The 51,901-nt window shown below is 60.9% G+C and carries 45 protein-coding genes (1 of these 45 only partly in view); 16 read left to right on the forward strand and 29 right to left on the reverse strand.

The window, feature by feature from the left end:
• On the forward strand, window positions 1-984 hold the 3' portion of the coding sequence (locus GGD57_RS24940; protein WP_184472891.1) for an FAD-dependent oxidoreductase. It extends 363 nt beyond the left edge of the window; only the last 984 of its 1,347 coding nucleotides appear in the window; its start codon lies off the left edge, out of view; the stop codon is at window positions 982-984.
• A 148-nt stretch (window positions 985-1,132) separates the two neighbouring features.
• Here GGD57_RS24940 and GGD57_RS24945 read toward each other — a convergent pair whose 3' ends face one another.
• The 4 genes from GGD57_RS24945 to GGD57_RS24960 form a co-directional block, all read right to left on the reverse strand.
• Window positions 1,133-1,534: a hypothetical protein gene (locus GGD57_RS24945; RefSeq protein WP_184472938.1), complete on the reverse strand. Its 402-nt coding sequence runs from the start codon at window positions 1,532-1,534 to the stop codon at window positions 1,133-1,135.
• A 70-nt stretch (window positions 1,535-1,604) separates the two neighbouring features.
• A complete protein-coding gene (locus GGD57_RS24950; RefSeq protein WP_246713732.1) occupies window positions 1,605-2,432 on the reverse strand; it encodes a hypothetical protein in 828 nt (275 codons plus the stop codon).
• Between the two features lie 12 nt (window positions 2,433-2,444).
• Window positions 2,445-3,116, reverse strand: coding sequence for a hypothetical protein (locus tag GGD57_RS24955; RefSeq protein WP_184472892.1), 672 nt, complete (start codon window positions 3,114-3,116; stop codon window positions 2,445-2,447).
• A gap of 179 nt (window positions 3,117-3,295) precedes the next feature.
• Window positions 3,296-3,640 (reverse strand): helix-turn-helix domain-containing protein, encoded by a 345-nt coding sequence (locus tag GGD57_RS24960; RefSeq protein WP_184472893.1) that lies wholly within the window; start codon window positions 3,638-3,640, stop codon window positions 3,296-3,298.
• A 178-nt stretch (window positions 3,641-3,818) separates the two neighbouring features.
• On the opposite strand from GGD57_RS24960, the gene GGD57_RS24965 reads away from it, so the two are divergent.
• Together GGD57_RS24965 and GGD57_RS24970 are read left to right on the forward strand one after the other, a co-directional pair.
• The gene (locus GGD57_RS24965; RefSeq protein WP_184472894.1) at window positions 3,819-4,472 is read left to right on the forward strand and encodes an acyl-homoserine-lactone synthase; all 654 of its coding nucleotides are present in this window, start codon (window positions 3,819-3,821) and stop codon (window positions 4,470-4,472) included.
• Between the two features lie 203 nt (window positions 4,473-4,675).
• The gene (locus tag GGD57_RS24970) at window positions 4,676-5,401 is read left to right on the forward strand and encodes a helix-turn-helix transcriptional regulator (protein ID WP_184472895.1); all 726 of its coding nucleotides are present in this window, start codon (window positions 4,676-4,678) and stop codon (window positions 5,399-5,401) included.
• 6 nt (window positions 5,402-5,407) lie between these two features.
• Here GGD57_RS24970 and GGD57_RS24975 read toward each other — a convergent pair whose 3' ends face one another.
• On the reverse strand, window positions 5,408-5,872 hold the full coding sequence (locus GGD57_RS24975; protein WP_184472896.1) for an Lrp/AsnC family transcriptional regulator: 465 nt from the start codon (window positions 5,870-5,872) through the stop codon (window positions 5,408-5,410).
• A gap of 127 nt (window positions 5,873-5,999) precedes the next feature.
• Between GGD57_RS24975 and alr the strand changes: the two genes are divergently transcribed.
• The 3 genes from alr to GGD57_RS24990 all read left to right on the forward strand — a co-directional run bounded on the left by alr (window position 6,000) and on the right by GGD57_RS24990 (window position 9,533).
• Entirely contained in the window at window positions 6,000-7,133 is a 1,134-nt protein-coding gene (gene alr / locus GGD57_RS24980) for an alanine racemase (protein WP_184472897.1), read from the forward strand.
• A 27-nt stretch (window positions 7,134-7,160) separates the two neighbouring features.
• Complete coding sequence (locus GGD57_RS24985; RefSeq protein ID WP_184472898.1) at window positions 7,161-8,435, forward strand: D-amino acid dehydrogenase; 1,275 nt, start codon at window positions 7,161-7,163, stop codon at window positions 8,433-8,435.
• A 78-nt stretch (window positions 8,436-8,513) separates the two neighbouring features.
• Entirely contained in the window at window positions 8,514-9,533 is a 1,020-nt protein-coding gene (locus tag GGD57_RS24990) for a helix-turn-helix transcriptional regulator (RefSeq protein WP_184472935.1), read from the forward strand.
• Between the two features lie 134 nt (window positions 9,534-9,667).
• Here GGD57_RS24990 and GGD57_RS24995 read toward each other — a convergent pair whose 3' ends face one another.
• The 3 genes from GGD57_RS24995 to GGD57_RS25005 all read right to left on the reverse strand — a co-directional run bounded on the left by GGD57_RS24995 (window position 9,668) and on the right by GGD57_RS25005 (window position 13,880).
• Window positions 9,668-11,350 carry a globin-coupled sensor protein gene (locus tag GGD57_RS24995; RefSeq protein ID WP_184472899.1) on the reverse strand — a complete coding sequence of 561 codons (1,683 nt, stop codon included), beginning with the start codon at window positions 11,348-11,350 and terminating at the stop codon, window positions 9,668-9,670.
• 315 nt (window positions 11,351-11,665) lie between these two features.
• Complete coding sequence (locus GGD57_RS25000) at window positions 11,666-12,316, reverse strand: helix-turn-helix transcriptional regulator (protein ID WP_246713733.1); 651 nt, start codon at window positions 12,314-12,316, stop codon at window positions 11,666-11,668.
• A gap of 229 nt (window positions 12,317-12,545) precedes the next feature.
• A complete protein-coding gene (locus GGD57_RS25005) occupies window positions 12,546-13,880 on the reverse strand; it encodes an aspartate aminotransferase family protein (protein ID WP_184472901.1) in 1,335 nt (444 codons plus the stop codon).
• Between the two features lie 141 nt (window positions 13,881-14,021).
• Between GGD57_RS25005 and GGD57_RS25010 the strand changes: the two genes are divergently transcribed.
• Complete coding sequence (locus tag GGD57_RS25010; protein WP_184472902.1) at window positions 14,022-14,570, forward strand: cupin domain-containing protein; 549 nt, start codon at window positions 14,022-14,024, stop codon at window positions 14,568-14,570.
• On the opposite strand, the gene GGD57_RS25015 is transcribed toward GGD57_RS25010, so the two are convergent.
• Window positions 14,567-15,352, reverse strand: a complete 786-nt coding sequence (locus GGD57_RS25015) for a pyrroline-5-carboxylate reductase (RefSeq protein WP_184472903.1) — start codon at window positions 15,350-15,352, stop codon at window positions 14,567-14,569. The genes GGD57_RS25010 and GGD57_RS25015 overlap by 4 nt on opposite strands.
• Window positions 15,353-15,574: 222 nt before the next feature.
• Between GGD57_RS25015 and GGD57_RS25020 the strand changes: the two genes are divergently transcribed.
• On the forward strand, window positions 15,575-16,252 hold the full coding sequence (locus tag GGD57_RS25020) for a GntR family transcriptional regulator (RefSeq protein WP_184472904.1): 678 nt from the start codon (window positions 15,575-15,577) through the stop codon (window positions 16,250-16,252).
• A gap of 27 nt (window positions 16,253-16,279) precedes the next feature.
• Here the strand turns inward: GGD57_RS25020 and GGD57_RS25025 are convergent, their stop codons facing one another.
• Window positions 16,280-17,287 (reverse strand): Ldh family oxidoreductase, encoded by a 1,008-nt coding sequence (locus GGD57_RS25025; protein ID WP_184472905.1) that lies wholly within the window; start codon window positions 17,285-17,287, stop codon window positions 16,280-16,282.
• Between the two features lie 264 nt (window positions 17,288-17,551).
• Here GGD57_RS25025 and GGD57_RS25030 point away from each other — a divergent pair, with 264 nt between their 5' ends.
• Window positions 17,552-18,604 (forward strand): proline racemase family protein, encoded by a 1,053-nt coding sequence (locus GGD57_RS25030; protein WP_184472906.1) that lies wholly within the window; start codon window positions 17,552-17,554, stop codon window positions 18,602-18,604.
• A 275-nt stretch (window positions 18,605-18,879) separates the two neighbouring features.
• Here GGD57_RS25030 and GGD57_RS25035 read toward each other — a convergent pair whose 3' ends face one another.
• From GGD57_RS25035 to GGD57_RS25065, 7 genes are all read right to left on the reverse strand, one after another.
• Window positions 18,880-19,401 carry a hypothetical protein gene (locus tag GGD57_RS25035; RefSeq protein ID WP_184472907.1) on the reverse strand — a complete coding sequence of 174 codons (522 nt, stop codon included), beginning with the start codon at window positions 19,399-19,401 and terminating at the stop codon, window positions 18,880-18,882.
• 131 nt (window positions 19,402-19,532) lie between these two features.
• Window positions 19,533-20,117, reverse strand: coding sequence for a TadE/TadG family type IV pilus assembly protein (locus GGD57_RS25040; protein WP_184472908.1), 585 nt, complete (start codon window positions 20,115-20,117; stop codon window positions 19,533-19,535).
• 1 nt (window position 20,118) lies between these two features.
• A complete protein-coding gene (locus GGD57_RS25045) occupies window positions 20,119-20,649 on the reverse strand; it encodes a TadE/TadG family type IV pilus assembly protein (RefSeq protein ID WP_184472909.1) in 531 nt (176 codons plus the stop codon).
• Window positions 20,646-22,010, reverse strand: a complete 1,365-nt coding sequence (locus GGD57_RS25050; RefSeq protein ID WP_184472910.1) for a TadE/TadG family type IV pilus assembly protein — start codon at window positions 22,008-22,010, stop codon at window positions 20,646-20,648. Before GGD57_RS25050 ends, GGD57_RS25045 begins: the two co-directional genes overlap by 4 nt.
• 308 nt (window positions 22,011-22,318) lie before the next feature.
• Window positions 22,319-22,699: a carboxymuconolactone decarboxylase family protein gene (locus tag GGD57_RS25055; protein ID WP_184472911.1), complete on the reverse strand. Its 381-nt coding sequence runs from the start codon at window positions 22,697-22,699 to the stop codon at window positions 22,319-22,321.
• A gap of 179 nt (window positions 22,700-22,878) precedes the next feature.
• Window positions 22,879-24,129 (reverse strand): ABC transporter substrate-binding protein, encoded by a 1,251-nt coding sequence (locus tag GGD57_RS25060; protein WP_184472912.1) that lies wholly within the window; start codon window positions 24,127-24,129, stop codon window positions 22,879-22,881.
• 55 nt (window positions 24,130-24,184) lie between these two features.
• A complete protein-coding gene (locus tag GGD57_RS25065) occupies window positions 24,185-26,296 on the reverse strand; it encodes a putative bifunctional diguanylate cyclase/phosphodiesterase (RefSeq protein ID WP_184472913.1) in 2,112 nt (703 codons plus the stop codon).
• A 910-nt stretch (window positions 26,297-27,206) separates the two neighbouring features.
• Here GGD57_RS25065 and GGD57_RS25070 point away from each other — a divergent pair.
• Both GGD57_RS25070 and GGD57_RS25075 read left to right on the forward strand, forming a co-directional pair.
• Complete coding sequence (locus GGD57_RS25070; RefSeq protein ID WP_432443401.1) at window positions 27,207-29,762, forward strand: sensor domain-containing protein; 2,556 nt, start codon at window positions 27,207-27,209, stop codon at window positions 29,760-29,762.
• 315 nt (window positions 29,763-30,077) lie between these two features.
• The gene (locus GGD57_RS25075; RefSeq protein ID WP_246713734.1) at window positions 30,078-30,278 is read left to right on the forward strand and encodes a hypothetical protein; all 201 of its coding nucleotides are present in this window, start codon (window positions 30,078-30,080) and stop codon (window positions 30,276-30,278) included.
• A 54-nt stretch (window positions 30,279-30,332) separates the two neighbouring features.
• On the opposite strand, the gene GGD57_RS25080 is transcribed toward GGD57_RS25075, so the two are convergent.
• The 3 genes from GGD57_RS25080 to GGD57_RS25090 are packed head-to-tail and all read right to left on the reverse strand — an operon-like array spanning window position 30,333 to window position 31,933.
• Complete coding sequence (locus GGD57_RS25080; protein WP_184472916.1) at window positions 30,333-31,043, reverse strand: RNA polymerase sigma factor; 711 nt, start codon at window positions 31,041-31,043, stop codon at window positions 30,333-30,335.
• A gap of 34 nt (window positions 31,044-31,077) precedes the next feature.
• Complete coding sequence (locus tag GGD57_RS25085; RefSeq protein WP_184472917.1) at window positions 31,078-31,404, reverse strand: cupredoxin domain-containing protein; 327 nt, start codon at window positions 31,402-31,404, stop codon at window positions 31,078-31,080.
• A gap of 7 nt (window positions 31,405-31,411) precedes the next feature.
• Entirely contained in the window at window positions 31,412-31,933 is a 522-nt protein-coding gene (locus tag GGD57_RS25090) for a DUF4142 domain-containing protein (RefSeq protein WP_184472918.1), read from the reverse strand.
• 376 nt (window positions 31,934-32,309) lie between these two features.
• On the opposite strand from GGD57_RS25090, the gene GGD57_RS25095 reads away from it, so the two are divergent.
• A complete protein-coding gene (locus GGD57_RS25095; protein WP_184472936.1) occupies window positions 32,310-32,885 on the forward strand; it encodes a methyl-accepting chemotaxis protein in 576 nt (191 codons plus the stop codon).
• 125 nt (window positions 32,886-33,010) lie between these two features.
• On the opposite strand, the gene GGD57_RS25100 is transcribed toward GGD57_RS25095, so the two are convergent.
• The 9 genes from GGD57_RS25100 to GGD57_RS25140 form a co-directional block, all read right to left on the reverse strand.
• On the reverse strand, window positions 33,011-35,269 hold the full coding sequence (locus GGD57_RS25100) for a bifunctional diguanylate cyclase/phosphodiesterase (protein WP_184472919.1): 2,259 nt from the start codon (window positions 35,267-35,269) through the stop codon (window positions 33,011-33,013).
• 233 nt (window positions 35,270-35,502) lie between these two features.
• Entirely contained in the window at window positions 35,503-36,948 is a 1,446-nt protein-coding gene (locus GGD57_RS25105) for an aldehyde dehydrogenase (protein ID WP_184472937.1), read from the reverse strand.
• A gap of 20 nt (window positions 36,949-36,968) precedes the next feature.
• Window positions 36,969-37,754 (reverse strand): coniferyl-alcohol dehydrogenase, encoded by a 786-nt coding sequence (locus GGD57_RS25110; RefSeq protein WP_184472920.1) that lies wholly within the window; start codon window positions 37,752-37,754, stop codon window positions 36,969-36,971.
• Window positions 37,755-37,794: 40 nt separating this feature from the next.
• Window positions 37,795-38,832, reverse strand: coding sequence for a branched-chain amino acid ABC transporter permease (locus GGD57_RS25115; protein ID WP_184472921.1), 1,038 nt, complete (start codon window positions 38,830-38,832; stop codon window positions 37,795-37,797).
• Entirely contained in the window at window positions 38,829-39,761 is a 933-nt protein-coding gene (locus tag GGD57_RS25120; protein ID WP_184472922.1) for a branched-chain amino acid ABC transporter permease, read from the reverse strand. The genes GGD57_RS25115 and GGD57_RS25120 overlap by 4 nt, the downstream gene beginning before the upstream one ends.
• A complete protein-coding gene (locus GGD57_RS25125; RefSeq protein WP_184472923.1) occupies window positions 39,758-40,486 on the reverse strand; it encodes an ABC transporter ATP-binding protein in 729 nt (242 codons plus the stop codon). The genes GGD57_RS25120 and GGD57_RS25125 overlap by 4 nt, the downstream gene beginning before the upstream one ends.
• A complete protein-coding gene (locus tag GGD57_RS25130) occupies window positions 40,483-41,238 on the reverse strand; it encodes an ATP-binding cassette domain-containing protein (protein WP_184472924.1) in 756 nt (251 codons plus the stop codon). The genes GGD57_RS25125 and GGD57_RS25130 overlap by 4 nt, the downstream gene beginning before the upstream one ends.
• 5 nt (window positions 41,239-41,243) lie before the next feature.
• Entirely contained in the window at window positions 41,244-42,563 is a 1,320-nt protein-coding gene (locus GGD57_RS25135) for an ABC transporter substrate-binding protein (RefSeq protein WP_184472925.1), read from the reverse strand.
• A gap of 62 nt (window positions 42,564-42,625) precedes the next feature.
• Window positions 42,626-44,089 (reverse strand): aldehyde dehydrogenase, encoded by a 1,464-nt coding sequence (locus GGD57_RS25140; protein WP_184472926.1) that lies wholly within the window; start codon window positions 44,087-44,089, stop codon window positions 42,626-42,628.
• A 235-nt stretch (window positions 44,090-44,324) separates the two neighbouring features.
• Here GGD57_RS25140 and GGD57_RS25145 point away from each other — a divergent pair, with 235 nt between their 5' ends.
• The 4 genes from GGD57_RS25145 (at window position 44,325) to GGD57_RS25160 (ending at window position 51,654) form a co-directional block, all read left to right on the forward strand.
• Window positions 44,325-45,224 carry a helix-turn-helix transcriptional regulator gene (locus GGD57_RS25145; protein ID WP_184472927.1) on the forward strand — a complete coding sequence of 300 codons (900 nt, stop codon included), beginning with the start codon at window positions 44,325-44,327 and terminating at the stop codon, window positions 45,222-45,224.
• Between the two features lie 166 nt (window positions 45,225-45,390).
• Window positions 45,391-47,274, forward strand: a complete 1,884-nt coding sequence (locus GGD57_RS25150) for an ATP-dependent nuclease (protein WP_184472928.1) — start codon at window positions 45,391-45,393, stop codon at window positions 47,272-47,274.
• Complete coding sequence (locus GGD57_RS25155; RefSeq protein ID WP_184472929.1) at window positions 47,271-49,250, forward strand: UvrD-helicase domain-containing protein; 1,980 nt, start codon at window positions 47,271-47,273, stop codon at window positions 49,248-49,250. The genes GGD57_RS25150 and GGD57_RS25155 overlap by 4 nt, the downstream gene beginning before the upstream one ends.
• Window positions 49,251-49,557: 307 nt before the next feature.
• Window positions 49,558-51,654 (forward strand): carboxy terminal-processing peptidase, encoded by a 2,097-nt coding sequence (locus GGD57_RS25160; RefSeq protein WP_184472930.1) that lies wholly within the window; start codon window positions 49,558-49,560, stop codon window positions 51,652-51,654.
• Window positions 51,655-51,901: the final 247 nt, after the last annotated feature.

Raw genomic sequence — 51,901 nt, forward strand, 5'->3', positions numbered from 1 at the left:
CTGGCGAGGGAGATGGCGGCGGAAAACGGCTGGGGCAAGGAGGTGTTCGATCCCTGCGGCCGATACAGCGTCGCCATCAGCTCGGAAGGTGACAAGCACCTCGAGGATTATGCGGCACAGCTGACGAAAATGGGCGAAGACCATCGGCTCCTTGACGTCAGGGAGATCCAGGCGGTGACCGGATCGCCGGCCTATACCTCCGGTCTGTTCATGCCCGGCACGGTCATCGTGCAGCCCGCAGCCTATATACGCGGGGTTGCCGACTGCCTGAAGGAGCCGGTCGCCCTTTACGAGCGGACGCCAGCGCTCTCGTTCGAGCGCCTCGGTACGGGCTGGCTTGTCAAGACGCCGCAAGGCTCCGTGCAGGCGGCAAAGATCATCATGGCGAATAACGGACATGCGGAGAGCTTCGGCTTCTTCCGTGGACGGCTGCTCCATGTCTTTACCTACGCTTCCCTCACCGAGGCGTTCGACCCTTCGCGCCTCGGCGGAGAGCGAAAATGGGCCGCCACCCCAGCCTTGCCGATGGGAACAACCGTCCGCCGCATCACCACGGGTGGCGGCGACCGAATCCTGGTGCGCTCTCGCTACAGCTACAATCCGAGCATTGCTGTCGGCGATGGCGCGGTCCGGCGGGCCGGTCATCTGCACGACGGCAAGTTCTCCAAACGTTTTCCCAGACTTGGCGGTGTCGCGATGCAGTATCGCTGGGCCGGCGCGATGGCGCTCACACGCAATCATGTCCCGGCATTCGGCGAGATCGAGCACAGCGTCTTTTCGGCATGCGGCTGCAACGGCCTTGGCGCGTCGAATTCGACGGCGGCGGGGATCGCAGCGGCGGAACTGGCGCTCGGACACGATTCCGAACTCGGCCGCATCTACGCCCGTCTGGCTGCCCCGACGGTTTTGCCGCCGCAGCCCTTCACGACGATCGGAGCCAAAACCCATCTCGCCTATCGCGAGTGGCGCGCAGGATCCGAGTGACGCGGAGCATTCTCCGATCTGCGCGTCGTCGGCGTCGTCGAGGCGCCGCACACGATCCGAGGCAGCCCGGACGCCACCATTTCCCCTCCCGCCTTAAACCTTCGGCACGAGGGAGAGCGGACATGTTTTGCGGGAGGAGTTTCGCCTCTTACTGGCAGGGAGTCAGGCCGCCCGGATTGCGAATGGCGGCAAAACCGACGCCGTCGATCGTGTTGTCGTTGCGGGCAATGAAGCAATAATCGTCACTGGCATGAGGGGCTGCGACGACGCAGGAGTTGGATCCGGCAGGAATGACATAGGTGTCCAGATTGTTGATCGCAAATATGGAAGCGGTTCCGTTCGGATGAGGCGCCGGCTGTTTGGTGAACAGGATCGCATCCTGTGGCGGCGCGACGGCGATCGGTTGATGGTTCCGGCAATCGGGCGAAAAGGCGAGCTGCGCGGCGGCGGGCAACGCGGTTGCCATGAGAGAGAGGGTGGCAATGGCGAGCGCGGCGAACTTACCGCGGCAGACTGTTTGGCCGGCGAATTTCGAGATATTCCGTAGCATGGCTGTTCTCCTTTTGGTTCAAGCGTTTGATGGTCTGCTCGATCGTCGGTGATGAATGGAATTTCTGGATCTATGGTCCTCCCGTCGCCGAAAACGTTCCGTCGGCGTTGTAAGTCACGGTGTAGGTCCCGTAGCCGGTGGAGAAATCGCAGCGGGCGGCGTTGGTCTCGTCATAGGGCACGACCGTTCCTGCGGGCTGGTAACTCGTCTTCACGAAAAAGATTTGCTGCGGGATGCAGTTCATGACGGCATTGGGGACAGGGGCGACGAAGCTCGACAGGATGATTGCCTGGTCGTTGTTCAAGGCGGCGACGCCGCAATAAAGCTCCGGAGCCGGTAAGGGCGTATAGGTGGGCACGTTCATGGCAAAGGCGCCGACCGGAACCCCGGATTGGTAAGCGGGCGCGGAAAGCCCCAGCGGATCGAGCGTCAAGCTCGTGCAATTGTTCGGCTCGCCGCTGGCTGTAGTGAGTGTAATCGCGCGAGCCGCCGTGGTGCTGGTGACGATCGATCGCGTGGTGGCATCGAGCGCGATGAGCGCAATAAGCTGCGAGGAAGGCGCCGATTGCATCGTGCTGAGGGCGCCTGCGTAGATCTGTCTGTCCAGACCGAAATTGATCTGGGCTCCCGAATTTCCGTAATTGCCGACGCTTTGGGAGCCAAGGCTGCTGCTGAAAACCGAGGGGCTGACCAAAGAAGGGAAAGCGGCCTGCTTCTGGAAGAGATAAAAATATTGCGTTGTCTGCGACAGGTTCCGAACGATAATCTGGTAGGACGAACTGGTCATGGCGTACGACACTCCCGTCTGAGATCCGGCATATCGGTTGCCTGGGCGGGCGGCGGTGATCGCGTGGATGGCGGCGCATGCGGGCGAAGAGTGACGTTTCTCCACCCGCATGCCAGATGAGGCTTACTGGAGCTGCGTGCTCCAGGTGCCGTTCGCATTCAAGGTGATGTTGCAGACCGTGTAGCCGCCGGTGAAATCGGCGAGCGCCGCGTTCACGCTCGATTGCGTGAAATTCATGACGGTGCCCGGCGTATAGGCTCCGGTCTGGACATAATATTTCAGGATCGGCTGGCAATCGGTGTTGCTGGCCGGGTTTGCCTGCACGAAGTTGGAGAGCACGATGCCGCCATTGACGGCGACCGCCGAGCCGACATTGAAATAGGGGGGCGAGTTGAAGACCGGCGTGGTGATGCGGAAGGCGCCGGGCTGCACGCCTTCGCCGTAAGTCGGGGCCGAAAGACCGAGCGGATTGATGGTCGCCGTCGTCCAGTCGTTCGGGTTGCCGCTGCCGCCTGAACTCGGAGCGAGATCGATGGCGCGGCTGGCTGACGCGTAGCCGGAAGAAGCACCGATCTGTGGCGGCGTGTTCGCTTGCTGGATACCGGCATAATATTGCAGGTTAACCTGGAAGGTCAGGATCGAGCCTGTGCCGTCGTAATTGCCGAGCGACTGCGAGAAAAGGCTGTTCGAATAGACTTGCCCGCCACCGGTATAAACGGCGGGCTGCTGAAAGAAATAGAAGCCTTGTGTCTGAGCTTCGAAATTTTTCACATTGATGGTCAGCAAAGTAGACATGGTTACGACCCTTCTCGGTTGAGAGTGAAACAAGGGTTTCGGCGGCGGCGAGGGCAGGCGGATAAGCCACTCGGCCGATTGATGAAACCCTGACTAGAAAGATCGCCTATTCGCTATCATGTAGCAACTTAAACGTGTTGAGCGCAGATTGAAAAATCTGCGCAAATTTGCGCTTGGCGTTACAGACGCTCCGGCGGGATGGATTCGACCAGCCCGATGAGGTTGGACCGGGCTGCCGCAGGCCGGTCGCGCAGTGCCTGAACCAATTGCAATTCCGTAGGGGAGACCGTGTCGCTCCGATGCCAGTCCATGGTCCCTCGTCCGAGCAGCAGCCAGTCGAGGGAGACATCCAGGAGGTGCGCCAGCGCGCAAGCGCTTTCGAGCGAGGTATGGCCGCCATTCTGCCAGCGGGAGACGGCGGCGACCGATACATTCAGTTCGGCCGCGAGCGCGTGAACTTTTCGAAACTTGCCGCGGGATATCGCCTCGCGAATGCGTTTGCCGCGTGCCAGGTCGTGCGTCATTGGAATCCTCCCCATGTTCTCTTGAATTTGGCGACCACGGAGAGCGTTCGGCCGATCAATATCAGAAGTCGCTTATGAAAATGAAGGGCAAAGCGAAGCGCCGGTCAATCTGGTGAAATATCCATATTGTCGCGGGTCGGCCTCCCGTTGTGAAACTTCGACGATGAGGAGGACGGAGATGTTGCGGATACTCACCAAAGATATGTTCGAGACCGATCGGCGTGCTTTCGACGAAATGTTTCGGGCTCGCGCCGCCGTTTTTCACGATCGGCTGGGATGGCAGGTCGATGTCAGGGATGAGTGGGAAAGGGATCGATATGACGAAACGGAAGATCCCGTCTATCTGGTGACGCAATGGCCTTCCGGCGCGCTGACGGGTTCGCTGCGCCTGCTGCCGACCACCGGGGCGACGATGCTCAAGAGCGAGTTCTGCCAGTTCTTCGACGAGCCTATCGATATCGACAGCCCGACGACTTGGGAATGCACCCGCTTCTGCGTTCATCCGCTGGCCGGACAGGCGGACTACAATTCGTCGCGCGCGGTCGCGACCGAACTGCTCTCTGGGCTTTGCGAACTTGCACTCGATACCGGTATCGAGAGTATCGTCGGCGTTTACGATGCGGCGATGACCGGCGTCTATCGCAGGATCGGCTGGAGACCGACCCCGCTTGCCAGATCCCGCCCTGAAATCGGCAATCTCTATGTCGGCCTGTGGGACGTGACGACGGACAATTGCCACACGCTTCGCGCCAATCTCTCCCGGCTTACCGAGCAGGCCTCCTGCACTCCTTCCGGAGCCGCTGTCGATGAGAGACATGGCGGAATCGGATGAACGGACGGCGCCATACGCGGTCGTTGTCGCGGCAGCGATCCGCCGTTCCAGGGAGACGGAGAGAACCGTCGCCCAGAGTGGGATATGCGGCACCGGGCCTTAACGCATTTTTCACGTCATGCGGGGGTATGGACTATTATCAGCAATCGCTAAATGATACCGATGCGAGCAGCAAAAGAAAAACGCAACCTCGAGTTCATCTCATGCTGAGCAGTTCTCGTTTTTTCTATAGTCTGGACCGGATTTCCGCATCGCCGACATTGCAGGATCTGGAAGCAACACTCGATGAAGTCCGCCACATCTATGCGATCTCGCATATGGTTCTCCATGTGACCCGTTCTTCCGGGGCCTCCGCCGACAATCCATTGCTGATGCTGACCTATCCGCCCGAGTGGGTGAAGCAATATCGCGAGCGGGATTATTTCAGCATCGATCCCATCGTGCGCCTCGGCCGGCGCGGTTTCCTGCCGGTAGAATGGTTCGCGTCGAAATGGGATTCAGGCAAGGCGCAGATCTTCTTCAAGGAGGCGATGGCCTTCGGCGTCGGCCGGCAAGGCATCACCCTGCCGGTGCGGGGACCGCAAGGCGAGCGATCGCTGTTTACCGTCACATCAAACCATCCCGATGCCTATTGGCGGCAGTTCCGGATGGACAGCATCCGCGATCTCCAGTTTCTCGCCCACCATCTCCATGACAGGGCAATGGTGCTTTCGGGCATGAGAAAGAGTGCGGATTTCCCGCAATTGTCGCGCCGCGAACTGCAATGCCTCGGTATGACGGCGAACGGCCTTCTGGCAAAACAGATCGGCGCCCGCCTGTCCATTTCGGTCAGCGCCGTGCAGCTCTACCTCGCTTCGGCGCGCCGGAAGCTGACCGTCGCCACGACGAGCGAAGCGGTCGCCAGGGCCACCGCTCTTGAGTTGATATAAGCTTGTTCACCGCCTGCCTTTCGTCCGTGTCGCGAGAACGTTGCGGATCGAGAAGCTGGAGTGAATCCTCAGCACGCCCGGCAGGGCCGACAAGATCTCCTTGTGGATCCGCTCGAATTCGCCGGCATTGGCGACCTCCACGCGCAGCAGGTAATCGGAGCCGCCCGTCATCAGAAAACATTCGCGGATCTCGGGATGCCGGCGGACCGCCGCTTCGAAGCGGTCGAGATAATCCTCCGTCTGCCGTTCCAGGGTGATGTTGATGATCACGGCGATCATCGCATCCGCATTGCTCGTATCGAGAAGGGCCGTATAGCCGCGGATCACCCCCGTCTTTTCCATGATCTTGATGCGCCTGAGGCAGGCCGAGGGTGAGAGCCCGACCTCGGCCGCCAGCTTGGCATTGCTCATGCGGGCGTCGAGGCGCAGGAGCCTCAGGATATTGCGGTCTGTCGCGTCGAGAGCGGTCATGATCGATTATTCCAGATTTTCACCGATCATGCGCATAATATGCAAATTCTGCAATAATCAACGACAAAATTGCAGGCAATTTCGCCCATTATTTCATAGACTCCCATAACAATAAGAGGGGGTGGATATGGACGGTGATCTTCTGGTTTCCCACGCACACACTGCCACGATCATGCAGGGAGCCACGGGCTACCTCAAGATCGACCTTGCCGCTCTCGGCCGCAATTATCGCAAGCTCCTGTCGATGCTGGCGCCGGTGCGCGCGGGCGCCGTCGTCAAGGCCGATGCCTATGGCCTCGGCGCCGAGCGGGTCGCCAAAACCCTATATGGTCAAGGCTGCAGGCATTTCTTCGTCGCCCAGTTCGTCGAGGCCGTCCGGCTCCGGCCGGCGCTTGCGCAGGACGCCCAGATTTTCGTGCTGAACGGCTTGCAGCCGGGCAACGAAATCGCCTGCGCCGAGATGGGCGTCGTCCCGGTCCTGAATTCGCTGCCCCAGTGGCGGCAATGGTCGGCGGCGGCGCGCGCGCTGAAGCGCTGCCTGCCGGCCGTCCTGCAATTCGATACGGGCATGTCGCGGCTCGGCTTTTCCCCGGAGGAAAGGGCCGAACTCGCGGCCGCGCTTCGCGACGGCGGCAATGTCGAGATCCTGTTCATCATGAGCCATCTGGCCTCGGCCGATGAGGTCGGTGGCGAGCAGAACGGCGAGCAACTGGCGGAGATGGCCGGCATCGCCGAGGAGTTTCCGGGCTTCGATATTTCCTTTGCCAATTCCGGCGGCGTTTTTCTCGGTGGGGCCTATCACGGTGTCCTCGCCCGGCCCGGCATCGCGCTTTACGGCGGCGCGCCCAATGCCGGCGAGAAGAACCCGATGGAGCCGATCGTCAGCCTCGACGTCGCCGTCGTGCAGACGCGCGCCGTGCCCTCGGGCACGAAGGTCGGTTACGGCGGCGTGCATGTCACACAAGGGGAAATGCGTCTCGCCACCATCGCCGCCGGCTATGCCGACGGCCTGCCGCGAAGCCTCGGCGACCGCGGCGCCGTCTTTTACCAGGGCATCCGCCTGCCGATCGTCGGGCGCGTGTCGATGGACAGCGTCACCATCGACATATCGGCCCTGCCGGAAGGCACGCTGACGCTCGGCAGCCTTGTCGAAGTGCTCGGTCCACATCAGACGCTCGAGGACATCGCCCACGATGCCGACACCATATCTTACGAAATCCTAACCGGTCTCGGCGATCGTTATCACAGACAATATCGCTGAGTCCGCGGCTCCATCATTGGGAAGATCATGAAAGTCATCGTTCTGGGCGCCGGCATCCTCGGCGTCACCTCCGCTTATCAACTCGCTAAAGCAGGCCATGAGGTGACGGTCGTGGACCGTCAGCCCGGCCCGGCGCTGGAAACGAGCTTTGCCAATGCCGGCGAAGTCTCCTTCGGCTATTGCTCGCCCTGGGCGGCCCCCGGCATTCCGGCGAAGGCCATGAAGTGGCTGTTCATGAAGCATGCGCCGCTCATCCTGCGCCCGAAATTCGATGTGGCCATGCTCTCCTGGATGGTGAGGATGCTGTCGAACTGCACCTCCGAGCGCTACGCGATCAACAAGAGCCGCATGCTGCGCCTTGCCGATTACAGCCGCATCGCGCTCGCCGAGCTTCGCGCCGAAACCGGCATCGCCTATGACGAGCGCATGCAGGGAACCCTGCAACTGTTCCGCACGCAGCAGCAGCTCGATGCCTCGGCCAAGGACGTCAAGGCGCTCGCCGCCGACGGCATTCCTTATGAAGTGCTGGATCGGGACGGCTGCATTCGCGTCGAACCGGCGCTGAAGCACGTGCGCGAGAAAATCGTCGGTGGTCTGCTGACACCGAAGGACGAAACAGGCGACTGTTTCAAGTTCACCAATGCGCTGGCCGCCAAGGCCGAAGCGCTCGGTGTCCGCTTCGCCTACGGCACGACGATCGAGGCGCTCGACGTCGAGGCCGGCCGCGTGTGCGGGGTCGTCACCGCTCGCGCTGGCAATCATGATCGTGGGCGCGAGCGCATGAGCGCGGATGCGGTGGTGGTCGCGCTCGGCAGCTATTCGCCACTGCTGCTGAAGCCCCTCGGCATCCGTCTGCCGGTCTATCCGGTCAAGGGCTACTCGCTCACCATCCCGATCACCGACGCCTCGCGCGCGCCGGAATCGACCGTCATGGACGAGACCTTCAAGATTGCGATCACCCGGCTCGGCGATCGAATCCGTGTCGGCGGCATGGCTGAAATCTCAGGCTATACCAACGATCTCGGCCTGGCGCGGCGCAGCACGCTGGAGCATTCCGTCACCGATCTCTTCCCCGGTGGCGATGTTTCCAAGGCCTCCTTCTGGTCGGGCCTGCGCCCGATGACGCCGGACGGTACGCCGGTCATCGGCCCGACGAAGATCAAGGGCCTCTTCCTCAACACCGGTCACGGCACGCTCGGCTGGACCATGAGCACCGGTTCGGCACGGCTGATCGGCGATCTCGTCAGCGGCCGCTCGCCTGAAATCGACGCCAAGGACCTTGCCGTAAGCCGCTACGGCTGAGTGCGCCCAGAGCAAAAAGGAATTGTATTACTATTTAAATCGGCTATCCCTAGCGTAGATCGTCTTGCGAGGGCATGCATGTCCGTTCATTCCGATAGGCATATCGTAGGCAGTTCCATCCGGCAGCCGGCTCTGCAGAGCATGGCGTTTCGGGAAACCGCGTGGAGCGGCACGGACCTGGACGAGCTCTCGGAGGCATTGTCGACGCCGAAAGCCGCGATCAAGATGACGGCGGAACGCAATACATCAATTGCATATCACTGCAATTTCATCTCGGTGGGAGATGTCAGCGTTGGCGATTGCTCCTATGAAGGCACGATCGTCGGCAAGCGGGACGGGGTCATCGACAGGATGACCATATTCCTGCCGACGCAGGGCAATATGTCGTTCGGCGGAAAACGGGAGCCAATCTATTCGGTGCCCGGTCGGGGTGTGATCCTGGAGCCGGGCAATGCCAGGGACACCAGCATCTTCGGCCCCCGCCGTCACCTCTGCATGTTCATCGATCAAGCGATGATAGCCAGGCGCCTCACCCATATGTTCGAGCGGACGATCAGCGGTGGCATCGATATCCATCCCGATATCGATCTTACATCAGGTCCGGGGCTTGTCTTGCAGCAACTCGTCTCGAACCTCCACAGCGGCCTTAGCGGCGACGGCCTGCTGCAGCGCTCACCGCTCGCCGTCAGCTCGTTCTGCGAGGCGGTCGTCTACCTGCTTCTGGAGACGTGTTCCCATCGCTATTCGGAGGAGTTGGCGCGCCCTGCTCCGGCTCCGGCTCCGCGCCATGTGAAACGGGCGATCGACTACATGCGGGAACATATTGCCGAGCCGCTTTCTCTTGACGACATCGCCGTCGTAGCGGAGGTCAGCGTTCGCACGCTGCAGCAGGGCTTCCGGCAGTTCAGGAATACCACCCCGATGTCATACCTGCATGAACTCCGAATGCAGGCTTTGCGTCAGGATCTGCTGGAATGCGACGGGAAGCAAAGCATTGCCGAGATTGCGCTCAGATGGGGATTCGTCCACCTCGGGCGGCTTGCGGCCGAATACAGGAAACGTTTCGGTGAGCTGCCTTCACAGACGTTGAAGCGCTGAACTCCCAGGGCATTCGGCTGCTCTCCGACATCCGAGATTGAGCAGCGGCCTCGGTTGCATAACCAGCCGCTTCTCTCGCGGCTGGCCGTGGTCACAAAGCGGAATTCCCGGGAGCCGCTAGGCGCGGCGGCTCGTCAGAATTCCTCCCACTCGCTTGCTGCGATAGCGGCATTGCCCTGGCTTGGGTAGGCAGCGCCCAGCTTTGCCCGCAATTCGCGCGCCGGAGACGGAACTGCCGCGTTTCCGCCTGTCCGCCCGGCGACATGTGGCCGGGATGCACGGGCTTTGCCGATGTTGAACGCGCTCAGCATCTGAGCGATGCGGCCGACTTCCTGAACCAGGGAATGGCTGGCGGCGGTGGATTCTTCGACCATGGCGGCATTTTGCTGGGTAGCCTGGTCCATGGCATTGACGGCCGTGTTGACCTCCTGAAGCGCCGTCGCCTGCTCGCTCGATGCCCTGACGATGGCGCCGATGTGACGGTCGATTTCCTGGACCTCGTCGACGATCACCGTCAGTGTTTCGCCGGTCTGCCCAACCAGGGACACGCCTGCCTTCACCTGTTCGCCGGAATTGTTGATCAGCCCCTTGATCTCTTTTGCTGCCTTCGCGGACCGTTGCGCCAGTTCGCGAACCTCCTGGGCGACGACGGCAAAGCCCTTGCCGGCCTCTCCCGCCCGAGCCGCTTCGACGCCGGCATTCAGTGCGAGAAGGTTGGTCTGGAAGGCGATTTCATCGATGACGCCGATGATGTTGGAGATTTCACGTGACGAGCTGTCGATCGCTCCCATTGCGGCGACGGCCTGCTGGACGATCTGGCCCGATTTCTCGGCGCCGATGCGGGCCTTTGCCACCAGTTGGCCCGCCTCTTCCGCGCGCCGGCTGGAGTCTTTGACGGTGGTCGTGATCTCCTCGAGCGCGGCGGCCGTTTCCTCGATGGAGGCGGCCTGCTGCTCGGTTCGCTTGGAAAGATCGTCTGCGGCAGAGCGGATCTCTTGCGACCCGGCATTGATCTGCGAAGCAGCCCCGTTGATCTGTTCTATGGTCGTCGCCAGCTGTTCCAGTGCATTGTTGAAGTCGTCGCGCAAGGCGTGGTAGGCGGCAGGCAGGTCGTCGTCGATCCGGTAGCTGATATCCTTGGCGGCAATCGCTGCCATGGCCTTGCCGAACGTGCCGCAGACGAGCTGCCGTTCCGCCTCGATCGCATCGGCCTGGGCCTTCTGCTTGGCGATCTCGGCCTCGTCGATATAGACCGAGATGGCGAGATCCATATCCAGCATCACGGCCTTGACGAGGCTTGCCAGCGCGTTGCCGAACTCGGCCGGCTTCATCGTTTTTTTCGAAAATACCCCACCCTTCGGGGCCATTTCCTCGACGGCGCTGTTGATCAGGTGGTCGACAATGATCGCGTAGCCGCCGATATACCATTGTGGCTCCAGGCCGATGCGAGCGTGGACGGTTCCGATCGTCCTGACTTTGCCGACATATTCCTCATTGAAGTTGCCGTCGGCGATATTGGCCCAATGGCCCATCTGGGCACCTTTGGCGCGGGCGATATTCTCGTCCGTGGAAAAGAAGCGGCTGACTTCCGGGCTCTTGCGAAGCTGCGCATAGAACTTGTCGAGGCCATGCGGCAGTTCGCGTTCGATCAGCGTCTTTAAGGATCGGATGCCGGCACGGCCACGATGGTCGAGCTGCATGAAGTCGAGGCGGCGTTCGACATTCTGGCTTTTGCTCTTGGCGTGGTGCGGTCCGGCGCCGCTGTTGTGACCATGGGCCGAATTGCTGCTGGCATGCATATGAAATTGACTCGACATTCCCGACCTCGAAGACTGGACTGAAACCGTAATTGGGCACACGTGCCTCAATCACATCGAAACCCGCCGTCATGTCGGAGCATGGCGTCCACCCGCCTGATCGATGACCCCAAAATTGGGGTATTTGGTTTATTTCCAGTTAACCAAACCCGACGCGAAAATTGGATTTCGTCAATTTTTTCGGTATCCGGATACGTTATTCGATTTCTGGATGAAAGAATTTGAGTAGAGCCCGTTCTCATATGCCTCTGAACGGCGACAGCTCCCGGGTAGGGAGCTGCGCTTGGAGGATATTCGGTTCGGGAGTTTCGATGTTCAGCTGATGAGCTGCCGACGGATTGCTTCGGCAATCGCATGGGCGCGATTGGCTGCCCCGAGCTTCTTCGTCGCGCTCTTGAGATAGCTGTTGATGGTTTCCGTTTGATAGTCCGACGCATCGGAAATTTCTTCGCTCGTCAGTCCTTTGCCTGCCAGCTCGAGGCAGCGAAGTTCGCCGCTGGTCAAGCGAAGGACGCCGGCCGCAAAACGATCCATCAGTGGTTTGGTGATCGCCCGATGCAGCGGCTCGGAAAAGAAGACAAGCAACTCCTGTTCGCTTGCGGTGAACGGCCTTTCCCGCGTGAAGCAGACCCCGCCGTAGACGACACCGTTCCTTGAAAGCGGAATCTGTATCCGCCGCCCGATCTCATAGGATCTCAGCAAATATTGGAGGCGTTGGGACGGGGGCAGAATGTCGAAGGCTTCTTCCTCCGTCAGTGGCGTCGTTCGGTTGAGCGACTGAACGACGAGCGGATCGGACAGGCCGAGTTTTTCTCCAAAGTAGGTATCGATGTAGGCGGGAGGCATATCGGTATCGATGGAGCGGCCCCTCCCGATCTGATATCCTTCCAGATCCAGCCCGCCGACGGCGATGTAGCGGAAATCGACGGCCTTCCTCAATTGTTCCAGCAGGTCGCTGTTGCGCAAGTGTCGATGGGCGGGAACTTCGCGAAGATCGCTGAAATGGCAAAGGCTTTCAATTGAGGCGCACCCCATCCTGTCCCCCGATTCGCTGGTTAACGATTAACCCGACTTTGGAGCTCGAGAGTTAATAATATGTTTACTTGTCGTCTTGGCACTTGCAGGGGCGCTATTCTCCTTCCCCGGGCGGGATTCAGCCGCCCGAGGACGTCGTGTCGATAATTCCGTCGACGGCTTACGCTGCACGCTTCAGCGCATCGCCGAGTGTCGAGACGAGCGTGTCGATCTCGCCTTTTTCGATGATGAGCGGCGGAGACAGCGCGATGATATCGCCGGTCACGCGGATCAGCAGGCCCTTGTTGAAGCAATCGACGAAGACGTCGTAGGCCCGTGTTCCCGGTGCACCGGCGCGGGGCGACAGTTCGACTGCACCGACCAGGCCGAGATTGCGGATGTCGACGATATTCGGCAGGCCTTTCAGCGAATGAAGGCCTTCCTGCCAGTGGTCGGCCAGATCGGCTGCGCGGGTCAGCAGGCCTTCTTCCTCATAGATTTCGAGAGTGGCAAGGCCGGCGGCGCAGGCGACAGGATGGCCGGAATAGGTATAGCCGTGGAAGAGCTCGATGGCGTTGTCAGGCCCGACCATCAGGCCGTCGTAGACCTTGCGGCTGGCAAAGACCGCGCCCATGGGGATCGCACCGTTGGTGAGCCCCTTCGCCGTGGTGACGAGATCGGGCACGACACCGAAATAGTCCACTGCGAAAGGCGTGCCGAGACGGCCGAAGCCGGTGATGACCTCGTCGAATATCAGCAGGATCCCGTATTTGTCTGCGGTGGCGCGCAGCTTCTCCAGATAGCCCTTCGGCGGCAGGACCACGCCGGCCGATCCCGACATCGGCTCGACGATGACGGCTGCGATGGTTTCGGCGCCGTGCAACTGCACCAGACGCTCGAGATCATCGGCCAGTTCCAGGCCGTGGGCGGGAAGCCCCTTGGAAAACGCATTGCGCTCGACGTCGAGCGTATGGCGCATGTGGTCAGCCGGAATCTGCGGGAAGACGCGGCGGTTGTTGACGAGGCCGCCGACGGAAATACCGCCGAAGCCGACGCCATGATATCCCTTTTCGCGCCCGATAATCCGGGTGCGCGTGCCCTGGCCGATCGCGCGCTGGTAAGCGATGGCAATCTTCAGCGCCGTATCGACCGATTCCGAACCCGATCCGGTGAAGAAGACCCTGTCGAGCTTGGCGTCAGTGCCGCCCGGCGCGTTCGCCGCCAGTTTCGCAGCAAAGTCGAAGGCGATCGGATGGCCCATCTGGAAGGTGGGGGCATAATCGAGCGTCGCAAGCTGCCGCTCGACGGCCTGGGAAATCTTCTTGCGGCCGTGGCCGGCATTGCAGCACCAGAGCCCGGCCGTGCCGTCAAGAACCTGATTTCCATCGACGTCGGTATAATACATGCCGTCCGCCGCTGCCAGAAGCCGTGGCGTCGCCTTGAACTGCCGGTTCGCAGTGAACGGCATCCAGAAATTATCGAGTACGGGCGCGTTCGTCTTGCCGATCTGGTTCATGCTGGCCTCCTGTGGTTGGCGCGAGAATGACAATTTCCCTTCGTCAAACAAGTCCTTTTCTTTGCTGGTGCAAGTAATTGAAATTAAATAAATGGGAAGATAGTCTTTTCGATATTCTGAACAACACAAACGGACCGCATCATGTCAGTCGATATCGGTAGCCGCCTTCGCCATCTCCGGATCGCCCATAAGCTTTCCCAGCGAGAACTCGCCAAGCGTACGGGCGTACCCAATTCAACGATTTCGCTGATCGAATCGAACGCCTCCAACCCCTCGGTCGGGGCCTTGAAGCGAATTCTGGACGGGATCCCCATCGGGCTGGCGGAATTCTTCGCCTTTGAGCCCGAGCGTCCAAGGAAGGCTTTTTATGCGGCCGAAGAACTGGTGGAGATCGGCAAGGGCGCCATCTCCTACAAGCAGGTTGGGGAGAATTTGTTCGGGCGCAGCCTGCAGATACTCAAGGAATGTTACCAGCCCGGTGCCGACACCGGAAAGATTCCGCTTGTTCACGAAGGTGAGGAGGGCGGGATCGTCCTCTCGGGAAGGCTCGAGGTGACCGTTGATGACGAGCGGCGCATCCTTGGGCCGGGTGATGCTTACTATTTCGAAAGCCGGCGCCCGCACCGCTTCCGCTGCGTCGGGCCGGTGCCCTGCGAAGTCATCAGCGCCTGCACGCCGCCGACTTTTTAGTCCTTGCCCTCGATGCGGGCGAGGACGCCGTCGAGGGCAGCGGTCAGCGCGGTGATGCCGCCGTTCTTGTCGAAGTCCGAAAGAACCTGCTCGTTCAGTCCGCCCTTGGTCGCGAATTCTCGACTCAATGCGCTGAACGGCTCGGCGGCGCCGGCGCTGTTCGCCTTCTGCCCAAGGCTTGCGAAAAGCGGGGCGATATAGGCCTGTCCCTTCGCCCTTTCGAGCCCGCTTTTTTCCAGCCAGCCGACAACCGATTCCATGATGCCGAAATAGGTGGACATGACGGCACTTGCGGCTGCGAGAAGATCATATTCCTTCCTGGACTGGCATTGCACGGCCGTTCCGAGTGTGTCGAACAGCGCCGCGACAGCCGTATCCGGCGGATAGACCGCAGTCACGCCCTGCCGGTCTGCGACGAAGGGCAGCGGGATGGCCTGAACGAGATTGACATCGGCACCGATCCACTCCAGCAGAGCCTGTCGCTCGGTCGCTGCAACGAGGCTGACGACCATCTGGCCGTTCCGGAAAGAAAGCTGTCGCACCACCTCCTCTGCGATCTGTGGCCGTATCGCCAGAAACACCATGTCGCTGCGTTCGACGACATCCTGGTTGTCGCGGGCAATCCTCACGGAGCCGAACTCGGTTGCCAATGTCTCGGCGATGTGGGCGCTTCGCGGGGAAAGGTGAATCTCGCTGATATAGGCCGGTTCTGCCAGAAGCCCGCGAACCATCGCTTCTGTGATGGCGCCGGTGCCGACGAATCCGATGCTGTTGGTGCTCATGTGATTACTCCGCAGCCCGCAGCGGCCCCAGCGCGCAGACGGGACCCATTGGGCCAGAAAAGCAGCCTGTCGGCAATGTAATTTCCTTGTCGACACGCTGTTGACAGTTCCTGTTGTTCCACTCGAGGCCGGCAGTGAAACAAGAGCCGATCGATCTTGAGGAATGAGATCGTCTACGATATCCCAAGGATCTTCGTCCCGTGGACATAAGGAGCTTGGGAAATGCCATTCAACACCGCACAGGTGACCGATCTCGGGAAGGCGCCCACGGCCTCTGATGTGATCCTGAAATACATCCGCGATTCGATCGCGGATGGTTCGCTTGATGAAGGCGAGCCGATCCGCCAGGACGATGTCGCCCGGCTGTTCAACGTCAGCAAGATTCCGGTGCGGGAGGCGCTCAAACGGCTTGAGGCCGAAGGTCTGGTGGAATTCCACCGCAACAAGGGCGCAATCGTCACGAGCGTCTCGGAGCCCGAGATCGCGCAGATCTTCGAGGTGCGCGCGATCCTGGAAACGAACGCCATCAAGCTCTCGATCCCTCACATGACGGAAGAGACCTTTGAAAAGGCGCTTGCCTATTGCGACGCCTTTGCACGGGAAACGGATGTCGCCCGGTGGTCGGAATTGAATTGGCAATTCCATAGCTGCCTTTACGAGGATGCGCAGCGGCCATTTCTTGTCAGTACCATCCGTTCGGTGAACGACCGGCTGGAGCGATATCTCCGGGTGCAGTTGACCCTATCGCATGGCCAGCAGACCGCCGATCGCGAACATCGGCAGCTTGTCGAAGCGTGCCGCGAGCGGGATGAGGAAAAGGCGGCAGCTCTGCTCTATGCGCACATCATGAGCGCCTGCCAATCACTTCTCCAACATCTTCCGGCAAAAAAGTCTCGCTGAGCGTCATTGCGCCGATGGCGGCAACCGTCAGGCGCCCGCGATCTTGACGACAGCTTCGAATACGGCGCGCGGCACTTTCAGCCCTTCCGTCGCCGGCCTTGGATAGTCGATGCCGCTGACGCTGACGCCGGGCACGAAGACACCGAGGCTCTGAAGGCGGTCGGCCTGGCGGCGGGCGCGTTCGACAAGACCATCGCCGGTGCGCCCCGGCATCATCGCGATGATGGTCAACCCCACGGCGGGGCTGGCGCTTCCCTCTCGGAAAGACGGCGTGTCCAACGACCAGGGTCCTCCGGACAGGCCGGCCGACAGCATTTCCACCATAAGCGCCACATTGGCGCCCTTGCGCCCGCCGAAGGGGAGCAGCGCGCCGCCGAGTGCTCTTGCCGCATCCTGGGTATCCTTGCCGGTTTCGTCGACGGCCCATCCCTGCAGGATGGCGCGCCCCTCGGCCGCGGCAGCGACGATATTGACATAGGCTGTCGCGCTGGAGGCCTGGTCGATGATGAGAGGCAGCGCCCCTTCACCAAGCGGAAAGCCGAAGGCCATCGGGTTCGTGCTGTAGACGGCCGGACCGCCCGCTTTCGCGACCACCATGGCATTGGCGTTGGTAGCTGCGATGCCGACGATCCCTTCGCCGGCAAGCCTGCGAACATAATAGCCCAGTTCTCCCGTGGTATAGCTGTTCGTCTGCGTGAAGACCGCGAGCCCGAAATTGCGCGCCGCCGCCACGAGATCGTCGAACGCCAGATCGAAGCCAAGCTGCGCGATGCCCCGATCGGCATCGGCGGCGAAGAAAGCGGGATAGGGACGCGCGCGTGTCGGCGTCGGATCGCCGTTGATACGGCCCTCGCGGAAGCTGTCGAGATAATCCACCATATGCGGAAATCCGAGCACGGCGGGTCCATAGATCGCGGCGGACAAGGTGGCGTCCACCAGGGAGCGGGCAGTGGCTTCCCCGGCGCCTGCCGCAAGGCAGGCTCGCATTGCTAGCGCTTCGGCTTCCGCCAGATCGAGCACGACCTCATCTGACATCTTGATCTCCTCCGTTTCTTCCTGGCCGACCGACCGGTCCGGGCCGTTCTGTGGCTTCTTTAGCAAAACTGGGGACACGCCAACAGGAAAATGTACATATATGTCCATTTTCCCGCGGACCCCGATTGACGAGTCTTAATTTTCAGATATCGTATACGATATTACAAAGCAACCTGCTTGAAGCGTTTCGTGACAAAAAAACCGAAGGCGGTCGGGCATTGCTCCCATCAGAACGAGCTCACAACCGAATAGAGGAGAATGGACATGGGATTCAAAAGGACGATACACGCGGTCGATACACATGCCGGCACACCGATGCGCGTGATCACGGGCGGCGTGCCGCATATTCCCGGCAATTCCGTCTACGAAAAGATGAAATGGCTGGAGAGCAATGACGATCAACTGCGCAAGCTGATGCTGCGTGAGCCGCGGGGCTATCCAGCCCATTGCTGCAACATCATCGTGCCGCCCTGTCATCCGGAGGCCGATGCCGGTTATGTTATCATGGAGCAGGTCGAATATCCGATGATGTCCGGCGGCAATACCATCTCGGTGGTCACGGTCCTGCTTGAAATGGGCATGCTCCCGATGAAGGAGCCTGTTACCGAGCTGGTGCTCGAGGCGCCGGCCGGGCTCATTCGCATCAAGGCCGAATGCTTGAATGGCAAGGTCAAGAGCGTGACCTTCAAGAACGTGCCGGCATTTGCCGCCCATCTCGATGCCGTCATCGACGTGCCGCATCTTGGCAAGGTCACGGTCGATGTCGGCTGGGGCGGCATGTTCTATGTCATCGCCGACGTCAGACAGTTCAAGGGCCTTGAATTGATCCCGGCGCATGGGCGGGAGATCGCGCGTGTTTCCGCGATGATCAGGCAGGCGGCCATCGAACAGTTGCAGGTTACCCATCCGCATTATCCCGGCGTTGGCATTACGATCTCACAGCTGTCGGGACCGACGGACGATCCGAACGCCGACTGGAAAAATACGGTGACGATGGCCACCGGTGACCTTTCCTGGGATGATCCCGCGACCTGGACGGGAGCACTCGATCGCTGCCCCTGCGGCACCGGCACCTGCGCGAAGATGGCCGTTCTGCATGCGAAGGGCGAATTGCCGCTCAATCAGGATTTCCGGCATCAGGGGATACTGGGCAATATCTATACCGGCAGGCTGGTCGAAGAAGCCAGGATCGGCGACAAATCCGCCGTCGTTCCGACGCTGACTGGCACCAGCTGGATCTCCGGCCTGAATACCCTCGTTCTCGACAATGACGATCCCTTCACCGAAGGGTTCACTCCTGGGGATATCTGGGCCTGAGGAACGGCGCGGGGCGGCATCGGCTTTAGCGACGATCCTGCTTTCGTTTCGGATTCGACACAGCCGGAAGTGAACGGAAGATCGTCGCCATTGGATGCCGTCGCCGACGAAATCGCCGAGCGGGGGCTTGAGCCGGCGCTGAAAAAGCGCCGGGCAAGCCTCTCGTTCATTCCACTGACGAAGTGAATGGGTTCAAGTTCAATCTATACGGCATCGTCAGGCTCCCGGAGTGAGCCTGACGGCTCAGGAGAGGCTGTGGTGATATCGAAACCGCCTCAATCGGTCTGCTGTTCCAGTGTCTTGGCAAACTCTTCATAGTGGCGGGCAGATCCCGCATTCTTTTCGGCGGCATATCGGGCGCTGACCAGTCGCGCTGCTTCGGCCGCGATACGGAAGGCATTGATCCTATCCTGCGGCTCAGTCTCGGCTTGCGCGCCAATGTCGCCGTCGCTGAAACTGCCAGCCCGAAATCCCTCCGTCAGATCGACGACGCCAATCTCGGGAACGCCGTCCTTCATCCTGCCGAAGAAGGCTGCTCCAGCCTTGTCACCGTCCCGGCGGCGCAACATTCCTTCCCCTGACGCTTTTCCCCCGATACAGGCGCCGATCCAGAAGGTGGGGCCGCTGGTCAGGGAGGCCGGTGCTACAAATTTGCAGTGGCTGCCCGGATCCTGCGACCATTGAAGCGCGGCCGGCGCCGCACCGGCAGGGGCTGGCGAATATAGTACGGCCGCCACAGCGGTCGCCGCAACGACCGGCAAACGTCCCATGCCGCCGCAAACTTTTCCTACTGTCATTTCCATACCTCTCGTCACCGAAGTGCGTCCTTGGCACGGTCTATCGGAATCGCGATCCTTGGATCGGCTGAAGCAATGCACCATTGTCGGCCCGGCGACAATTGCCACGGGAACGCGACAGAGCCTACGGCTCAATTGTATTTGATCGTGTCGCTGACTCTCGGGCGATTGAAGAAATAGCGATCGAAGCTATAGCCGTTCTGTCCGGTAAAGTTTGAGAAAAACGCCGAGACCGGTGTCGTCAACGTGTATTGAACACGGGTCAGAACGACCTGCACGCCTTTCTCCTGGATTGTCGAGGGGATAGCGGTCGCGCTCGGCGTGCCGGAATTCAGCGCCGAGGTGTTGAGGGCGGCAGACCAGTTGACGGTCGCACTGCCGCTGGCGTTGACATCGTTGACCGCCACCGTGAGCGTCAGCTTGCTGGTGTCATAAGGCTGCAGGATGAAGCTGGCGCCGGAAAGAAGCTTGGCGACGTCGGTTTTCGTCCAGGAACTTTGCTGGGCTATCATGTCGCCTGTTGACGAGGCGATCTCGTCGATCTTTCGGCTGACCGTCAGCGCATGGCCGAGATCGACGGTGCCGAACAGCAGCATCAGCAGGATCGGCAGGACGAGCGCAAATTCGACACCCGAAGCAGCCGACCGGTCGCGCGCGATATGTCGGATGCGGGACCGCGCAAAGCGGAAAAGGGACCTGCTCGATTTCTTGATCATGTCAGAAGGGCTCGTTACGGAACAATGCTGCAGATCCAAGCAGGTAGCGGCCGTCGGAAAGCTTGGCGTTCGACAGGCTGAGGAAATTGGCGACGGCCGTCCACGGCAGGAACGCTTGAACCAGGATGTAGTCGCTGCCCTTGCCGATATCATAAGTCTCGGTGACGGCGAGTTTGCCACTGCTGTCGATGGGATTGGTGCGGGCCGCGGAGGACATGTCGGAAAGCACGTTCACCTTGACGACGAGACCGCTGGAGCAGTCGAAGGTCAGAAGCATGTCGTCGCATATCTTGGCCTTGAAACCGGCCAGCGTGATTTTGGAGGACGCCGCCTCGCCGGTGCGGATCATCCGGGAAATCTTGTGAACCGAAGCGTCCAGTGCGGAGTTGACGAAAAACATCAGCGACACTTCGATAATGCCGAAAAGAATGATGAAGAGAGGCAGGGCCAGGATCGCAAATTCGATCGCTGCAGCACCCTTGTGGTCGCCGACCAGGCGGCGCATCGGTGCGAAGATTTTTTTTCGCGTCATTGGGTCAACCGAACGGCAGAGAGATATTGGGTGAAAAGCGTCGACAGCCCCGCCGTGATCTCGGTCGACGAGGATGCCGACAGGAACAGGCTCTTGGACGATGCGCAGGCGGCAAGCGCATAGGGGATGTAATCCCGGCGCGTGATGCTGGTCGACACGCTGCTATCCATCGTTCCGCCCCAGGTGTTCTTCCAGTTGGCGCTCGCCATGGTCGAGCCGACGGTTGCGTTGTAGCCCCAGTCCGAGGTGATCGGCAGATATTCGGTATAAAGCACGGCCATCGTATTGGATTGATTTTTCAGATAGCCGCACCAATCGGGATTGAGCGGCGCGACTTTGTTCCAGTATGCCCCGGATACAGCCTTCCCACTCTTCCATACGACACTGTCGGTTACCCATTCGCGCTTTGACTGGACGCCATCTGTCAGCAGGAGAACCAGTTTGAGCGGCGAGCCCGAGGAAGTTCCATCCCCTCCGGCGCCGACTTTCTGCTTGAGCGTGGCGAGCGAGACGTCGAAATAGGTGGCGGCCGTCGAGGTCGCGCTGGTGAGGCCATAGCTTGCAGTGGCAAGGCGGGTGCGCGCCGTGTCCGTGCTCAGCGTCGGGGCGAGAACCTCCGTCAGCGTATCACCCAGGCTATATAATCCGACCTTGATCCGTTCGTGATTCTTGTCGGATGTGTCGATCAGGCTGAGCACGTCCTTGACGGCGTCGCCGGCGACATCGGCGCGCAGCTTAATCTTCTTCTCCGCGCTGTATTCGTAGTTGTTGGCGTATGTCTTATTGCCGATGGTGTGGGCATCGCCGGTGTGGCAGGCAAACTGACAACCGATGCCGGAATACATTGTCGACTGGCCAGCCGTCGTTGCCGCCAGGAGCATCGACGGCGATGTGTCGATGACGATATAGACATTGAGATAGGAGGTCGCCGGCCCCTTGACGGCACTTGCCACGCTGACCGGAACGGTGTCGATGTTGGCGATCTTCATGAAGGTCGTCGGAACGGTGCCGCTCGCCGTCGCCGTGATATTGTGGTTGGCAGTATCGATGTTGATTTCGCCAAGCGTGTAGCTGTTTTCCACCTGTGCGTGGAACCAGTCGGTGACCTTGAGCTTGAGAGCGTCGGTGTCTCCGGTATTGTTGATCTGCTTGACTGCGGCAATCAGCGCCGCATCGAGGTCGCTCTGCATCCTCTGGCGGACATTGTAGCTGCGAATATAGTCGAAGCTTGCGCCGACTGCAACGAGCATCGGCACCAGGCTGAGAGCGACGATGATCCCGACGTTGCCGGTTCTGTCCCTTCTAAGACCGCGAAGGGCTTCGAAGGCCCGGCCGAATGAATATGAAAAAACCGACTTCAATAAAACACCGCCGTACAGAACATAAAAGAGTAAGGGAAAGATGTGTTAAGGACGCTTAAGTCTTTGTTAATTCTTGCTAGTTCCGGCCAAAACGGGACGCGGTTACGCCGTTTGGTGCGCGTATTGGATATGTTTGCGAATTATGGATATTCGTAAGGCCGCGTCGCCGGCATGGCGCGCGTGCAGCAGCGATCTGCCGTTCTCTTTCGGAGCAGGAGCAAGCTTTCCAGAGGATAAACCCGCGGTTGAGCCGCGGATTATCATGCTGATGGAATAACGCAACCGATCTGCCGACGAAAGGATGGATATCAGGCCTTGTCCACTTCGGCAAAGACTTCGCGCGCCAGCCGGAAGGCTTCCACGCCGGCCGGGATGCCGGCATAGATGGCGAGCTGCATCAGCGTATCCTTGATTTCTTCGCGGCTGCAACCGTTCGTCAGAGCGCCCTTCATGTGCAGTTTGAACTCGTGGCTCCGGTTCAGGGCGCCGAGCATGACGAGGTTCAGAAGACTTTTGTCGCGGCGGGTGAGGGCTGATCGCCCCCAGCCGGCACCCCAGCAATATTCGGTGACGAGGTTCTGGAAGTCCCGATTGAAATCGTCGGCTGCACCAAGCGCCTTCTCCACATAGTCGGCGCCGAGAACTTCCTTGCGGATCGCCAGGCCGCGTTCGAACATTTCTTGCGACATTACAAGTCTCCTTCATTGTCGACGGGATTGCCGGAAACACCTATAGCCGGGATTTCCACGGCGATGATATCCCCGGCCTCAATGAAGCCGATCTGGCGGCGAGGGGCGCGCCAGCCTTCATCCGTATCCGGCCGGAGCCGGCTTTCGAAGCGCGCGATCAACGCCTCGGCGGCAATCGCTCAGCGCTGCGTCAGCAGGTCGTGCAGGCGTTTCTGAACCTCTTGCGGAGACGTGTCCCTGTTGTTGAAAAAGTCGCCCACCACGGCGATCCAGCCCTCCGACATCTGGGTCGGCATGGCCTGGGATTGGGCGCTGACTTCGCCCTTCTTGGCCTTGATCATCTCCAATCCGAGCTTGCCGCATCGATCAAGTCCCGACGGGTCGACATCGGTGCGCACGGGCAGCGATCCCTTGATCCGGCTGAACGCCACCTGATTGTCCCGGTCTAGCACCATGCGGGCGAAAGCCTCCTGCGCCTCTGCCGTGCCGTCCCGATTGGTCAGCGGGAAGGCAAAGGCATCGATCACCATAAAATAGGCGATTGATGTGCCAGGAACCAGGCTGCAATCGAAATCCTTGTCGACGCGGTAGCCCCGCGCCGCAAGCTCGCCCTTGGCCCAGTCACCCATGAACTGCATGCCGGCCTTGCCCTGGCCTACCGCCGTCGTGGCATCAGCCCATGTCTTGTCCTTTCGCTGTTCGATCGGTTCGACATAGTTGGACAGGCGCAGCAGCACATCCAGGGCTTCGATCATGCGGGGGTCCTGCACCAGATCGGCGTCGCCGCTCATCAGGCGGGCATAACCTTCCGGGCCGAACTTCTGATAGACGATGTCATTGAAAATGAGCGACACCTCCCATCGTGAGGCGCCGAGCGCAATTGGCAGGCGTCCCGTCGCCTTGATCTTTTCGGCCGCGTCAAAGAGTTCTTCCCAGGTTTGCGGTGTCTTCACGCCGGCTTCGGCCAGCGCTGTCGTGCTCGTCCAGAGCCAGTTTTCAGCATGAATATTACTCGGCGCAAAATAGACTTTTCCCTTGTAGGAGATCCGGTCGAGAACCGTTGCAGGGATGACGTCCTGCCAATGATCGGCTTGCGCGACATCATCGATATCCTGCACGATGCCCATTTCCGGCAGTTCGCGCGATCCCTCGTTCGCATTCCACTGCATCACCGCCGGCGCATATCCGTTGGCGACGCGATCGCTCACCACCCGCTGGACGGCAACCTTGTTCTCCGCCGGCATGTCGACCCAACGGTTGCCGGCAGCGGTCCAGGCCTTGCGGTAAACGTCGAGCGCTGCGGACTCGCTTTTCGATACCCAGTAATGCACGACGTCCACCGCCAGGCCTTCTTCGGCAAAAGCCTGTGCCGCGGGAGCCGCCGCCGCGAGTGCCGCAGCAAGCCATGCCCGTTTGATTGTCCGGTTCATTCTCTGCCCTTCTTTCAATTGATCGATCCTGCCGCATCGTTTCTGTGCGCTGCGCTCAGGAGATGGATTCAACCCGCAATCTACGTGATCGCCCTGCTATCCCGCGCAGGGCCGGCCGCCGGGCCAGCCGTTCGACCGCTGCGAGAGCCGGTTCCGGCTTGGCGTAGAGATAACCCTGGCCAATCTCGCAACCGGCGTTCAAAAGGAAATGACGCTGGCTTTCCTCCTCGATGCCTTCCGCGACGCATCGCTTTCCGAGGTTGCGGGCGAGATCGATGATCGCCCGGATGATCTGCTCGGAGCGAATATCCTTGCCGATTTCGGCCACGAAGCTGCGGTCGATCTTGAGCTCGTCGAAAGGGAAGTCGCGCAGATGCACGAGCGAGGCGAAGCCGGTGCCGAAATCATCGAGCGAGATCGCCACCCCGTGCTTGCGGAAACGAGAGATGGTTTCGGCGATCTGATCGGCGCCGCGATTGAGGAAGACGTCCTCAGTGACTTCGATGGCAAAATCACGCCAGTCGAGCCGGTTCGCTTTGACCGCCGCTGCAATGAGGTCGTAACCGTCTTGGCTGACCAGAAGGGCTTCCGTCAGGTTGATGGCGACCGACCCCACGTTCAGCCCCGCAGCCTTCCATGCTCTCAGATCACGAGCGACGATGCCGATGATACAGCGCGTCATGCTGTTGATGAGATGGCCTTCCATGAGCGGCAGGAAGCGGCCGGGCGGCAGAATGCCGAGTTGGGGGTGGTGCCAGCGCACCAGCGCTTCAAAGCCCAGATGCTCGCCGGTCTGCAGATTGACCTTCTGCTGATAGTAGACGACGAACTCGTCGCGGTCGGCAGCAAAGGCGAGGGCTGCGGCGAGCCGGTTCTGCTCAAGCCGCTGGGCGAAGGATGCCTCATCGAAGATGACGGCAGTATTGCGCTTGGCCTTGGCGGCATAAAGCGCCAGATCGGCGATGCGCATGAGGGTTGCCTCATCGGATGCATGGCCGGGCACGACCGCGCCGCCGACGCTGGCCGAAACCGGCAGCAGCCGGCCCTCGAAGCGACATTCCGTGGCAATGGCTGCAACGGCGCGTTCGGCAATTCCTTCCAGCGTCGCCGTATCCGATATTCCCGGAATGAGAGCGGCAAACTCGTCGCCGCCAAGCCGTGCCACGACGTCGCCGGCGCGGAAAGTCTTCTGCAGCGCGCTCGCAACATGGTTCAGAACCGCATCCCCGGCCGGGTGACCGAAGCTGTCATTGATGGCCTTGAAGTGGTCGAGATCGACCAGCAGCATGGAAAAGCCGGCGCCCGTCCGTTCTACGGAGCTGAAAAGCCCGTTCAGCGCCTCATTGAAGGAAGATCGATTGCCAAGGCCCGTCAGCGTGTCCGTATGGGCCAGATGCGTCAGCTTGATCTCGAAATCGAGCGTCCGGCGGTGCTCGGTGCGCAGCTTTATCAGCAGCGGTATAAACAGAATGAGGGTCGCCAGGATGAGTGTTGCCGCAGTGAGGCTCAGAAGCACTGCGCTGATCAGGCGGGTGTGATCGATGCTCACATCGCTCCGGTCATGCGCGCTCTCGATCAAGGCGCTGAACTGACGCATGAGCATGCTGTCGGAAGAGACGGCGAAGTCGATCGGTCCCCAGAAACTGTAACGCTCCCGCCGGTCCTGCAATTTCGCGGTGACGACGCGTTCGGCTCGTTGAAGAAAATCTTCCAGCCGCCCGTCGAGTTCCAGGCGCAGCTTCTCCGATGCCGCGTCCCGCCCGTTCAGCCGTTCGAGAAGGTTCGCCTCGACCTCGACATTCAGCGCGTTCAACTGTGCGCTCATGGCGCGGATGTCGTCGATCGCTCCTTGAACGTCCTTGAGCATGGGCCGGACGATATATTCGGGCATATTCGGATCGGCCGAAGCGCGCATGATCGCCCGGGTCTGATTGCCAAGCTGCTGGAAGCGAATGAATTGGCGGCCGATCAGATAGCTGATGTTCTGCTGCAGGGAATGACGATCGAGTGCCACCTTGACCGTCAGGAAGGTTGCCCCGATCAGAACCGTCATGACGACGACGGCAAGCACGTAATGGCGCCCGATGGAGCGGATATATTTCGCCACGGAAGAGCGGGACTCGCCGGGCGGTGTCACCGTGTTTTCCAAATCCGAACCAACCCCCATTCGCGCTCCATCAGGAAAAGTATAAATTGGCCGAGCTGCCTTCAGCCCACCGGCTGTTCAGCCCGTTTTTAAAGACGGCTTGAATTTCTTGCTGCTGGAGCCCGCTGTTTGAAGCCGTCGCGTTTGCGCCGGATGGCAGCGTCACCATGATTTATCGGAGGATCGGCCCTCATGGCCTGAGTTCGCGCCGGAAAATGCAAGGCCTCACGTCATCGCTCGCTGGCAAGACTGGAGGCTCCCGGAGCGAGGCGGCTCCGCCCGTCAAGAGTTCGAGGCGACGGGGATATTCTGATCTGTCGGGCCGGATCGGCGCGCGCCGTCTGCGCCATATCGAGAAAAACTGCTGCCATGTGCATGCGAATTATTGAACATTTTCCCCCTCTGAGCGCATGCCGTCTGCATTGATGAGCAGCGCCTGTTTCGGCTTGTCCCGCAACCCGTCTTCATGGCGGAGAGGTACGGGCAGCACCTCGTTCGAATGGTTCAAAACTGCGGACAGTCTGGTTTCAGAAGCGTAAACGCCTTCGTGAAAAACTAACAAAACCAGATTCTTGCGAGAAGACCCGCACGAAAACATCGTGAATTGGCCACGCTGTTCGGATTCCGGATAAAAGCTATGTCCCTTTCCGGGCCAGTGGTGAAACCCTGGCAGGGCAAGTCGGCAATATCCAAATCGCGCGGTTCGATCCGGATCGCGCGTCGAATGTGACGCGCTGCGGGAGGACGCAGCGATCTCTTAATTTTCTGGCCGCATTATTCAGGTCTGAGTGACGTGCAGTGGTTGCAGCGGCCCGGCGCTCCTGCGGTCTCATCTTCATCAGTTTGCGCCTCAAATGACTTGGGCGGCTTTCCTAGAGAATTCGCGGTCGGATGAATGACACATCCAGCCGTACGCATGGTGAGGATATCCATGACGAAGTCGTCGTCCCAATCGCTCCAGCAGCCGGTCCTTTTCATGGAAGGCCGCGAGCGGGATGGAGCGCAACATCAGGACGCCGCCGTCGCCGGGCAAGCTCTTCCGGAAGTTTTGCTCGGCGTATGTCCCCTTCCCGTATTCTACAAGAACACGCATGGCCGTTATATCGGCTGCAACAAGGCTTTCGAAGACTTCGTTGGTCTCACGCGCGACGAGATCCTCGGGAAAACCGATTTCGATCTTCATCCGAAACATCTGGCCGAACTCTATTTTGCTGAGAGTGAGGCGCTCCTCCAAAGGGGTGGAGCCCAGTACACCGAGAGAAAGTTTACCACGGCAAATGGGGCCGTTCGGGACGTCGCCATCAACAAGGCAGTCTTGACCGGGGAAAACGGCGATCCAGCTGGCCTGATCGGCGCCGTCGTCGACATCACCGAGCACAAGCAGGTGCAGCGGGATCTCAAGAAGGCGCTCGAATTCGCAGAGGGGATCATTACTGCCATTCCGGATGTTCTGTTCGAAGCGGACGAAGACGGCCGCTATCTGCAGGTCTGGACGCGAAACCCCGAACTGCTGGCCCAGCAGAAGGAGATGCTGGTGGGCAAGACCGTCAACGACGTTCTTGCGTCCGATCAGGCGGCCATTGCGATGGAGGCGCTTCGGGCGGCCGGCAAAGAGGGCGTTGCCTATGGCCGATGCATCCGCATCTCGCTACCGAACGGCGAGACGCGCTGGTTCGAACTCTCTGTCGCAAGACGACCGGGCGGCGATCCCGCCGCCGCGACGCTCCTGGCATTCTCGCGTGACATTACCGAGCGAAAACAGGCGGAAGACGCCATCAATTCGGTGCGGACGCAGCTGCTCAGCGTGCTTCAGACCATGCCCGATATGGTCTGGGCCAAGGACATGGATGGTGTCTATCTGCTGTGCAACCACGCGTTCGAGCGGTTGACCGGAATGGCGGAAGCCGACGTCGTCGGGAAAACGGATAGCGAACTGTTCGACATCGAAAGGGCTCGGTCTTTTCGGGAAACGGACAGGGCGGCGATTGAGGCCGGAGAGTGCATCCTGAGTGATGAGGAATGGGTCGTTTCCCAGGAGAGCGGTGAATCCGTTCTTCTTGAAACGCGCAAGGTGCCGATCATGGATGCAGGTGGAGACGTCGTTGGGGTCCTCGGTGTGGCGCGCGACGTGACCGAGTTGAACGTCTCACGCCAGAAAATCCACCAGATGGCCTTTTTCGATCCTTTGACGTCGCTGCCGAACCGATCGCTTTTCAACGATCGGCTGCGGCAGATGCTCACCTCGGCCGGATCGCGGGGCCAGCGGGCCGGTGTGATGCTGATCGATATCGACCATTTCAAGGTGGTCAACGACACGATGGGACATCCCGTCGGCGATCAATTGCTCTGTCAGGCGGCCGCACGTCTCAATGCGAGTGTGCGCGACTACGATACCGTCGCCCGTCTCGGCGGCGACGAATTCGCGATCCTGCTGCCGGAGCTTCGGCAAGGCGACGATCTCGGCCGGATCGCCAGTAACATTCTCGAAAAATTCAGGGCAAGTTTCCTGCTGGACGGCCAGGAAGTCTTCATTTCATGCAGCGTCGGCATCGCGCTCTATCCCGATGACAGCACTGATGCCAACGACCTGGTGAAATACGCCGACTCGGCGATGTATCTCGCCAAACGCTCCGGGCGAAACAGTTTCCGCTTCTATTCGAAGGATCTGACCGCGAACGCCGAGGAACGCATGCGGCTGGAGTCGGAATTGCGCCGCGCCATCGAGCGCCAGGAATTGGAATTGCACTATCAGCCGAAGGTGCTCCTGGAGAACGGCGCCATGGTCGGCTCCGAAGCCTTGCTGAGATGGCGTCACCCTGAAATGGGCATGATTCCTCCCGCCCGTTTCATTCCGGTCGCCGAAGACACGGGGCTGATCGTGGAACTCGGGCGGTGGGTGCTGCGCGAGGCCTGCCAGACGGCGACCGAGTTGAACGCCGACGGCCGCTCACCGCACAAGGTGGCGATCAATCTCTCGGTCAAGCAGTTCCAATCTGCCGGACTGGTAAAGTCGATCGCCGAAATTCTCGACGAGACCGGCTGCCGCGCGGAATGGGTCGAGATCGAAATAACCGAAAGCCTTCTGCTCGATCAGAAGAATGAAACGCTGCAGGCGCTCTCTGAACTTCGAAGCATGGGATTTTCGATTGCCATCGATGATTTCGGCACCGGCTATTCGGCGCTCAACTATCTCGCGCGCTTTCCGATCGATACGCTGAAGATCGACCGATCGTTCATCAACAGCACCGACAGACGTAACGAGGAGCTGGTCAAGGCGATCCTGTCCATTGCGCGCTGTCTCGGACAGAGCGTGGTGGCAGAGGGCGTTGAAACCACCGAGCAGGCAGCTTTCCTGGCGGCAAATGGATGCGGTTCGGCGCAGGGGTTCCTCTACAGCAAAGCCGTGCCCAAGGCCGATATCATCGCGCTCAGGCTGCGCTCTGCTGCAAGCGGGGCCAACCCGGGCGAGACGCGGTCCTGCGGGTGAACGCCGCTGGAAAATGATGATTTGGGCGCGATCCGAGCGGCAGGAGCAGATGGCGCCGCGATCCGAAAATGTGCGATTGCCGCAGCCCTATCCACTTGGCGCAGCAAAGCTGTCATGGGAATTCCGGCCCGCGCAAAAATAGGAATTTGTTAAGGCTGAGGCGGTGTTTATGGCCGCACGAACACAGGCAACTCGCTGCAATGAATAGTGAGGATGTTCCGGGCGATCGGCATGAAATAGGCCATCCCTTTGAGCCATCGGATCCGGAGACATGAGCGTTTCCTCTCCGCCAGAACAACGAAACAAAGAATGCAAATGGCTGAAATCATCCCCTTTCCAAATCCGGTTCCCAGCACGTCGATGGAGCTTCACGACTCGCAGGCCTCGGGCCAACCGGCCGACGATCCGGAGATGGATCAGATCCTCCAGGCGCGTGCCCGGATCCGAAACGTTTTGGACGAACTCGATAGACTAACCGGCGCGCTGCAAGCCTGCTCCCCGCTGCCGGGGGTATAGGGGCGACCATTGTTGCCCGGCGGGCCGGCGAGTATGAGATCTTGTTGCGAGATGTCATGTCGGCTGCTGAAGGGCCGTAATGACGCGATCGGCCATGGAAGCGCAGCGGGCGCCATCGAAGGGGAACAGCGCCTGGAATGCGCCGGAGAGCCGTTTTTCGATCGACTGACGCATCATCTTTCGTGCCCGGTGCAGCCGTGTCCTGGCGGTTTCGGGCCTGATGCCGAGAGAGGATGCAGCCTCTTCGGTGCTCATGCCTTCGACATCACGCAGCACGAAGATGGCGCGAAAATCAGCCGGCAGTTCGTCGACTGCATGTTCGAGGAGCTGGCGCGCCTGGCTCCGCGACAGCTCGGTTTCCGGATCGGTTGCGGAGAGTGAGGACGGAAACTGAAGCACTTCGCCGCCCGGCGACGTCGTCTGCATGTCGATTTCCTCGAGCGTGGTGGTGTTCTTCTGTCGGCGCACACGGCCGAGCGCCTCGTTGAGCGTGATCCGGGTCAGCCATGTCGAAAGTTCGGCCTCGCCGCGGAACGTCGCCAGATTGGTGAAGGCCTTGATATAGGCGGCCTGCACGACGTCTTCCGCCTCCCCATCGTTGCGGATGACGGCGCGCGCGGTGCGGAACAGACGCTGGTTGTGGCGCTGGACGATGGCCCGAATGGCGGGTTCGTCGCCCTGCTTCGCGAGGGGCACGAGTTCGGTGTCCGATAGCGTCGATATGTGCTGCCGGTGTCGCGCGACCGGAACCGGAATGGCTGCCATGGAAATCTCCGCGTTGTTCGATCGGAGCCCGACCCTACGGCCGGGCGTCCAGTTTGCCCGTCATGGCCGGATGAAAACGGCAATAGAAATCGACAGCTCCCGCCCGGTTGACCGTCATCCGCGCTTCCGATTTCGGCGGCAGATCGATATCGAAACTTTTGTCGCGGGCCGTCGCCGTATGCCGGAATATATCATCGTTTCGCCAGATGATCACATCGCCGACACGCAGCTCGGCAGGTGCTGAGCCGAATTTCATGCCCGCGATGGTGACCTGATATTCCCCCGCCGAAGCGGCCCCGGCGCTCGCCCACAGCAGCGCAAACAGCAGGGGAAGCCGCAGCACCTTGATAAGTCGGCCCATCGCTGGCCTACTTGATCATCGAAGCGAGATGCTCGGCATGCATCTGATGCTGCTTGAACAGGGTCAGGCCCGTTTCCAGCAGCGACTTCAGCTCTTTATTCTGAGCCGAAGGGATCAGCACCTTGGCGAGCGCATCGTTGACCGACTTGTGATAGGCGACCTCGTTTTCGACATAGGCCTTGTCGAAGGCTGCGCCGTCGAGGGCGCCGAGCGTCGTCAGTTCCTTGCTCGCCTGGGTCGAGAGCGACTGGCTGATCTTGTTGTCCTCCGGCGTCACCTTCAGCTTCTTGACGAGCGCGAGCGCCTGATCGTTGACGGCCTTGTGATCGCGCTCCATGGTCTTGGCGAATTCGATGACCTCGGCATTCTTGCTCTTCTTCAGCGCCTGCTCCGCGGCAGTGACATCGATCTGCCCGGCCGTATAGGCGATATGGGCGATCTGAGGGTCGGTCGGCTTGGCATCGGCGGCGATCGAGGCGGTGCCGAGCGACGCTGCGATGAAGGTTGCGCCGAGAATTTGCTTGAACATGATCTGTCTCCTTTGTCGGATGGAAGCGAGCATTGGATGCAGATCGATCGAAAAGGTTCCCGGAAATTTTCGAAGCGGGAAGCGGCTGTCGGCCATAGCCGGACCTGCCGCTTGCAGGCCGCCGTCCTAAGCAAAATACGCCGGTCCTATCCGTTTCGCGCGCCAAAGATCCGGTCGCGGCAAGGCCGAAGGGTTTTTTTAAGCGTTGCCGCATTGGATGGGGTCGCGCGCTGCGGGCCGGGATAACCCGTCCGGCTGACGCAGCGGCGGGGGTCCAGCAGGCATATGGGAAACGACATGATAGATCGCAATTGTGCGCTTATGATCCGCGGCGGGTCATGCGGCTGCGGTGCATTGCGCTGAGGCTTGGGTGGGCATGGTCGAGATAACGAACGGCTCCGGGCGGAACAAGACGTACCAGGATCGAGATTCTGAAGATCCCGCAACGATGGAAGCGTCAGCCGACCTCAGCGATCAGAAAGCCAGGTTCTGCGCCGAGATCGCAGCCTTGGCGACGGCTGTCATGGGCGGAGATCTGACGCGGCGCATGCATGCCGATTATGCAGACCCGGATCTTGGCCGTTCGTCCGCCATCCTCAACCAGCTGATCGCTTCGATCGGCGATAATTTGCAAGATTTCAACGATGCAATGGCCGCTCTCGCCCAGGGAGATTTGCATCGCCGCGTGCGGGAGAAGCACCGCGGCGCCTTCGGGCCGTTGCAGAAGAATTTCAATCTGGCCATTGCAACGGTGCGTACGGTGCTGGGAGAGCAGGGTTCGGATCAGTTTACCGACAAGGCTGCGAAATTTCGCCGGATGCTGACGGCTTTCACGCGGGATGAGACCGTTTTCGCAATTCGCATCTCCGATGAGGATTCGCGGCCCATTCCTTCGCCTCCCCACGATCTGTGGCTGAAGCTCGCCGACGCATTGGATGGTTTCTCGGTCTAGAGCATGTCGCGCAAAAGTGTGCAGCGGTCTTGCGGCAACGACATGCGGAAAACAAAGACCTAAAGCGGCTAAGAGCGAACCTGAAAGATCGCGACGCGCTTTAGTCCATCGAAGCAGGCGAGCGATCAGCCTGCCCCTGTCAGTCCCTTGTCCTTCATGCTGCAAAATTCGATCAGCTGCTGCGAGCTCATCGGCCGCGCCAGGGCGTAACCCTGCAGCAGATGGCAACCGAGATCCTTCAGGATCTTCGCATGTTCCATTGTCTCCACGCCCTCGGCAACGATGTCGATGTTCTGTGACCGGCCGATTTCGATGATCGAGGAGACCAGGCGGCGCTGAGAGGGAGAGGCGATGATCGGCTTGATGATCTCCCGATCGATCTTCAGCCTGCGGGGCTCAAATCGAAGCAGGCTGACGATGCTGGCATGGTCGGTGCCGAAATCATCGATCTCGATTTCAATGCCAAGCTGTTTGACGGCGGGAATGATCTCGCTGAGAACGGGTTGAAGATGGTCGAAGGAGATTGTCTCGAGCAGCTCGAAACAGAGACGGCCCTTCGCAACCGGAAGCGCGGAGAGCTCGGCCAGCAGATCGGCCTGCGCCAGCCGGCGCGCCGATATATTCACCGAGACGCGCGGGATCTGCATTCCCAGGCTGTCCCATCGCGTCAGCTCGAACAGCGCCTTTTGCAGGATCAGCCTGTCCATGTCGCCGCTGCGCCCAAGCTTTTCGGCGACATCGAGAAATGCGTTCGGGCCGAGCAGACCCTTTCGCGGATGATCCCAGCGGGCAAGGGCCTCGACGCCGGCGATCGCCAATGTATTGGCATCGAATTGCGGCTGGAAGAATGCCACGAGTTCGTCGCTGTCGAGCGCATGATCGAATTCATCCGCCAGTTCTTTCGACTGGATCGCCGCGCTGCGCAGTTCCTCGGTGAAAATTGCCGCGCGGCCGCGGCCCGTCTTCTTCGCCTCGTAGAGAGCCAGATCGGCATTCAGAAGCAGTTGACCGAGGTCGCGCCCGCGCCCCTGTTCGGTTTCCCAGGCGACGCCGGCGCTCGCACCGACAACGCACTCCGCACCATCGATGAAGAGGGGCTGCTCGAGCGTCTCGACAATCTGCTGGACCAGTCCGTTGGCTTTCGGCGCGGGATCGCTGCTCCAGCTGGCGAAGATGAACTCGTCGCCACCGATCCGAGCCGCGACATCGGTCGGACCGGCGAGGTCAGCAAGGCGCAAAGCCGTCGTCTGCAACACCGTGTCGCCTCCGGCATGGCCTTTGGTGTCGTTGATCTCCTTGAAACGATCGAGATCGATATGGATCAGGATCAGGCAATCGTCCGCGCCCGGTCTTTGCGGCTGCGCGATCATCCGGTCGATAAACCGTCGATTGGGAAGCCCGGTCAGGGCATCGTGCAACGACAGATATTCCAGCCTCTGGCGGGCGCGAACGAGTTTTTTCTTGTGCAGGCGAAGCTTTTCGATGGTTCTCTGGCGTGATTTGGTGAGGAAGCCGACCCAGATCATCGGCGCGACGACGCACAGCGACAGCAGGCTCGCATAGAACTCGAAAATGCCGATCCCGTTATACGGAGCCCATCCGTGTTTGGGCACGGCGACGAGGGTCCATCGGCCATAGGTCATGTCGACGGAGGTCACGACCGGCTGCTTCGAAAAAGTGTCCAGGCTGCCGAGAAAAACTTGTTTGGGCGAATCCGGCTCCGGTACGGTGCTGATGGCGATCTCAAGCTCGCTCGAGCCAAGGCCGCTTTCCCCGTAAAGTCTCGGAATATCGACGATGCCGGAGAGAAGTCCCCAAAAGACCTGGCTCGTTCCGTCATTGATATAGATCGGGCACCTGACGACGAAAGCCGTTCCACCCTGGACAAGCTCCACCGGGCCTGTCAGCACGATATTGTGGGTGTTGCGCGCCAGCATCGCGGCAGGCCGCTGCTTTTCGTTCGTCCGGTAATCGAGGCCGATCGCCTTTTCATTGCCTTTTTCCGGATAGACCCATTTGACCACCATGCCGGGTGCGGCGGCAAAACTGCGCAATTGTGAATCGGGCTGCAGGATCTCAGCCGCAAGTTTGGAAAATGCCGCCTGGCCCATCTCCGGATTGACGGCGATCCCCGCCGCCAGGCCCTGCAGCAGCTTCACATTGCCGTTGAGGTTGGTCTGGAGCCGGGAGGATATGGTGGCCAGCTCGCCGGCGACCCCCGCGCGTTCATCGGCGAGCGATCGTTCCAGCCGCCAGTTCGTTGCCACCCAGACGACGATGACGGCGATGGCCGCCGCAAATATTGCCGGAGCAAATGCGCTGGTGTGGCGCATGATAGCGCCCACAAAGCCGCGCGCTACCTTTGGATGTCTTCGAAACTTCATCAGGTCGCCAGTGCAGATAACAGGCGCCTACCCTTGCACAGTTTGTTTAAGGCAACGCTAAACCCGACAAGGCACGATCGGGCAACGCTTCTTTTTGACCTGGATCGTGAAGCGCCCCGCCCCAACTCCTGGAGCGAAGGCGCTTTAGGTTCGGGTAAAACGCGCCGCAACCGCGATGGCCGCTGCGGCGCTCATGATTTTCAATAGTTTCGGGCGCCGAGCCGCAATGCCCCTCAGAAGGGATAATGCTGGGCGGAATCCTCGATGGTGATCCAGCGCAGGTCGGTGAATTCGGCGATTGCCGCCTTGCCGCCGAAGCGGCCGTAGCCGCTGCCCTTGACGCCGCCGAAGGGCATCTGCGCTTCATCGTGCAGCGTCGGGCCGTTGATGTGGCAGATGCCGGATTCGATGCGCGCCGCAACCGCCATCGCCCGCTGGATGTTGCGGCTGAAGACGGCGGATGACAGGCCGTATTCGGTGTCGTTGGCGATGCGGATGGCTTCCTCCTCACCGGCGACGCGAATGATCGGCTTGACCGGGCCGAAGGATTCTTCCGCATAGACGCGCATGTCGGGGGTGACGTGATCGAGCAGCGTCGCCTCGACCACCGTGCCGGAGCGTTTGCCGCCGGCCACGAGTTTTGCGCCCTTGGCGGTGGCATCGGTGATCAGCTCCTCCATCTTCCTGGCGGCGTCGAGGCTGATCAGCGAGCCGAGAACGACATGGCCGCGCGGGTCGCCGGCCGGCAGCTGGCCGGCGCGGGCGGCCAGCTTGGCAACGAACTGATCGGCGATTGCTGCGTCGACGATGATCCGCTCTGTCGACATGCAGATCTGGCCCTGATGCATGAAGGCGCCGAAAATCGCGGCATTGACGGCGCCGTCGATATCGGCGTCGTCGAGAATGACCAGCGGCGCCTTGCCGCCGAGCTCGAGCAAAGCGGGTTTGAGATATTTGCCGCAGGTCTCGGCGATGATCCTGCCGACCTTGGTCGAGCCGGTGAAGTTCACCCGCCTGACGGCCGGATGGGCAATGAGTGCGTTGACGATGTCAGGCGCATCCTCCGGCGCATTGGTCAGAACGTTGATGACGCCGGCCGGCAGGCCGGCTTCGGTCAGCACTGTCGCGATCAGCCGGTGGGTGCCCGGGCATTGTTCGGATGCCTTGAGGATGACGGTGTTGCCGCAGGCGATCGGCATGGCGATGGCGCGGGTGGCGAGGATGACGGGCGCATTCCACGGCGCGATTGCCAGACACACGCCGGCCGCCTGGCGAACGCCCATGGAAAGCGAGCCGGGCTTGTCGGAAGGGATGATTTCGCCCGAAATCTGCGTCGTCATCGCGCCCGCCTCGCGCAGGATATTGGCGGCGAGCATGACGTTGAAGCCGGCCCAGGGCGCGGTGGCGCCGGTCTCCTCGATCATCAGCCGGGTAAATTCGGCCACTTTCGAATCCATGATGTCGGCGGCTTTCATCAGGATGGCGCGGCGCTGGCCGGGCCCGGTCTTCGACCAGGCGCCGAAGGCGGCGGAAGCGGCGTCGACGGCGGCCGCGACATCCTCGAGGCTGGCCGCGGCGGCGCGGCTCGCAAGCGTCTCGGTGAAGGGGTCGATCCGGTCATAGGTCCGGCCGCTGGAGGCTGCCCGGTCGGCGCCGTTTATGAGCAGGGAAATATTCATCATGGGTCTCCTGGAAAGAATTAGAAGCCGAGAACGTCGGCGTTGATGGAGGCTTCGAGGCCGCCGTCGGCGGCAAGATTGGCGCCGTTGATCCAGCGTCCGCCGTCCGAGCAGAGGAAGAGCACGGCGGGCGCGATGTCGGCCGATGTGCCGGCGCGGCCGACGCGGGTGATGTCGCTGTCGACCCTGGCGTCGCCGAGCACGGCGCGGAACTGCTTGAGGATCGGCGTTTCCACCGGCCCGGGGCTCACCGCATTGACGCGGATGCCGCGGTCCTTGAACAAGGGCTGGTGGGCCGCGCGCATGGTCCAGAGCAGCAGCAGTTCCTTGGAGAGCGGGTAGCCTTGCTCGTCCTTGAGGCCGTGTTCGGCGGCAACGGCCGCCACATCCGGAAAGCCTTCGATCGAGGTCAGCAATTTGGCCCGCTCGAGATTGGCGCGCCAGCCGTAACCGGCGATCGAGGCGACGTTGACGATAGCGCCGCCTTCGCGCAGGCGCGGTGCCACGGCTTCCGACAGCGCACGCAGCCCGTAGAAATTGACGGCGAGCGTCGAGACGACGCCGGTATTGCCGGAAAGGCCGGCGACATTGGCGAGCGCATCGAGGCGCGTCGGCAGCTGCGCGGCGATTTCGGCAACGCCCGATGGCGTGGAGAGATCGCCCTTGATGAAGGCGGCACTTCCATGTGCCGGTTCGCGCACATCGACGCCGATGACCTCGGCGCCCATCTGGCCGGCCAGATCAGCCGTTCGGGCGCCGATGCCGGAGGCGACGCCGGTCACCAGGATTGTTTTACCAAAAAGCATGGATTTCACCTTTCGCAAGAAAGCCAGTAAGCAGGTCGGTTCATTCTTTCCATTTGATTTTCGTCGGGCCGGGCAGTTTCAGCCGGTAGCCGACGGGCAGAAGCTGGAGGTTGAAACGGCGTTCGATTTCGCCCCAGAGGCCGCGCGGCAGGTAGAGCGAGAAGATCAGCGCGGTGGCGCCAAGCCCGATCAGATACCAGACGCCGGCCGAGCCGAAGAACGTCTCGATGACGAAGAACAGGATGGCCCCGAGGATGGCGCCCTCGAACTTGCCGATCCCGCCGACCAGCACCATGAAGATCATGTAGGCCGTCCACTGGACGCTGAAATAGGTCTTCGGCTGGAAGGTCGTGGCGGTCGCCAGCCACAGGCCGCCGGCAATCGCGATGCCGAAGGCGGCGAGCACGAAGAGCAGCCGCTTGGTGGCGGTCACCCGCACGCCGACCGAGGTCGCCGCCTCCTCATTGTCGCGGATCGCCTGCATCGCCGCACCCGCACGGCTGCGCATCAGCATGAAGAGCGCGCCGAGCAGGGCGGCCATGGATGCGAGCGCAAGCCAGTAGATCGCCGCCCGCCGCGTGCCGCTGTCATAGACATTGAGCGAAATCAGCGAGGTTCCGGTTTCCCCCTGGATCAGCCGGTCGAGATTGACCAGCAGATGGGCGAGTTCGGCCACCACCCACATGCCGATCGCAAACTCGCCGCCCTTCAGCCGCAGCATGAACAGCGAAAGCGGGATCGACAGCGCCCCGGTCACGACTGCGGCGGCAAAGACCGAGACGAAGGGATCGAGCCCCGCATCGGCGAGCCGAATGGTGAAATAGGCGCCGAGGCCGAAGAACACCTGCTGGCCGACCGAGACCAGCCCGCCGAAACCGGCAAGCGCATTCCACATGGCGGCCAGGATCACATAGATGAATAGCGCCGTCATCCGGTCGATCGCACCGGCGCCGAGCACGGCAGGCGCAAGGATCAGCAAGGCAAACACCGCGGCCATGGAGCCAAGCGCCACCCGCGACGAGGTCGTCCAGCGCTCGATCGATATTCCGTTGGAGGCGAAGCTCGTATTGGGGCTCATGTCGGGCTCCGAAGGCGTGCGCGAAGGTTGAGGAGGGCGCCGGGTTTCAGAAGTGCTGCGATTTTATCGAAAACCGGCAGATGGGACCGGGACAGCCGGATGAAAAGCACCAGCAGGAACACGGCATGGCCGCCGATCAGAAAGCCCTGCGGATGCAATTGCGCGCCGAGCGATTGGGCAAGGCCGAGAATGATGCCGCCGGCAAGCGTGCCCCAGAGCGATCCGGCTCCGCCGATGACCGCGGCCTCGAAGGCAAAGAGCAGCTGCGGGCCGCCGGCATAGGGGCTGAAGGTCGCCCGCATGCCGAGAAAGGCGCCGGCAATGCCGATCGTGACCATGGTGATGGCGGTCGCCACCGCATTCACCCTGCGCGCATCGATGCCGACGAGCCCTGCCGTATCGGGATCCTCGGCCGTGGCGCGGATGGCGCGGCCGAGCGCAAAACGGCCGAGGAAGAATTGCAGCCCGCCGAGAATGAGGATCGCCGTCACCATCATCATCACGGCAAGCTTGCCGACGAAGATGTGGCCCGGCAGCTGCCAGGATGCATAGGAGAGGTTGCCGATGAAGGGCGCGAGCGACCTTGTGTCGGCGCCGAACTGTTCGAACAGCAGGTTGTCGATGACGATCGACAGGCCGAAGGTCGTCAGGATCGGCAGCAGCGTGCCGCCGCGGGCGCTGCGTTCGAGAATGAAGCGCTGCAGCAGCCAGCCGATCACCGCCATGACGGGCAGCACGATCAGTAGGCCGGCGAAGGGCGGGATGCCGGCCTTGGCGGCAAGCAGCCACAACCCGTAGGCGGCCGCGACCGCCAGGCTGCCATGCGCGAGATTGATGATCCGCATGACCGAAAACATGAAGGACAGGCCGCAGGCGATGACGGCGTAATAACCGCCGAGCAGGAGGCCCTGGATCAGGGTGTTGATCATGATGCGCTCCTTTCGCCGGATGACCGGTGCAATCCGAAATAGGCTTTGGTGACCTCGTCGCGGGTGACGGCGGCTGCCGGCCGGTCGAGCACGATGCGGCCTTCCAGCATGCAGATGACACGGCTTGCGACACTCATGGCGCGGCCGAGATCCTGCTCGACCAGCACGATCGTCGTTCCCGAAGTCAGCAGCGCCTGCAGCTGCGCATAGACGCGGTCGACGACCAGGGGCGAAAGCCCGAGCGAGACCTCGTCCAGCAGAAGAATATCGGGATTGCTCATCAGCGCCCGGCCGATGGCGGTCGCCTGCTGTTCCCCGCCGGAGAGGTGCCCGGTCTTGGCGTGACGGCGGGGTTTCAGGTTCGGGAAGGCGTCGAGCACACGGTCGATGTTCCACGCGCCCTTGCGCCCGCAGCTCTTGCCGAGAAGCAGGTTCTCTTCGACCGTCATCTGCGAAAACAGCCGCCGGCCTTCCGGCACCAGGGCGATGCCCTTGGCGATCCGCTTGTGGGAGGGGACAGTGGCCAGGTCTTCATCGCCGAGAAGCACGCGGCCGGAGGCGGGCAGATGGGCGCCGGCGATCGATCTGAGCAGCGTCGACTTGCCGGCGCCGTTGGCACCGACCAGCGCCAGCACCTCGCCCTTGACGATATCGAAGCTGACCCCGCGCACCGCCTGCAGCAGGCCGTGGCGGACGTCGAGATTCTCAATGGAAAGCAGGCTCATGCGGGCGTCCCTCCAAGATAGGCCTTCACCACCTCGGCATCGCTCATGACAGTCTTCGGGTCGCCGTCGGCGATGATCCGGCCGGCATCCATGCAGATCAGCCGTTCCGCCACCTGCAGCAGGATATGGACGATATGCTCGATCCAGACGATGCCGATGCCGCGGCGGCGCAATTCCAGGATGGTTTCGACGAGTTCGCTCGCCTCGCCATCGGTCAGGCCGCCGCCGATCTCGTCGAGCAGCAGCAGTCGCGGCTGGGTGGCAAGCGCACGGGCAAGCTCCAGGCGCTTGCGATCCAGCAGGCCGAGCGTATCGGCCTGGCGGTTGGCGACCCCGAGCATGCCGCAGAGCGACAGCGAATCCACCACCCGCTCATAGGCCTCGTCGCGGCTTGCCGCATTGCCGTGCGAGGCGGCGACGAAGACGTTCTCGAAGGTCGTCATGCCGCTGAAGGGCTTGGGGATCTGATGCGTCCGCACGAGCCCGGCGCGGCAGCGCTCCGCCGCCGTCCGGCCGGTGACCTCAGTGCCGTCGAAGGTGATGCTTCCGGCACTTGGGCGATAGGCGCCGGCAAGCACGCTGAGTAGCGTCGTCTTGCCCGCGCCGTTCGGCCCGACGATGCCGACCGCCTCGCCGTCGCCCATGGAGAAATCGAGATTCTCCAGCACCACAAGCGCGCCGAACCGCTTGTGGATCCCTCTGGCCGAGAGAAAAGCTTCCCCCGGCCGTCTTTGCGCTTCTTGCCTCTGCACTGCTGTTATCCGTTGTAGGCGGTCAGCTTGGCGCCGACCGGGACATTGGGATCGGTGGCGTTTTCGGTGACGACGTAGTCGAGTGCGAATTTCGAGCCCTCCGGCGCCTTCACCCATTGCGTGCCGATGATCGGCCCGGGAGAAACATTGGCGACGGGGCCGCTGGTGAAGTCGACCTTGCCGGCGATCGTCGTGGTCTTCAGCGTGGCGAGCGCCTTGGCGACCGCCTCCTTGCTCTTGACGTCGGTGCTCGCCTTCAGCGCATCGAAGCCGGCATCGAGCAGCGCCAGGCTCGCGCCGAGCTGCTGCGTCCACTGCTTGCCGCTGGCCGTTTCATAGCCGTCGGCAAGTTCGGTGCCGGAGACGCCGGTCAGCGTCGATTTGTAGGGGAAGGCCTTGTGCCAGTAGGCGGCGCTGCCGATGTTGAGACCAAGATCGCCGAGCGCCTCGATATCGGATGGGAACAGGCCGGTCTTGGCGACCTGGCAGATCTTGATCTGCTGGGTCAGACCCTGCTGTGCCGCCTGACGCCAGAAGGCGGCGAAATCGGGCGGGATCGGGAAGGAGTTGAAGATCTCCACGCCTTCCTGCCGGAAGAGAGCGATCTGCGCCGAAAAGTCGGTCGTTCCGGTTTCATAGGCGCCGGGATCGACAATGGTGAAACCCGCCTTGGCAAGGGCCGGCGCCAGATGGGCACGGATCGCATTGCCGTCGGCATCGTTCGGATACATGACGCCGACCTTCTTGTTGGTCTCGATCAGGCTCCATTGCGAGACATAGGCCTTGTGGAACTCTTCGACGCCGAAGCCGAAATGATAGGTCCATTTGAACGGCGAGGGCGCGCCCGGCTTGGCGCCGCGGCCGAAATACCAGGCTTCCCAGGGCATGACGGTGGAAAGGCAGGGAACGCCCGCCGCCTCGCAGGCATCGGCCACCGGATTGATGGTTTCCGGCGTCGAGACGGCGAGCATCAGGTCGATCGCCTCATTGTTGATCAGGTCCTTCGCCAGCTGCCCGGCGCGCGAGGGATCGGACTGGGTGTCCCGGTCGATAATCTCCACCTTCCAGGTCTTGCCGCCCGCCTGCAGGCCGCCCGCCAGCGCCTTGCGCGCCAGTTCCAGCACATAGCCGTCGGTCTCGCCGAAGCCGCCGAGAGGGCCGGTGCGCGGGCTGATGAAGCCGACCTTCAGCGTATCGCCGCCCTGGGCGAAAGCCGTGCGGCCGGAAAGCGCCAGCGCTGCACTGCCTGCGGCAGCCGATGCGATGAAAGAGCGGCGGGTCAGCGATGCCGTGTTGAGTTTGCCGTTGCGGAAAATGCCGTTCATGAAATTCCTCCCTCTTGATGCGGGCCTCCCAGCCCGTTTGCCTCGTTTGTCCCGGTCTGAACTCAGATCGGGTAGTGTCGTTTTCCCCCAGCCATGGTGATCCATCGGAGCTCGGTGAATTCGTCGATCGCGGCCTTGCCGCCGAAACGGCCGTAGCCGCTCGACTTGACGCCCCCGAACGGCATTTGCGGCTCGTCGGAAACCGTCGCCTCGTTGATGTGGCAGATGCCGGATTCAAGCCGCATGGCAACAGCCATCGCCGCATTGATGTCGGTGCTGAAAACCGCCGCCGAGAGCCCGTATTCATTGTCGTTGGCAACCGTCACCGCCTCGTCGACACTGCCGACCCGGACGATCGCCGCAACCGGCCCGAAACTCTCCTCGCGGTAGATGCGCATGGCAGGCGTCACGTGATCGATGACCGTCGCATCCATCAGCGTGCCGTTGGGCCGGCCGCCGCAGATAAGCACCGCGCCCTTCTGCAGGGCATCGTCGACGAGCGATTTCACGCGCCGCGCCGCCTCGGCATTGATCAGCGTGCCGAGCGGCGTATTGCCGTCGCCTGGATGGCCCGCGACGAGGGTTTCGGCCTTCACCCGGAACTTGCCGACGAAGCCGTCGGCGATCTCGTCCATCAGGATGATCCGTTCGGTCGACATGCAGATCTGGCCCTGGTTCATGAAGGCGCCGAAGGCGGCCGCCCCCACCGCCTCGTCGATATCGGCATCGGCGAGCACGATGAACGGCGCCTTGCCGCCGAGTTCGAGCAGGCAGCGCTTCAGATGCCGCGCCGCGGTCTCGGCGATGATCCGGCCGACACGGGTGGAGCCGGTGAAATTGATGCGGCGCACGGCCGGATGGGCGATCAACGCGTCGACGACGGCGGCGGCATCGCTCGGCGCATTGGAGACGACATTGACGACGCCGCGGGGAAAACCGGCGTCACGCAGGATGTCGCCGATCAGCCCATGGGTCTTCGGGCAGAGTTCGGAGGCTTTCAGGATGACGGTGTTGCCGCAGGCAAGCGGCATGGCGACGGCGCGGGCGCCGAGAATAATGGGCGCATTCCAGGGCGCGATGCCGACACAGACGCCGGCCGGCTGGCGCACCGCCATGGCAAGGTTTCCGGGAATGCCGGATGGAATGAGTTCGCCCGAGATTTGCGTGGTCATCGCCGCCGCCTCGCGGAAAATATCGGCGCCGAGCCGGCAGTTGATCGCCGCCCATTGCGCCGTGGCGCCGGTTTCGCCGGTCATCGCGGCAACGAGTTCCGGCGTTCTGATATCGAGCAGATCGGCCGCGGCGTTCAGCAGCCTGCGTCGCTCGCCCGGGCCGGTCTGCGACCAGTCGGGAAAGGCGGCCGCGGCGGCAGTGGCGGCCCGCATCATGTCGGCGATGGATCCGGCGGCGGCCGTCGTTGCGACGTCACCGGTCAGCGGATCCAGACGTTCGAAGGTCGCCCCCTCGGAGGCATCAATCGCCTCATTGTTGATCATCAGCTTTGCCGAAAACACCGTTCCACCCATTCCTCACGTGCTGGCGCCAAGTGCTGACACCCACATTGTTTGCCGGGGGAGAAGACGAGCGGACGCGACGGCCCAAAGGCCGCTTCAGCGTTCCCGCGTTGTCGGAATGCCTCCTCCCAAAGGCTGATGACGATAAGGTTACGCCGATCGATTGCGGATGGAATGCGATTTATTGGGTTAATATTGTAATTATCCGGCGATAAGGGCACTATTGGGCGGGAACGGAGGAGCAGCCTTGGCAACGGACGGAGGCATTCATCACTATGCCAGGGGCGAGTGGCACGCGCCGTCGCTGTCGCATCGGCGCATCCGTCTGCAAAAAGGCCTTTATGCCGATTTTCACCATTTCCTGCTGCTCGGCGAAGGCGCCGCCGAGCTTCATTTCGAGAGCGGCGAAGATCGCCCCTTGCACGGGCCGCTGCTTGCCTTCCTGCCGCCGCAGGCGCGTTGCGACCTGTCGATATCAGCCGGAAGTGCCGCCCATCTCATCGGCGCCTCGGCGCAGATCATGGTCGATGCGATCGGCGACAAGGTGGAATCCTATTCGCTGCGCCTCTTCACCGAGCAGCGCAAGCTGGTCGAGGCGCGCGATCCCTTGGCTGTGGCGGAAATCAGCCCGCTGATCTCAGGCTTCGTGCGGGAACTCGGCGATCCCGCCCGGGCCTCCTCGATGGTGGTCTCCGCCTATCTCAGGCTGATCCTGATGACGCTCTGGCGCGGCAGCGACGGCGAAAGAAACGAGCCGCGCGGGCAGGGCGAAACCGGCTCGATCCTGCAGCGCTATCGCCAGCTGGTCGAAGCCGGTTTCCGCCAGCACCGGCCGATCAGCGATTATGCCGCCGAACTGGGCGTCACCGCCGACCGCCTGCATTCGATCTGCCAAAGGACACTCGGCCGCTCGCCGATCCAGCTTCTGCATGAGCGCGTGGTGCAGGAGGCAAAGCTGAGACTGGAGCGCTCGGCCCGCAACATCCAGGAAATCTCCGACAGCCTCGGCTTCCGTGACCCCACCTATTTCAGCCATTTCTTCAAACGCAAAACCGGTCTCTCCCCCGCCGGCTACCGCGAAATCGCCCGGGCGTCGGCGGGGTCGGAGAATAGCATGCTGTCCTCGGGTTATGCGGATTGGCCTTAGGCGCGGGGCGTTGGGTAAAGCTGGAATTTGCCGGTCTTGGATCGCAAATCATGTTGTGTGGGATCCCGAACGGGCGGGACTGTGAAGAGCAATCCCCTCATGTCCGCCAAGCCAATTTGCAGTATCTTGCCTGACATAGCGATTCCCTAAGAGTGCGGGAGAATTCATGTATCTTGCCGAGATATTCGCTTCCGGTTTTCGTTGCTTTGCAGCCGAAGCTCCCTTGACTATCAGCGTGCAGCCCGGCCTGAACGTACTTGTCGGCCCGAATGATGCCGGCAAGAGTGCCGTCATTGATGCACCTCGTCACGTACTTTGGACACGGGGCGACGATTTCCTCAGGCTCGATCCGAATGATTTCCACGTAAGAGCGGACGGACGGCGCGAAACCGAACTTCTTATTCGCTGCAAGTTCGACGGTCTTACAGCTGCTGAACAATCCCGTTTTCTTGAATGGTGTTCCAATGAAGGGGGCACGTTACGGCTCTACGTTTGCGTTCGCGCGACATTGCGCAGGCAACGTGGCGGCGGTCACATAGTGATGACACAGTATCGGGCCTGCAAAGATGCCGACGGGCCACCGGTGGAAGGTGATTTACGCGAATATCTTCGGACGACCTATCTACGTCCGCTGCGCGACGCGGAGCGCGAACTTCGGTCGGGGAAGCGGTCTCGATTGTCGCGAATACTTGGCGCATTGCCGATTATGGCTTCACAAAGCGCGCCGGCAGCGGCCGGCGGGGCGGCTACACTTGTTGATACAATGAAAGCGGCAAACGACAGCGTTGAGAACAACGCCGCAGTCCAGAACATCGAGCAAGTCGTCAACACGAGCTACCTTGAAAGCCTGTCTTTTGCTGACGATCCGCTCACGGCAACCCTGAGCCTGGGAGCAAAAGGTTCATTCGATCAATTGCTGGAGCGGCTTGAACTTTACCTCAATGCGCCGCCCGGTCAGCTTGAACGTCTTAACCGCGGACTTGGCTATAACAACCTGCTGTTCATGGCAGCCGAACTGCTATTGCTGCAATCACATCCTGATCAAGTTCCGCTGCTTCTCATAGAAGAACCAGAAGCCCATTTGCATCCTCAACTGCAAACGTTGTTTATGCAGGTGCTTGAAGAACGGGCTGCGACTCCAGCGCAGGCTGATCATCAGCAAGTCCAGGTTCTCTTGTCAACGCACAGCCCAACCCTGGCGGCCGGATGCAGGCTTGATGCGATGATTATGATCATAGGTCACAAGGCCTATCCCTTAGCTCACGGAAAGACCAACCTAGCTGCTGATGACTACGAATTCCTCAGGCGCTTTCTTGATGCGACCAAAGCGAACCTGTTCTTTGCACGAGGGTTGATAGTGGTCGAGGGTGATGCGGAAAACATTCTCCTTCCGGCTATCGCAAGGAGAATGGGCAGGCCGCTTGGCAAGCATGGCGTATCGATCATCAAGGTCGGTCATCGGGGATTGTTTCGGTACAGCCGCATTCTCCAGCGTGCCGATGGAATGGTTATGCCGGTTCCTGTGGCCCTGTTGCCGGATAGGGATATCCCGCCGGACGCCGCAGCCAAGATTGTAGGTTCGCGCAAGACGGAATCGACAATCTTTCCGGCCAAGAAGCAGCAGCACCTCGCTGGCCTCAGGAAGGATGACGGCGGAAGCGTGCGAAGCTTTCCCTCCGAACAATGGACGCTGGAATTTGACTTGTCGCGAATGCCTGATCTGGCTGAACTGGTTCACGCCGCAGTTAAGCTCGTCAAGGGCGACCGCAGGAAAACGCGCGGTCAAATCATTGCCGATGCGAAGGCGAAGGTTGCTGCGTGGCAGGCTGACGCTAATAAATCGGACGACGATGTCGCAGTCCTCATATTTGCTCCCATGTCCAAAAAAGGCGGGGTCTCGAAAAGTGAAGTAGCAGAACAGCTTGCCCGGCTCATTGATGAACTGACTGATGCACCCGCGGTCTTTCGAGCGAAACTGCCGCCCTACATCGCCAATGCGATAGATTATGCGACCAGTAGTCCCGCGCCGCCCGCTGCGGGTGCTGCATGATCAAGGTCGCAGAACTGACGCCCGAAATCCTGGCAGCCCTAAGCGAAGAAATGGGAGGCTGCGACTTTTCCCAACCGAGCCAGAGAGCGTTTCTTTCGTCGGTTGAGTCATGCGATGTCCAAGCCGCACCAGGCAACGGGAAGACGACTTTACTTGTAGCCAAACTCAGTTTGCTATCGCGCACTTGGAATTCACGTTCGGAAGGCGTGTGTGTCATTTCACATACCAATGCCGCACGCATCGAAGTGGAAAAGCGCCTTGCTTCCCACGCCAGTGCATCTGCATTTCTGGGTTACCCGCATTTCATCGGAACGGTTACGACGTTCATCGACCGCTTTATCGCCCTACCATATCTGCGCGGCCTTGGTTGGCCCCTTCGGCGAATTGACGATGAGGTCTTCGCGGCGGTCGCGAAAAGGAGAGTTGCAAGCCGGCCAAACCTGCGAGCCATGGCGAGACGTCAGCCAAAGAACGTCGAGAACTGGGTTGCTAAACTGGAGTTTTCTTCTGCCTTTAACTTCCAACCGGGGCCCGTGCCGGATCGCATCGGCATCCGCGCACGTCCGCGTCAAGTTGGCCCGCACACAGATAGTGGCGCAGAGCTTGAGCAAATCAAGGCGAGTATGACCAGAGACGGCTACTATCGCTTTGGCGATATGACGGCTCTTGCCGCACGCGCAATGGAGCACTGCCCCGGGCTTGCCGATAAATTACGCGCGCGGTTCCCTCTGGTGATTCTAGATGAGGCCCAGGACACACATGGGCCTCAGCTTGCCTTGTTGCACCGGATCTTCGGTGGCGGCGGTGTGGCGTTCCAACTGCTCGGTGACCAAAACCAAACCCTTTATGAAGATCCTACACTTGCCCCAGGCGATTACTGGCAGCCAGCAGCCGAAGCTATACCTCTCAATGAGACTCGGCGGTTCGGAGAGCCTATTGCTGCTTTCGCCAGCCGCCTCACGGTGCGGCGACCACAGATAATAACCAGCCTGGAGAATTATCCCGCCCACCGCCACATTATCATGTTTAACGAAGCCAGAATCGGAGATGTCATTCCGACCTATGCAGAGAAGGTGCGGGATCACTGGGGGAACCGGATTCCTGACGGTCACGAGACCTGGGCTGTGAGTTCGCGTCACAACCTCTATCGGGACAGGCGCGGAGACTGGCCCAAAAGCCTTGTCGACTACCATCCCGCCTATCGTCCCGGTTCGTCAGGTAGCAGCAAGCCCACCTCATTCTGTGCAATTCTGCGGCAGGCAGCGACGCTGCATGCGGCCCACGAAACCCCGGCACGCATTGCCGAGATGCTTTGTCGGTCGCTCTCTGAACTCCTAGACATTGCGGGATATCAAGGGCCAGACGGACACCGGGTCAATAACGGTAATGTTTGGCGTATTCTTGCCGCTGACGGAGATAAGCACATAGCCGCCCGTCATCTGCTGTACCTCCACGTCTTAAATGGCCAGGCGGTTTGGCGCGCCGAAGCTTGGCAAGAATTCCTGGGAGCCTTGTCGGCGGCTCTGGGAATAGTCCTGGATGTCAACGGCAATGACGAGTGTGCTACTTTCGTGGCGTTCATCGATCAAGGTTCAGATAACGCGGTAGCAGCCGGCGCTCAGGTTTTGCGAAACGCCGTCACCGCAAATGGCGTCCTAGTTCAACTGGGATCGATTCATTCAGTCAAAGGACGGACGGTTGATGCCATACTTGTTTTAGAAACCGAAATATATCGTGGTCAAGCGGCCGACCAGCGAACCATGGATCTCACGACCGTCCTGCCGCACGCACTTGGTATAGAGGATCGTGACTTTGCGGCCAGCGATGCCCATCTGACCGCCGCCACGAATGTGTTTGTCGGAATTACCAGGCCTCGGACCTTGCTCGCTCTGGGTATTCGCAGGGCGAGTGTCAGTCCCGCCATGATGGAGGCCGCCGTCCAGCAGGGCTGGATACTCCAGGATCTGACGGTTTGATTGCGCCTTGCGCCATCCCTCAGCGACAGAATGTATCGCTTATCAAAGATGGGTATAACAAATCGGTGTTTTTTGATCCCTTTGAGGCCATACCGGCCGTCACCGCGTGGTACCGGCTCGGAAAGTGCCATCACGCCATCCCCGATGGTCTTGACGAACGCGCCGGCCCCAGTGGCGACGATCTACCCTCAAATGCATTTTCTTGGCATTGCCAACCATGTTATTTGCCACCTGCTTGCCAAAAGACCATAATTGTCTCACCTAGATCACCATCGACATCAGGCATTATGAATTGGATCAACGCTGAATGCGCATACCCTATGTTTTTCTTGCAGCATTTCTTGCCCTCGCACAGTCCGCATATGCTGAAGTTGCCTCGCCGCCTGCTTTGGCGCCGCTGAAGCGGCAGGCGCAGGCGGCTCAGTTGAGCGCGCAATTTCTCTCGCGATATAGCTACAAGCCCGTTCCGCTTGATGACGCCTTGTCGCAAAGGATCATGGACAGCTTCATCAAGTCGCTTGATCCGGACCGCATGCTCTTCCTGCAAACGGATGTCGACAAGTTCATGGCCGACCGCAGCGAGATCGACGATGCGATCGAAAAGCAGGACTTGAAGATCCCCTTTGCGATTTTCAACGCCTATGAACAGCGCGTCGTCGACCGCATGACCTATGCGCGCGGCCTGCTGAAGCAGGGCTTCGATTTCAGCACGCAGGAAAGTTTTTCGGTGCTGCGCGATAAAGAGCCGTGGCCGCAGTCGGAAGCCGAGAGCAACGAGCTTTGGCGCAAGCGCGTCAAAAGCGATTGGCTGCGGTTGAAGCTCGGCGGCAAGGCCGACGCAGCGATACGCGAAACCCTCGACAAACGTTACGAAAACTCGCTCGAGCGGGCTTACAAGTTCAAAAGCGACGATGTTTTCCAGTCGTTCATGGATGCCTATGCCACCTCGGTCGATCCGCATACGGATTATTTCGGCGCGGCCGCTTCGGCCGATTTCAATGTCTCGATGAAGCTGTCGCTGTTCGGCATCGGTGCCGTGCTGCAGGAGCGCGACGACTACACGACCATTCGTGAGCTCGTGCCCGGCGGGCCGGCGCAACTCTCCGGCAAGCTCGCCGTCGGCGACCGCATCACCGGCGTCGGTCAAGGCAAGGATGGGCCGATCAAGGAAGTCGTCGGCACGCGCCTCGATGAAGTCGTGCAGATGATCCGCGGGAAAAAAGGCTCCGTCGTGCGCCTGGATATCCTGCCGGCCGATGCCGGCGCCGATGCCGCCCATCGCGTCGTCAGCCTGGTGCGCGATAAGATCAGCCTCGACAAGCAGGCCGCCAGGAAAACCGTTCTCTCCGTCAAGGCGGGCGACACCACGCGCAAGATCGGGATCATTACGCTGCCTGTTTTCTACGAGGATTTCGAAGCCAAGAGCAAAGGCGACAAGGACTACAAGAGCGCAAGCCGCGATGTCGCCAAGCTTCTCGGCGAGCTGAGTGATGAAAAGGTCGACAGCGTTCTCATCGACCTGCGCAACAATGGCGGCGGTTCGCTGGATGAGGCGATCGATTTGACCGGCCTCTTCATCGGCAACGGCCCGGTCGTTCAGCAGCGCGGCAGCGACGGCAAGATCGGCGTCAGAAGCGCCGATTTTGCAGCACCCGTCTGGACAGGCCCGATGGGCGTCCTGATCAATCGCGGCTCGGCGTCGGCGTCGGAGATTTTTGCCGCGGCGATCCAGGATTACGGCCGCGGCGTGATCATCGGGGAACCCAGCTTCGGCAAGGGCACCGTGCAGACCGTCGTCGATCTCGACCAGGTGGTTCACAACAGCAAACCCGAATTCGGTGAGCTGAAAGTGACGATTTCGCAGTTTTTCCGGGTGAACGGCGGCACCACGCAGCTGCGCGGCGTAACACCCGATCTCAGCCTGCCGGGCCTGTCTGATCCCACGAGCTTCGGCGAAACCAGCTATGACAATGCTTTGCCATGGGCTGAGATCAAACCCGCGAAATACACCCCCTCCGACACGATCAAGACGCTGCTGCCGGCATTGCAGAGCCGCCATGATACCCGGGTCAAGAGCGATCCGGATTTCCAGCGCCTGTTGAAAGACATTGCCGACCTGAAGGCCCAGCGCGAGAAAGGGCTGATCTCGCTCAACGAAGCCGAACGCCGCAAGGAAGCCGCTGCCCGGGAAAGCCGCTTCAAGTCGCGAGCCCAGGGAGCCGATGACGAGGACCTTGGTGGAGATGACGGCCTGCAGGCAGACGAACGCAGCCTGAGCGCCGACATCGCCATGGAAAACGCCCGCAAGAATGCCAAGGACGTCCTCCTGGACGAATCCGCCGCCATTCTCGCCGACGAGGCGGACCTGCAGCAAGGCCCGTCACAGGCGGTTACAAAACAGTAGAGCCGCGGCACCTCACAGGCTGCACCGCCGCGCGGCTTGAGCGGCCTCGCTTTTGCCGTCGCGCAATCGCCGCTGTGGGGCCGCAGCTTCATCGCGCCGGCGAGGCCTGTGGTCCCGGGGCACCACCTCTCCTCCGTCATCCCAGGGCTTGATGTAAAGCCCGGATACATACCTGACAGATGTTCGGAGACATGCCTGACACTTTCGAGATGATTTTTCGGGAGGTCGGCATGGTTTGGCGGTCGAG

The organism is Rhizobium esperanzae, from assembly GCF_014197615.1.
GTDB classification, from domain to species: Bacteria; Pseudomonadota; Alphaproteobacteria; order Rhizobiales; family Rhizobiaceae; genus Rhizobium; species Rhizobium esperanzae_A.

Bases quoted from the DNA above. Each gene is read 5' to 3' on its own strand.
- GGD57_RS24945 (WP_184472938.1), bottom strand. From the start codon at position 1,534: ATGCTACGGAATATCTCGAAATTCGCCGGCCAAACAGTCTGCCGCGGT.
- GGD57_RS24950 (WP_246713732.1), bottom strand. From the start codon at position 2,432: ATGCGGGTGGAGAAACGTCACTCTTCGCCCGCATGCGCCGCCATCCAC.
- GGD57_RS24955 (WP_184472892.1), bottom strand. From the start codon at position 3,116: ATGTCTACTTTGCTGACCATCAATGTGAAAAATTTCGAAGCTCAGACA.
- GGD57_RS24960 (WP_184472893.1), bottom strand. From the start codon at position 3,640: ATGACGCACGACCTGGCACGCGGCAAACGCATTCGCGAGGCGATATCC.
- GGD57_RS24965 (WP_184472894.1), top strand. From the start codon at position 3,819: ATGTTGCGGATACTCACCAAAGATATGTTCGAGACCGATCGGCGTGCT.
- GGD57_RS24970 (WP_184472895.1), top strand. From the start codon at position 4,676: ATGCTGAGCAGTTCTCGTTTTTTCTATAGTCTGGACCGGATTTCCGCA.
- GGD57_RS24975 (WP_184472896.1), bottom strand. From the start codon at position 5,872: ATGACCGCTCTCGACGCGACAGACCGCAATATCCTGAGGCTCCTGCGC.
- alr (WP_184472897.1), top strand. From the start codon at position 6,000: ATGGACGGTGATCTTCTGGTTTCCCACGCACACACTGCCACGATCATG.
- GGD57_RS24985 (WP_184472898.1), top strand. From the start codon at position 7,161: ATGAAAGTCATCGTTCTGGGCGCCGGCATCCTCGGCGTCACCTCCGCT.
- GGD57_RS24990 (WP_184472935.1), top strand. From the start codon at position 8,514: ATGTCCGTTCATTCCGATAGGCATATCGTAGGCAGTTCCATCCGGCAG.
- GGD57_RS24995 (WP_184472899.1), bottom strand. From the start codon at position 11,350: ATGTCGAGTCAATTTCATATGCATGCCAGCAGCAATTCGGCCCATGGT.
- GGD57_RS25005 (WP_184472901.1), bottom strand. From the start codon at position 13,880: ATGAACCAGATCGGCAAGACGAACGCGCCCGTACTCGATAATTTCTGG.
- GGD57_RS25010 (WP_184472902.1), top strand. From the start codon at position 14,022: ATGTCAGTCGATATCGGTAGCCGCCTTCGCCATCTCCGGATCGCCCAT.
- GGD57_RS25015 (WP_184472903.1), bottom strand. From the start codon at position 15,352: ATGAGCACCAACAGCATCGGATTCGTCGGCACCGGCGCCATCACAGAA.
- GGD57_RS25020 (WP_184472904.1), top strand. From the start codon at position 15,575: ATGCCATTCAACACCGCACAGGTGACCGATCTCGGGAAGGCGCCCACG.
- GGD57_RS25025 (WP_184472905.1), bottom strand. From the start codon at position 17,287: ATGTCAGATGAGGTCGTGCTCGATCTGGCGGAAGCCGAAGCGCTAGCA.
- GGD57_RS25030 (WP_184472906.1), top strand. From the start codon at position 17,552: ATGGGATTCAAAAGGACGATACACGCGGTCGATACACATGCCGGCACA.
- GGD57_RS25035 (WP_184472907.1), bottom strand. From the start codon at position 19,401: ATGACAGTAGGAAAAGTTTGCGGCGGCATGGGACGTTTGCCGGTCGTT.
- GGD57_RS25040 (WP_184472908.1), bottom strand. From the start codon at position 20,117: ATGATCAAGAAATCGAGCAGGTCCCTTTTCCGCTTTGCGCGGTCCCGC.
- GGD57_RS25045 (WP_184472909.1), bottom strand. From the start codon at position 20,649: ATGACGCGAAAAAAAATCTTCGCACCGATGCGCCGCCTGGTCGGCGAC.
- GGD57_RS25055 (WP_184472911.1), bottom strand. From the start codon at position 22,699: ATGTCGCAAGAAATGTTCGAACGCGGCCTGGCGATCCGCAAGGAAGTT.
- GGD57_RS25060 (WP_184472912.1), bottom strand. From the start codon at position 24,129: ATGAACCGGACAATCAAACGGGCATGGCTTGCTGCGGCACTCGCGGCG.
- GGD57_RS25065 (WP_184472913.1), bottom strand. From the start codon at position 26,296: ATGGGGGTTGGTTCGGATTTGGAAAACACGGTGACACCGCCCGGCGAG.
- GGD57_RS25070 (WP_432443401.1), top strand. From the start codon at position 27,207: ATGACGAAGTCGTCGTCCCAATCGCTCCAGCAGCCGGTCCTTTTCATG.
- GGD57_RS25075 (WP_246713734.1), top strand. From the start codon at position 30,078: ATGGCTGAAATCATCCCCTTTCCAAATCCGGTTCCCAGCACGTCGATG.
- GGD57_RS25080 (WP_184472916.1), bottom strand. From the start codon at position 31,043: ATGGCAGCCATTCCGGTTCCGGTCGCGCGACACCGGCAGCACATATCG.
- GGD57_RS25085 (WP_184472917.1), bottom strand. From the start codon at position 31,404: ATGGGCCGACTTATCAAGGTGCTGCGGCTTCCCCTGCTGTTTGCGCTG.
- GGD57_RS25090 (WP_184472918.1), bottom strand. From the start codon at position 31,933: ATGTTCAAGCAAATTCTCGGCGCAACCTTCATCGCAGCGTCGCTCGGC.
- GGD57_RS25095 (WP_184472936.1), top strand. From the start codon at position 32,310: ATGGTCGAGATAACGAACGGCTCCGGGCGGAACAAGACGTACCAGGAT.
- GGD57_RS25100 (WP_184472919.1), bottom strand. From the start codon at position 35,269: ATGAAGTTTCGAAGACATCCAAAGGTAGCGCGCGGCTTTGTGGGCGCT.
- GGD57_RS25105 (WP_184472937.1), bottom strand. From the start codon at position 36,948: ATGAATATTTCCCTGCTCATAAACGGCGCCGACCGGGCAGCCTCCAGC.
- GGD57_RS25110 (WP_184472920.1), bottom strand. From the start codon at position 37,754: ATGCTTTTTGGTAAAACAATCCTGGTGACCGGCGTCGCCTCCGGCATC.
- GGD57_RS25115 (WP_184472921.1), bottom strand. From the start codon at position 38,832: ATGAGCCCCAATACGAGCTTCGCCTCCAACGGAATATCGATCGAGCGC.
- GGD57_RS25120 (WP_184472922.1), bottom strand. From the start codon at position 39,761: ATGATCAACACCCTGATCCAGGGCCTCCTGCTCGGCGGTTATTACGCC.
- GGD57_RS25125 (WP_184472923.1), bottom strand. From the start codon at position 40,486: ATGAGCCTGCTTTCCATTGAGAATCTCGACGTCCGCCACGGCCTGCTG.
- GGD57_RS25135 (WP_184472925.1), bottom strand. From the start codon at position 42,563: ATGAACGGCATTTTCCGCAACGGCAAACTCAACACGGCATCGCTGACC.
- GGD57_RS25140 (WP_184472926.1), bottom strand. From the start codon at position 44,089: ATGGGTGGAACGGTGTTTTCGGCAAAGCTGATGATCAACAATGAGGCG.
- GGD57_RS25150 (WP_184472928.1), top strand. From the start codon at position 45,391: ATGTATCTTGCCGAGATATTCGCTTCCGGTTTTCGTTGCTTTGCAGCC.
- GGD57_RS25155 (WP_184472929.1), top strand. From the start codon at position 47,271: ATGATCAAGGTCGCAGAACTGACGCCCGAAATCCTGGCAGCCCTAAGC.
- GGD57_RS25160 (WP_184472930.1), top strand. From the start codon at position 49,558: ATGCGCATACCCTATGTTTTTCTTGCAGCATTTCTTGCCCTCGCACAG.